At 62.5% G+C, this 54,896-nt stretch carries 55 protein-coding genes and 2 tRNA genes (2 of these 57 cut by a window edge); 28 read left to right on the top strand and 29 right to left on the bottom strand.

The features are described 5' to 3' along the window. The 6 genes from AC1DX6_RS13060 to AC1DX6_RS13035 form a co-directional block, all read right to left on the bottom strand. Positions 1 to 1,214 carry the 5' portion of an outer membrane protein transport protein gene (locus tag AC1DX6_RS13060; RefSeq protein WP_477313911.1) on the bottom strand. It extends 28 nt beyond the left edge of the window, so the window shows 1,214 of its 1,242 coding nt (coding positions 1–1,214); it begins with the start codon at positions 1,212 to 1,214; its stop codon lies beyond the left edge, outside the window. Positions 1,215 to 1,573: 359 nt separating this feature from the next. Continuing rightward, a complete protein-coding gene (locus AC1DX6_RS13055; RefSeq protein ID WP_477313909.1) occupies positions 1,574 to 4,357 on the bottom strand; it encodes a valine--tRNA ligase in 2,784 nt (927 codons plus the stop codon). Positions 4,358 to 4,670: 313 nt separating this feature from the next. Next, the gene (locus tag AC1DX6_RS13050; protein WP_477313907.1) at positions 4,671 to 5,630 is read right to left on the bottom strand and encodes a PopZ family protein; all 960 of its coding nucleotides are present in this window, start codon (positions 5,628 to 5,630) and stop codon (positions 4,671 to 4,673) included. 211 nt (positions 5,631 to 5,841) lie between these two features. Then, the gene (locus AC1DX6_RS13045) at positions 5,842 to 7,227 is read right to left on the bottom strand and encodes a TolC family outer membrane protein (RefSeq protein ID WP_477313905.1); all 1,386 of its coding nucleotides are present in this window, start codon (positions 7,225 to 7,227) and stop codon (positions 5,842 to 5,844) included. Positions 7,228 to 7,417: 190 nt separating this feature from the next. Continuing rightward, complete coding sequence (locus AC1DX6_RS13040) at positions 7,418 to 8,092, bottom strand: protein-L-isoaspartate O-methyltransferase family protein (RefSeq protein WP_477313903.1); 675 nt, start codon at positions 8,090 to 8,092, stop codon at positions 7,418 to 7,420. Positions 8,093 to 8,201: 109 nt separating this feature from the next. Beyond that, positions 8,202 to 8,275, bottom strand: a tRNA-Cys gene (locus tag AC1DX6_RS13035). Between the two features lie 205 nt (positions 8,276 to 8,480). On the opposite strand from AC1DX6_RS13035, the gene AC1DX6_RS13030 reads away from it, so the two are divergent. Then, positions 8,481 to 8,687 carry a hypothetical protein gene (locus AC1DX6_RS13030; protein ID WP_477313901.1) on the top strand — a complete coding sequence of 69 codons (207 nt, stop codon included), beginning with the start codon at positions 8,481 to 8,483 and terminating at the stop codon, positions 8,685 to 8,687. Between the two features lie 4 nt (positions 8,688 to 8,691). On the opposite strand, the gene AC1DX6_RS13025 is transcribed toward AC1DX6_RS13030, so the two are convergent. Beyond that, on the bottom strand, positions 8,692 to 8,952 hold the full coding sequence (locus AC1DX6_RS13025; protein ID WP_477313899.1) for a hypothetical protein: 261 nt from the start codon (positions 8,950 to 8,952) through the stop codon (positions 8,692 to 8,694). A 220-nt stretch (positions 8,953 to 9,172) separates the two neighbouring features. On the opposite strand from AC1DX6_RS13025, the gene AC1DX6_RS13020 reads away from it, so the two are divergent. After that, positions 9,173 to 9,247, top strand: a tRNA-Asn gene (locus AC1DX6_RS13020). A gap of 170 nt (positions 9,248 to 9,417) precedes the next feature. On the opposite strand, the gene AC1DX6_RS13015 is transcribed toward AC1DX6_RS13020, so the two are convergent. The 3 genes from AC1DX6_RS13015 to AC1DX6_RS13005 form a co-directional block, all read right to left on the bottom strand. Beyond that, complete coding sequence (locus AC1DX6_RS13015; RefSeq protein WP_477313897.1) at positions 9,418 to 10,137, bottom strand: hypothetical protein; 720 nt, start codon at positions 10,135 to 10,137, stop codon at positions 9,418 to 9,420. A gap of 184 nt (positions 10,138 to 10,321) precedes the next feature. Continuing rightward, a complete protein-coding gene (locus AC1DX6_RS13010; protein ID WP_477313895.1) occupies positions 10,322 to 10,651 on the bottom strand; it encodes a hypothetical protein in 330 nt (109 codons plus the stop codon). 284 nt (positions 10,652 to 10,935) lie between these two features. Beyond that, on the bottom strand, positions 10,936 to 11,298 hold the full coding sequence (locus AC1DX6_RS13005; protein WP_477313893.1) for an ATP-dependent DNA ligase: 363 nt from the start codon (positions 11,296 to 11,298) through the stop codon (positions 10,936 to 10,938). Between the two features lie 709 nt (positions 11,299 to 12,007). On the opposite strand from AC1DX6_RS13005, the gene AC1DX6_RS13000 reads away from it, so the two are divergent. From AC1DX6_RS13000 to AC1DX6_RS12975, 6 genes are all read left to right on the top strand, one after another. Continuing rightward, a complete protein-coding gene (locus AC1DX6_RS13000) occupies positions 12,008 to 12,151 on the top strand; it encodes a hypothetical protein (RefSeq protein WP_477313891.1) in 144 nt (47 codons plus the stop codon). Between the two features lie 363 nt (positions 12,152 to 12,514). Continuing rightward, entirely contained in the window at positions 12,515 to 13,903 is a 1,389-nt protein-coding gene (locus tag AC1DX6_RS12995; RefSeq protein ID WP_477313889.1) for a polysaccharide biosynthesis/export family protein, read from the top strand. Further along, positions 13,903 to 14,646 carry a hypothetical protein gene (locus AC1DX6_RS12990; RefSeq protein WP_477313887.1) on the top strand — a complete coding sequence of 248 codons (744 nt, stop codon included), beginning with the start codon at positions 13,903 to 13,905 and terminating at the stop codon, positions 14,644 to 14,646. Before AC1DX6_RS12995 ends, AC1DX6_RS12990 begins: the two co-directional genes overlap by 1 nt. An 827-nt stretch (positions 14,647 to 15,473) precedes the next feature. Continuing rightward, positions 15,474 to 15,848 carry a hypothetical protein gene (locus tag AC1DX6_RS12985; protein WP_477313885.1) on the top strand — a complete coding sequence of 125 codons (375 nt, stop codon included), beginning with the start codon at positions 15,474 to 15,476 and terminating at the stop codon, positions 15,846 to 15,848. Between the two features lie 64 nt (positions 15,849 to 15,912). After that, positions 15,913 to 16,344, top strand: coding sequence for a cupin domain-containing protein (locus AC1DX6_RS12980; protein WP_477313883.1), 432 nt, complete (start codon positions 15,913 to 15,915; stop codon positions 16,342 to 16,344). Positions 16,345 to 16,426: 82 nt separating this feature from the next. After that, a complete protein-coding gene (locus AC1DX6_RS12975; protein ID WP_477313881.1) occupies positions 16,427 to 17,218 on the top strand; it encodes an alkaline phosphatase family protein in 792 nt (263 codons plus the stop codon). Between the two features lie 8 nt (positions 17,219 to 17,226). Here AC1DX6_RS12975 and AC1DX6_RS12970 read toward each other — a convergent pair whose 3' ends face one another. Further along, positions 17,227 to 17,898, bottom strand: coding sequence for a YjbE family putative metal transport protein (locus AC1DX6_RS12970; protein WP_477313879.1), 672 nt, complete (start codon positions 17,896 to 17,898; stop codon positions 17,227 to 17,229). Between the two features lie 254 nt (positions 17,899 to 18,152). Between AC1DX6_RS12970 and AC1DX6_RS12965 the strand changes: the two genes are divergently transcribed. The 3 genes from AC1DX6_RS12965 (at position 18,153) to AC1DX6_RS12955 (ending at position 19,985) form a co-directional block, all read left to right on the top strand. Next, positions 18,153 to 18,926, top strand: a complete 774-nt coding sequence (locus AC1DX6_RS12965; protein WP_477313877.1) for a copper homeostasis protein CutC — start codon at positions 18,153 to 18,155, stop codon at positions 18,924 to 18,926. Continuing rightward, positions 18,923 to 19,423, top strand: coding sequence for a GNAT family N-acetyltransferase (locus AC1DX6_RS12960; protein ID WP_477313875.1), 501 nt, complete (start codon positions 18,923 to 18,925; stop codon positions 19,421 to 19,423). Before AC1DX6_RS12965 ends, AC1DX6_RS12960 begins: the two co-directional genes overlap by 4 nt. Positions 19,424 to 19,499: 76 nt before the next feature. Then, a complete protein-coding gene (locus AC1DX6_RS12955; RefSeq protein WP_477313873.1) occupies positions 19,500 to 19,985 on the top strand; it encodes an SRPBCC family protein in 486 nt (161 codons plus the stop codon). A 72-nt stretch (positions 19,986 to 20,057) separates the two neighbouring features. Here the strand turns inward: AC1DX6_RS12955 and AC1DX6_RS12950 are convergent, their stop codons facing one another. From AC1DX6_RS12950 to AC1DX6_RS12940, 3 genes are all read right to left on the bottom strand, one after another. Then, on the bottom strand, positions 20,058 to 20,855 hold the full coding sequence (locus tag AC1DX6_RS12950) for an FAD binding domain-containing protein (RefSeq protein WP_477313871.1): 798 nt from the start codon (positions 20,853 to 20,855) through the stop codon (positions 20,058 to 20,060). A 12-nt stretch (positions 20,856 to 20,867) separates the two neighbouring features. Beyond that, positions 20,868 to 23,219, bottom strand: coding sequence for a xanthine dehydrogenase family protein molybdopterin-binding subunit (locus tag AC1DX6_RS12945; protein WP_477313869.1), 2,352 nt, complete (start codon positions 23,217 to 23,219; stop codon positions 20,868 to 20,870). A 118-nt stretch (positions 23,220 to 23,337) separates the two neighbouring features. Next, complete coding sequence (locus tag AC1DX6_RS12940; RefSeq protein ID WP_477313867.1) at positions 23,338 to 23,838, bottom strand: (2Fe-2S)-binding protein; 501 nt, start codon at positions 23,836 to 23,838, stop codon at positions 23,338 to 23,340. A 310-nt stretch (positions 23,839 to 24,148) separates the two neighbouring features. Between AC1DX6_RS12940 and AC1DX6_RS12935 the strand changes: the two genes are divergently transcribed. From AC1DX6_RS12935 to AC1DX6_RS12925, 3 genes are all read left to right on the top strand, one after another. Then, a complete protein-coding gene (locus AC1DX6_RS12935) occupies positions 24,149 to 25,285 on the top strand; it encodes an FIST N-terminal domain-containing protein (protein ID WP_477315089.1) in 1,137 nt (378 codons plus the stop codon). 4 nt (positions 25,286 to 25,289) lie between these two features. Beyond that, complete coding sequence (locus tag AC1DX6_RS12930; RefSeq protein WP_477313865.1) at positions 25,290 to 26,630, top strand: ATP-binding response regulator; 1,341 nt, start codon at positions 25,290 to 25,292, stop codon at positions 26,628 to 26,630. A gap of 117 nt (positions 26,631 to 26,747) precedes the next feature. Then, positions 26,748 to 27,170: a hypothetical protein gene (locus AC1DX6_RS12925; protein ID WP_477313863.1), complete on the top strand. Its 423-nt coding sequence runs from the start codon at positions 26,748 to 26,750 to the stop codon at positions 27,168 to 27,170. A 222-nt stretch (positions 27,171 to 27,392) separates the two neighbouring features. On the opposite strand, the gene AC1DX6_RS12920 is transcribed toward AC1DX6_RS12925, so the two are convergent. Then, complete coding sequence (locus tag AC1DX6_RS12920) at positions 27,393 to 28,076, bottom strand: response regulator (protein WP_477313861.1); 684 nt, start codon at positions 28,074 to 28,076, stop codon at positions 27,393 to 27,395. A 182-nt stretch (positions 28,077 to 28,258) separates the two neighbouring features. Here AC1DX6_RS12920 and AC1DX6_RS12915 point away from each other — a divergent pair, with 182 nt between their 5' ends. Genes AC1DX6_RS12915 through AC1DX6_RS12900 form a run of 4 tightly spaced genes read left to right on the top strand, consistent with a single transcriptional unit; the run spans position 28,259 to position 31,152 of the window. Next, positions 28,259 to 28,957, top strand: a complete 699-nt coding sequence (locus tag AC1DX6_RS12915) for a fumarylacetoacetate hydrolase family protein (RefSeq protein WP_477313859.1) — start codon at positions 28,259 to 28,261, stop codon at positions 28,955 to 28,957. A 4-nt stretch (positions 28,958 to 28,961) separates the two neighbouring features. After that, complete coding sequence (maiA, locus tag AC1DX6_RS12910) at positions 28,962 to 29,612, top strand: maleylacetoacetate isomerase (RefSeq protein WP_477313857.1); 651 nt, start codon at positions 28,962 to 28,964, stop codon at positions 29,610 to 29,612. Next, the gene (locus AC1DX6_RS12905) at positions 29,602 to 30,087 is read left to right on the top strand and encodes a DUF4262 domain-containing protein (protein ID WP_477313855.1); all 486 of its coding nucleotides are present in this window, start codon (positions 29,602 to 29,604) and stop codon (positions 30,085 to 30,087) included. The genes maiA and AC1DX6_RS12905 overlap by 11 nt, the downstream gene beginning before the upstream one ends. Before the next feature lie 24 nt (positions 30,088 to 30,111). Next, a complete protein-coding gene (locus AC1DX6_RS12900) occupies positions 30,112 to 31,152 on the top strand; it encodes a zinc-dependent alcohol dehydrogenase family protein (protein WP_477313853.1) in 1,041 nt (346 codons plus the stop codon). A gap of 9 nt (positions 31,153 to 31,161) precedes the next feature. Here the strand turns inward: AC1DX6_RS12900 and AC1DX6_RS12895 are convergent, their stop codons facing one another. Beyond that, positions 31,162 to 32,055 carry a LysR family transcriptional regulator gene (locus AC1DX6_RS12895; protein WP_477313851.1) on the bottom strand — a complete coding sequence of 298 codons (894 nt, stop codon included), beginning with the start codon at positions 32,053 to 32,055 and terminating at the stop codon, positions 31,162 to 31,164. Between the two features lie 138 nt (positions 32,056 to 32,193). Here AC1DX6_RS12895 and AC1DX6_RS12890 point away from each other — a divergent pair, with 138 nt between their 5' ends. Next, positions 32,194 to 33,651 carry an MFS transporter gene (locus AC1DX6_RS12890; RefSeq protein WP_477313849.1) on the top strand — a complete coding sequence of 486 codons (1,458 nt, stop codon included), beginning with the start codon at positions 32,194 to 32,196 and terminating at the stop codon, positions 33,649 to 33,651. A gap of 5 nt (positions 33,652 to 33,656) precedes the next feature. Here AC1DX6_RS12890 and AC1DX6_RS12885 read toward each other — a convergent pair whose 3' ends face one another. The 3 genes from AC1DX6_RS12885 to AC1DX6_RS12875 all read right to left on the bottom strand — a co-directional run bounded on the left by AC1DX6_RS12885 (position 33,657) and on the right by AC1DX6_RS12875 (position 36,171). After that, positions 33,657 to 34,148, bottom strand: a complete 492-nt coding sequence (locus AC1DX6_RS12885) for a MaoC family dehydratase (protein WP_477313847.1) — start codon at positions 34,146 to 34,148, stop codon at positions 33,657 to 33,659. Positions 34,149 to 34,318: 170 nt separating this feature from the next. Next, positions 34,319 to 34,747: a phasin family protein gene (locus tag AC1DX6_RS12880; RefSeq protein WP_477313845.1), complete on the bottom strand. Its 429-nt coding sequence runs from the start codon at positions 34,745 to 34,747 to the stop codon at positions 34,319 to 34,321. Between the two features lie 128 nt (positions 34,748 to 34,875). Beyond that, complete coding sequence (locus AC1DX6_RS12875) at positions 34,876 to 36,171, bottom strand: DUF445 domain-containing protein (protein WP_477313843.1); 1,296 nt, start codon at positions 36,169 to 36,171, stop codon at positions 34,876 to 34,878. A gap of 203 nt (positions 36,172 to 36,374) precedes the next feature. Here AC1DX6_RS12875 and rirA point away from each other — a divergent pair, with 203 nt between their 5' ends. Beyond that, a complete protein-coding gene (gene rirA / locus AC1DX6_RS12870) occupies positions 36,375 to 36,836 on the top strand; it encodes an iron-responsive transcriptional regulator RirA (protein WP_477313841.1) in 462 nt (153 codons plus the stop codon). A 9-nt stretch (positions 36,837 to 36,845) separates the two neighbouring features. On the opposite strand, the gene AC1DX6_RS12865 is transcribed toward rirA, so the two are convergent. From AC1DX6_RS12865 to hemP, 5 genes are read right to left on the bottom strand one after another with little or no spacing between them, the layout of a single operon-like run. Then, positions 36,846 to 37,634, bottom strand: coding sequence for a heme ABC transporter ATP-binding protein (locus AC1DX6_RS12865; protein WP_477313839.1), 789 nt, complete (start codon positions 37,632 to 37,634; stop codon positions 36,846 to 36,848). 25 nt (positions 37,635 to 37,659) lie between these two features. After that, positions 37,660 to 38,763, bottom strand: a complete 1,104-nt coding sequence (locus AC1DX6_RS12860) for a FecCD family ABC transporter permease (protein WP_477313837.1) — start codon at positions 38,761 to 38,763, stop codon at positions 37,660 to 37,662. A gap of 10 nt (positions 38,764 to 38,773) precedes the next feature. Beyond that, positions 38,774 to 39,661 carry a heme/hemin ABC transporter substrate-binding protein gene (locus tag AC1DX6_RS12855; RefSeq protein WP_477313835.1) on the bottom strand — a complete coding sequence of 296 codons (888 nt, stop codon included), beginning with the start codon at positions 39,659 to 39,661 and terminating at the stop codon, positions 38,774 to 38,776. An 11-nt stretch (positions 39,662 to 39,672) separates the two neighbouring features. Beyond that, positions 39,673 to 40,734 (bottom strand): hemin-degrading factor, encoded by a 1,062-nt coding sequence (locus AC1DX6_RS12850; protein ID WP_477313833.1) that lies wholly within the window; start codon positions 40,732 to 40,734, stop codon positions 39,673 to 39,675. A 29-nt stretch (positions 40,735 to 40,763) separates the two neighbouring features. Beyond that, positions 40,764 to 40,970 (bottom strand): hemin uptake protein HemP, encoded by a 207-nt coding sequence (gene hemP / locus AC1DX6_RS12845; RefSeq protein WP_477247881.1) that lies wholly within the window; start codon positions 40,968 to 40,970, stop codon positions 40,764 to 40,766. Positions 40,971 to 41,191: 221 nt separating this feature from the next. Between hemP and AC1DX6_RS12840 the strand changes: the two genes are divergently transcribed. From AC1DX6_RS12840 to AC1DX6_RS12815, 6 genes are all read left to right on the top strand, one after another. After that, a complete protein-coding gene (locus AC1DX6_RS12840; protein ID WP_477313831.1) occupies positions 41,192 to 43,297 on the top strand; it encodes a TonB-dependent receptor domain-containing protein in 2,106 nt (701 codons plus the stop codon). Between the two features lie 5 nt (positions 43,298 to 43,302). Continuing rightward, the gene (locus AC1DX6_RS12835) at positions 43,303 to 43,740 is read left to right on the top strand and encodes a hypothetical protein (protein ID WP_477313829.1); all 438 of its coding nucleotides are present in this window, start codon (positions 43,303 to 43,305) and stop codon (positions 43,738 to 43,740) included. 12 nt (positions 43,741 to 43,752) lie between these two features. Next, complete coding sequence (gene tolA, locus AC1DX6_RS12830) at positions 43,753 to 45,093, top strand: cell envelope integrity protein TolA (RefSeq protein ID WP_477313827.1); 1,341 nt, start codon at positions 43,753 to 43,755, stop codon at positions 45,091 to 45,093. Further along, complete coding sequence (locus AC1DX6_RS12825) at positions 45,057 to 46,199, top strand: energy transducer TonB family protein (RefSeq protein WP_477313825.1); 1,143 nt, start codon at positions 45,057 to 45,059, stop codon at positions 46,197 to 46,199. Before tolA ends, AC1DX6_RS12825 begins: the two co-directional genes overlap by 37 nt. A 67-nt stretch (positions 46,200 to 46,266) precedes the next feature. Next, positions 46,267 to 46,581: a heme-degrading protein HmuQ gene (gene hmuQ, locus AC1DX6_RS12820; RefSeq protein ID WP_477313823.1), complete on the top strand. Its 315-nt coding sequence runs from the start codon at positions 46,267 to 46,269 to the stop codon at positions 46,579 to 46,581. 1 nt (position 46,582) lies between these two features. Continuing rightward, entirely contained in the window at positions 46,583 to 46,954 is a 372-nt protein-coding gene (locus AC1DX6_RS12815) for a bleomycin resistance protein (protein WP_477313821.1), read from the top strand. Between the two features lie 58 nt (positions 46,955 to 47,012). On the opposite strand, the gene putA is transcribed toward AC1DX6_RS12815, so the two are convergent. Beyond that, positions 47,013 to 50,624, bottom strand: coding sequence for a bifunctional proline dehydrogenase/L-glutamate gamma-semialdehyde dehydrogenase PutA (putA, locus tag AC1DX6_RS12810; protein WP_477313819.1), 3,612 nt, complete (start codon positions 50,622 to 50,624; stop codon positions 47,013 to 47,015). A 162-nt stretch (positions 50,625 to 50,786) separates the two neighbouring features. Between putA and AC1DX6_RS12805 the strand changes: the two genes are divergently transcribed. Next, a complete protein-coding gene (locus AC1DX6_RS12805) occupies positions 50,787 to 51,239 on the top strand; it encodes an Lrp/AsnC family transcriptional regulator (RefSeq protein ID WP_107650411.1) in 453 nt (150 codons plus the stop codon). 4 nt (positions 51,240 to 51,243) lie between these two features. On the opposite strand, the gene AC1DX6_RS12800 is transcribed toward AC1DX6_RS12805, so the two are convergent. Further along, on the bottom strand, positions 51,244 to 52,443 hold the full coding sequence (locus AC1DX6_RS12800; RefSeq protein ID WP_477313817.1) for a cytochrome-c peroxidase: 1,200 nt from the start codon (positions 52,441 to 52,443) through the stop codon (positions 51,244 to 51,246). 7 nt (positions 52,444 to 52,450) lie between these two features. Continuing rightward, positions 52,451 to 52,900 (bottom strand): FixH family protein, encoded by a 450-nt coding sequence (locus AC1DX6_RS12795; RefSeq protein ID WP_477276797.1) that lies wholly within the window; start codon positions 52,898 to 52,900, stop codon positions 52,451 to 52,453. 154 nt (positions 52,901 to 53,054) lie between these two features. Here AC1DX6_RS12795 and AC1DX6_RS12790 point away from each other — a divergent pair, with 154 nt between their 5' ends. After that, a complete protein-coding gene (locus AC1DX6_RS12790) occupies positions 53,055 to 53,975 on the top strand; it encodes a sugar kinase (protein WP_477313815.1) in 921 nt (306 codons plus the stop codon). Positions 53,976 to 54,009: 34 nt separating this feature from the next. Here the strand turns inward: AC1DX6_RS12790 and AC1DX6_RS12785 are convergent, their stop codons facing one another. Both AC1DX6_RS12785 and AC1DX6_RS12780 read right to left on the bottom strand, forming a co-directional pair. After that, positions 54,010 to 54,618, bottom strand: coding sequence for a hypothetical protein (locus tag AC1DX6_RS12785; protein ID WP_477313813.1), 609 nt, complete (start codon positions 54,616 to 54,618; stop codon positions 54,010 to 54,012). A 68-nt stretch (positions 54,619 to 54,686) separates the two neighbouring features. After that, positions 54,687 to 54,896: the end of an aldose epimerase family protein gene (locus AC1DX6_RS12780; RefSeq protein WP_477315087.1), read on the bottom strand. 816 nt of this gene lie beyond the right edge of the window; only the last 210 of its 1,026 coding nucleotides appear in the window; the start codon falls outside the window, past its right edge — the gene reads right to left on this strand; its stop codon occupies positions 54,687 to 54,689.

Here is a 54,896-nt window from a genome sequence, read left to right as displayed (position 1 = left end):
ATCGCCGTGACCAAATCGTTGCCGAAGTCGTAGCTGACATCGGTGCCGGCCACATAGCCGTTCTCGTCGGTCAACGTGCCCGAATGGCCGCTGGTCAGGACGCCGATCGCGCCGGCCAGGCGAATTTCCACATTCGGGCTCGGCGTGTAGGCAACGCCTCCGCCCAGCGTCCAGGTGTCGGTCTGGCTGCCATAGCCGTGCGACGTGCCGCGGTCCCATGAAATCTGGGCAGCACCACTCCACTGATCGTTGAACTTGTGGCCAATGCCGGTGGTGACCGTCCAACCGTCACGATACATCAAGTCGAGCGACGTCAGCCTGATCGGCGAAGGAGAGACCGTCGTGCAATCGGCAAGCCCCTTGGTGGCCTGCGAGCAGATCGGAATGCTTTGCAGCACGCTCCAGTTGACCCACTTGATTGAGCCGAAGGCGAGCCAGCCGGGCGCAATGCCAGATTGCATCTTGAATTCCACCGAATCCGGCATCGAGGCTTCGCCATAAATCGGAATGACCGCTCCGCCGACATTCGTCAGATCGAGCGTGCCGGTGATATTGTCGAGCTTCACCTGCGAATTGTAGACGAGGCTGGCGCGCAGCGCGATCTCGGGGATTTCATAAGCAAGGCCGGCCCGCCAGCCCCAGCCGCTGCTGTCCAGATCGACTCGGCCCGTGCCGCCGAAATTGGGCACCAGCGGCGATACAAGGCTTTCCTTGAAACCGTAAACTTCCTGATAGAAGACGCCGCCGATGAAGCGAATTTGGCCCTTGCCGGCATCTATCTTGTAGGAGCAGGTGCCGGCGTAGTTGTTGCTCTTGATTTCGGTCTCCATGTTGGACTGGGCGCCATTCCATTGACCGGGTGCGGTATGCGCCCCCCACGGCTGGGAATAATCCACCATGCAGTCGACGCCCTTGACGACCTCGGCTTTGACGCCGATGCGCGGCACCCAATAGCTCTCGCTGTCCTTGGCCGTGCTCAAACCCGTCAGGGTTCCATCTGACGGATCGGTATCCACCGCATTCTTGAGCTTGCGGTCCGGCATCACAAAGGTCGCTTCGGCCTCCGTGGCGAAGGGCGCCGGGTCGAACAGAAGGTCGATGTCGTAGCCGCCGCGCTCGATACCGCCGGCATGCGCCGGGTGCATAGCCGAGCCGATCATAGCAAGCGAAAAGCACCCCGCCCCCAACAGTGCTTTCAAACGCAAAATGTTCATGGATGTCCTCCCCGAAATACTGGTGCATCAAGCTAGAACCAATTCGGGTTAACGGCGCAACAATGAATTCATGCGGCGTACATGTACATCCAAGCAGCGTACATTTCCGGCTAACTGGCCAATGCCGCCGGGAGGTCGAAAAATGGCTTCACGAGCGCAACTCGGCCGGAAAATTCTGTGAAACCTGTCACAGAACGCTCGAAAACAAGCCCTTTTGGGGCCATTTGGCCCCATTGTTACATTATGGCAACAATGGGGCATAAACTTCCGTTTACGTCAAAATTAACGCTGCGGAATGCCTGTTTATGCAGCAAGCGGACTGTTCCAAAGCAGCACGCAAGACACGCGAATCCGACCGCTCAACCCGCCTCACGCACCCGGGTCAGCGCCACCGAAAGCTTCTCCTGAGCATCGCTGTATTCGGCGAGTTTCTCGCGCTCGGCGTCCACGATCTCGGCCGGCGCGCTGGCGACGAACTTCTCGTTGGATAGCTTCTTGTGCAGGCGCGCGATTTCCTCGGTCACCTTGGCCAGTTCCTTCTGCAGCCGCGCCGCCTCAGCCGTGACATCGATCAGACTGCCGAGCGGCAGGCAAATGGTCGCTTCGTTGAGCACGATCTGGGCGGAGCCCTTGGGTGCCGCGTCGACCAGCGAAATGTCGCCGACCCGCGCCAGCCGCTTGATCGCCGATGCCTGGCGTTCGAGCCGCTCGTGCGTCACCTTGTTGGCGCCGATCACCATCAGCGGCGCGATCGCCGCCGGCGGCACATTCATTTCCGAGCGCACCGAGCGGATGCCGGAGACGAGGTCGACCAGCCAATTGATGTCGGCGGCCGCTTCTGCGTCCTCGAAATCAGGCGACGGCCACCTGGCGTGGCACAGCAGCGACGGGCGCTCCTTGCCCTCGCCTGCGGTCTGCGCCCACAGTTCTTCGGTCATGAACGGCATCATCGGATGCAAGAGCTTGTAGATCTCGTCGAGCACAAAGGCGACGCAGGCGCGGCTCTCGGCCTTGGCGGCCTCGTCCGTGCCCATGAACACCGGCTTCAACAGTTCCAGGTACCAGTCGCAGAACAGGTTCCAGACGAAGCGGTAGGCAGCACCCGCCGCCTCGTTGAAGCGGTATGAGGTGATGCCGTCGGTTATTTCCCGCGCGGCCCGTGTCAGCTCGGTCAGGATCCAGCGGTTGACCGCAAGCTTGGCATCGTTCAGCCAGAAATCGTCATTGCGTGCGACTTCGTTCATCTCGGCAAAGCGCGTCGCGTTCCACAGCTTGGTGCCAAAGTTGCGATAGCCGGCAATGCGCGCCGGATCGAGCTTCACGTCGCGCCCCTGCGCCGCCATCACCGTCAGCGTGAAGCGCAGCGCATCGGCGCCGTATTCGTCGATGAGATCGAGCGGATCGATGACGTTGCCTTTCGACTTCGACATCTTCTGCCCGTTCTTGTCGCGCACCAGCGCGTGAACATAGACGGTGTGGAACGGCTCCTCGTCCATGAAATGCAGGCCCATCATCATCATGCGGGCGACCCAGAAGAAGATGATGTCGAAGCCAGTCACCAGCACATCGGTCTGATAATAGGTCTTCAGCTCCGGCGTCTGGTCCGGCCAGCCCAGCGTCGAGAACGGCCACAGCGCCGACGAAAACCAGGTGTCGAGCACATCCTCGTCGCGGGTCAGGATCTCGCCCGGCTTGAAGTTCTCAAGCTTGTCCTCGACCCAGGCCTTCCACGGCCCCTCCAGGGCGAGATAATATTCGACGGCGGCCCCAAGCGCCTCTTCCTCGGTCTTCTCGACAAAGACCCGCCCGTCGGGCCCGTACCAGGCTGGGATCTGGTGACCCCACCACAGCTGGCGCGAGATGCACCAGGGCTGGATGTTCTCCATCCAGTCGAAATAGGTCTTTTCCCAGTTCTTCGGCACGAAATTGGTACGCCCCTCGCGCACCGAGGCGATCGCCGGCTTGGCCAGTTCCCCCGCGTTCGCATACCACTGCTCGGTGAGGAACGGCTCTATCGGCACGCCGCCGCGATCGCCATGCGGCACGGCATGGCGATGCGGCTCGACCTTTTCCAGGAAGCCGCCGGCTTCCATCAGCTCGACGACCTTCTTGCGCGCGACGAAACGGTCGAGCCCGTTGAGCTCATCCCAGGCCGCCTGACGCTCGGGCGTCACCTCGAGGCCGGCGAGAAAGTCTTCATTGTCCTTGAGGCTCACCGCCGCCTCGATGGTCAGGATGTTGATCGCCGGCAGTTTGTGGCGCTTGCCGACTTCGAAATCATTGAAGTCGTGCGCTGGCGTGATCTTGACCGCGCCAGAACCTTTTTCCGGATCGGAATACTCGTCCGCCACGACAGGGATTTTTCTGCCGACGATCGGCAGCACGATGTTCTTGCCGACCAGATGCCGGAACCGCTCGTCGTCCGGATGCACGGCGACCGCCGTGTCGCCCAGCATCGTCTCGGGCCGCGTCGTCGCCACCGTGATGAACGTCTTCGGGTTTTCCGGGTCGAAGGTCTCGCCCTCGATCGGATAGCGGAAATGCCAGAGATTGCCGTTGACCTCCTGCTGCTCGACCTCGAGGTCGGAGATCGCCGTCAGCAGCTTCGGGTCCCAGTTCACAAGGCGCTTGTCCTTGTAGATCAGCCCTTCCTTGTAGAGCGTCACGAACACTTCGAGCACCGCCTTGGACAGGCCCTCGTCCATGGTGAAGCGTTCTCTGCTCCAGTCAGCCGAGGCGCCGAGCCGCTTCAGCTGGTTGAAGATGGCGCCGCCGGATTCGGCCTTCCACTCCCACACCTTGTCGATGAATTCTTCGCGCGTCAGGTCGCGGCGATGGATCTGCTTTTCCATCAACTGGCGTTCGACCACCATCTGCGTGGCGATGCCGGCATGGTCCATACCCGGCTGCCACAGCACGTTCTTGCCGCGCATGCGCTCGAAGCGCACCAATATGTCCTGCAGCGTGTTGTTGAGCGCGTGCCCCATATGCAGCGAGCCGGTGACGTTCGGCGGCGGGATGACGATGGTGAAGGCCTCCGCCCCCTCCTCGGCGCCGGCACCGGCACGAAAAGCATCGGCCTCTTCCCAGATTTTAGCGATCTTGGGCTCGACGGTTTTGGCGTCGTAGGTTTTTTCGAGCATGGGAAATGGTCCGGGCTGTCGGGATTTGTTGGGTTCGGTGTAAATCGGAAGGTCTTGGCCAAGTCAACCGCAGGTGCGCTGCTGGAGGCACAGCTGATAGATAGTGGCTGGACAGATCAAGGCAACTCCCACGGACCCACGCGGCCGGCGCCAGCTTCCATCAAACGCTTAGGACCGAGCGGTGGGGTACCCGCACCTTCATCGTCGGCGATTCCGACGGCAAACTGATCGCTTTCGCGACATCGGGAAGCTGATCCGCAACGAAAAAGCGCCGCTCGAGGGCGGCGCCTTGATCCGGGATGGGCGGTGATCCTTATTGCGCGCCGCGCGCGACGCGCTCGATTTCCTCGCGCACCAGCCGTTCGACCAGCGTCGGCAGATTGTTGTCCAGCCAGTCCTGCAGCATCGGCCGCAGCATCTCTTCGGCCATCTCGTCGAAAGTTTTCTTGCTGCGGCTGGCAAACGCATCGGAAAGCTCGCCGAAGGCTGCGGCAACCTGCCGGCCAGCGCGTTCCGAAAGGATTGCCGCACGGACGGACGGTGCATCGCCGGCGGCCTGGCGCGCCAACTCGCCGCGCGTAGGCGTCGGCTCGCTGCGCGACTGCGTCGGCTCGCCGCGCGCAAGCGTCGGCTCGGCGCGCGACTGCGTCGGCTCGAAAGCGGGCTCGGCTGTCAGGTCTTCCGCAAAAAACTCGACCTCCGGTTCGACATCGGGCATCGGCGGCGTCTCGACCTTGTCCGGCCTGGCCACCGCAGCGGGTCTTTGCTCGCCCACGGCGGCGATCTCGCGCCGCCAATCGGTGACTATGCTGTCGCTCGTCTCCGCAACTCTTGCTGTCACGGGCGCTTCTGCGCCTGCCGCCGGCGCGGACTCGGCGGCGATCCTGGCGCTCACTTCGGCCAAGGTCGTGGGGGCAACGGTCGCAGCAGCGGGAGTGTTGGGGGCAAGCGTCACCGGCGCCTTCACTGGGGCGAGGTCGAAGCGCACCGGTGTTTCCATGCGCGCGATCACCGGCTCGCCTACCGCCAGTTGCGCCTGCACCTCCGCCAGCGTGACCGGCTTCCTGGTGCCGGTTTCGGTATGCAGCTCGTTGCGGAACGCATCCACATCCGATGCCGGCACGGCCGCCGGCGCCGGCTCGAGATCCTGGCGCAATTCGTCCGCTTCACCCGGCTGCTTGCGGCCGGTGTCGCTGTCTTCGATGATCCGCCTGATGGAAGCCAGTATCTCTTCCATGGAAGGTTCGCGCTGCGCGCTGCTTGCCGTCGCCATCGTCACATCCGCCGCCTTTGTGACCCGTTGCAGATTTCCTGCCGGCAAAAGCCGGACACGAATCATGGCGACAGCGTAACCGACGGATCGTCATCGGAGAATCCCCAATCTGGGGAGATGTTGGATTTCAACAGATTAGAGCGCCGGCGTCTTCACGACGCGCAGCGCTCTAACACGTTGAATCCGAGGCAGGATTTGAAAAGGCTTGGGGTCAGCGACCGTCCGGCGTGCGCAGGCCGGTCCACTTGTCCTTGACCGCCTTGTAATGCTCTTCAGGCTTGTATTTTGTCACCTGCAAAGCGAGACGATCGATCGACAGACGGCCCATGGCCGAAAGGATGGCATAGCTCGCAACCACCACATCGCGCTCGGAGGTGGCAAGGTTGATCTTGGCGCTGATGACATCGTTCTGGGCGTTCAACACGTCGAGCGTGGTGCGCTGGCCGACATTGCGCTCTTCGATGACGCCGTTCAACGCCAGCTGCGCGGCAGCGATGACCTGCCGATTGGCCGCGACGCTCTCTTGCGCGGCGGTATATTGCGTCCATGCCGAGGTCACGGCCTGACGCACCTGGTCGCGGCTGACATCGACTTCGATCCGGGCCTGGCCAAGCGATTCCTTCGACTGGCGAACCAAGGCCTCGGTACGGCCACCCGAATAGATCGGTATGGTCAGCGTCGCGCCGATATTGGCCGAATTGGTTGTACCATCCGACGTCACAACGCCGGGTAAGGAGTTGCGATAGGCGCTCGAAACGCCGGCCGAGGCGGAAAGCTGCGGCAGCAGCGCTCCTTCCTGCGATTTCACCGAAAACGCCGCCGCATCGACCAGATGCTGGGTGGAGAGGATGGCCGGGTGCTCGGCCGCCGCAATAGCGATCGCCGCGTCTAGGCTCCTCGGCAGAAGCTTCGCCAGTGGCGAAGCCCCCTTCAGCTTGCCCGGCTCGTCGCCGACGATCTGGTGGTAGGTCGCCGCACTTGCCAGTGCCTGGGCACGGGCCGCGCTCAACTGTGCCACTGCGGCCGAGCGCGAGGCGTCGGCCTGGGCGACGTCGGTGCGCGTCCCTTCGCCAACCTCGAAACGCGAGCGCGCCGCGCGCGCCTGCTCGGTCAGGAACTGCAGGTTCTGCTCGGTCAGCACGGCCACCTGCCGGTCGCGAATCACGTCCATGTAGGCGCTCGCCGCATTGAACAGGATGTTCTCTTCAGTGTTGCGCAGGCTCTCGACCGAGGCGCTGACCCGTGCTTCGGCGGCGGCAACATTGTTCTTGGTCTGAAACCCGTCGAACAGCGTCTGATTGATTTGCACGCCGAAATTGCCCGTTGTCAGCCGTACGCTGGTGTTCGTGCCATTGAGGTGGCTGCTCGAGTAGTCGATTGACGCCGACCCATTGATTGTCGGGCGCCAACCCGACTTGGCGATGGCCACGCCTTCATCGGTGACGCGCACGCCGGCGCGGGCGGAGTTCAGCTGCGAATTGTATTGGTAGGCCTTTGAAAGCGCGCCGGTAATGGTTTCCGCGGAAGCAGCCAACGGCGAAAGCACAGTCGCGGAAAGGAGAACGGCGGTAAAAAGGCTCTTACGAAAAGACGGCACGTTATTTCCCTCATTCGTTCTGCATGGGAACTGCGCCACGCCAGCCTCTCTTACGATCAGCCGGCGCCGCGCTTTTGTCATCTATCGTTCCCCCGCCGAAAGCCCCCCGGAATGCCCGGTGATGCAAATCAGCAACGATGGTTCAAACATAAGCGAACATGACAGCGTTTTTGCTGCAAGGCAAAATTACTCAGAATTCGAACGCGCGAACACGTTCAAACCCAGGTAGTGGCTTAATTGCCGCATTAAATGCCCGTCTTCCGGTTACAACCCCCCCGGCTTTGAAAAACAGCCGGGCCACGCCCGCATTGCCCTGCCCCTCGACGACGACCAGTCGCCCGCCTTCGGCGAGTTGGTCGAGCAGCGCCGCCGGCACGTCCTCGACACTGCCGCCAACGAGAATCACATTGTACGGCGCCTTGGCGGCATGACCTTGCGGCAGCGGCCCGGTGACCACGGTTGCGTTGGCGCAGCCCTGCGCCGAAAGCGCCGCTCTGGCGGTTTCCGCCAGCGTCGTGTCGCTCTCCAGCCCGACCACCGACCTTGCCAGCCTTGACAGCAAAGCGGTGGAATAGCCGGTGCCGCAGCCGACATCGAGCGCCGAATCACTGGCATCGATTTCGGCCAGCTGCAGCAGCTTGGCGAGCGGCGAAGCCTCCATCAGGTAGCGCGCACCGCCACCATCGGCGCCGTCGGAAATGCGGATGTCCTCGTCGATATAGGCGAGATCGCGCTGGCTGGCGCCGACAAAAGCCTCGCGCGGCACTGCCAGCATGGCGTCCAGCAGCGGCGCGTTGGTCACATCGGTGGTGCGCACCTGGCCATCGACCATCTTCACGCGGCGTTCGGAGAAATCAGCGCTCATGTTTCCAACCAATCCGCCCAAAAACCATTGCGCTTGCCGCGCCAACATCGCGGTTCACTTCGACCGGAACTTCAAGCTCCCGGCGCTGACGCGCGGGAGCTCGGGCATTTGGAGGCCTCGCCCGGAATCGAACCGGGGTGCAAGGATTTGCAGTCCTCTGCGTAACCACTCCGCCACGAGGCCTCGTTGCTCCCGGCGTTCCACCCGGTTCCAATAGGTTGCGGCGAAAATGCCGTCAAGCGGCCACGGCGCATTCCGTGTCTCGAATTGTCGCCGCGCCGGCCGCGACCGCCACATTAGGCAATTGTTAAACATGCAAAGCATGGTCTGCGGTTGCCGGAAACTCGAAACCGCAATCTTGCGTTAGGTAGACAGAAGGGAGCCGCCCATGCGTCGGGCCGTGGCAGACCGGGAAACGACCGCATCGCGCAGATTGTCGCTGCTGAGATGCGAGGAGCTTGCGCGCCACGCCATCGACCGCCTCAGCATCGAAGGCGCGAGCCGCCTTTCGCCGCACGATCGCGCTCGCCTGGCTTCGGTCGCGGCTGTTCTCAAGGACATTTGCGAGGGCCTGGAAAAGCGCTCGGGCCACTAGACTCTCAGTTGGGCCGCCGCCGCCGCTCCCACCACACGACGAATCGGCGCCGCTGGCGGCGCACTAGGGCGAACTCGTAGGAAAGCACCAGCAGGCCGAGCGGGATCATCCAGAAACCCAGGATCGGCAGGAAGCCGAGAATGCCGAAGAAGACCAAAACGACGCCGATCGCTACCCTGAGGCCACGCGAACGCGGCATGGTGAACTCACGGCCGAACACCGTGATTTTCCGCGCCGGTGCCTCATTGTCGCCTGCTGCAGTCATGTCGAAAGTTGATCCGTTTCCCAAGGAATAAAGGCGTCTGCGGGCAAAGGCGGCAATCGCCTTTTCGGTTCCGCGCCCCTGCCAAGACGGCTAATATGAGGGCACCAGTCGACGATTGCGAGAAACCGCCCCGCGAAAAAGCCGCGAAAAAATGCGAAATGCTGCTTTGCAAAGCCGAAAAGGGCAGCTATAGGCTGCGCCACTCACATGAGAGCTCTGTTCCCCGGTAGCTCAGTGGTAGAGCAACCGGCTGTTAACCGGTTGGTCGCTGGTTCGAATCCGGCCCGGGGAGCCAACAATTCCATAGACTTAGCCGACGCCAGAATTAGCCAAAAATTGGCATAGGTACGCCCTGCGCGTTTGCTTGCGGGGAATCTCCGTCGCTAAGATCGACCCGTTAGAGCCGAGCCCCCAGGGGGGATGCACCGTCGCTGGACAAAGAAGGCCCGGAAGCCGAAGCCGCCGTCAATAGCCAGTTGGAATCCACGGGTTGATGTCAAACCCTAAGCGCGGATAATGATCCAGGAAGTTTGCGGCCCGATTTGACGGTCGCGCAACAACGGTGCCTGTCGATTTGCAATCCAGTTTCGGGGCCTGTTTGCTGCCAGCCTTCATATGAGCTGCAGAACACGAGGTTGCAGCCTGAGCGGTGGCCACCTTTTTCTTCTCTTTCGCAACAGCTGCTCCGGTGGCGGCCAATACCATTGCTACGCCAAAGACAACGAGTTTCATTGAAACGCCCTCATCCCTGCACAATCCGATATGATTGCGCCCAGCTAATGTTACGTCAACCACATTTTGTCGGCAGTTGGCCAATCTGACATGCGCCCCCGGAACAAAAGTGGTGGGCGCCCATTCCACTTTTGAAGGGACCGCAAACCGAAAGGATGCGGCGACATGGCCGAAATTTTCAGCTTTGAAATTGCAAAGGCTCGTTATTGAGGCACCGTCACCATGCTGTTTGAACCGCTTGATGGGCAAGGCCAAAAGCGAAGCGCAATGTACCATGCCGCCCGGCTGGAGATGTTGCACAAGCGGGTTGTGAAGCGCATGGAGCAAACCGACCATACTGCTGAAACGGTCAAGGACGCGGCGGAAATACTCGCCGATGCTGTTCGGCCCGCCGGAAGCACACAAACGCTCGGCATGTGATTCCGTCCCTGCGACGGCGCGGCATGCGCTCATGGCAACCACCCGGCGACGACGTGTGACAGGCTGTAGCCAACTGTGACGGAACCTTCACAGCCGGGAGATGTTTCACCTGCCTGTAGCTCAAACCAGCACAGCGAGGTTGTCCCGTGATCCCGAATCCGAACTTTGATGCGATTGCAGATGCAGAGGAGCGCATACACTGCGCCGAACTCGCACTTCAGCGCACAGAAGAGATGCTGGCCGAAAACATCGCGCTCCGCCGCAAGATGCGATGTCTGGTCGATGCCGCAAACCAAGAGATCGATCCCCCCAGCAATGAAGGACGTCGCGCGGGCTGAACCAGGCTGGCCTCGCGCTCGTCGTCGCCTTCTCGCATGTCGCCGCCGTCCATCTCGCCGTCTTCGACCCATGCGGTGTCGTCGAGCTTCCCGGCGAGCCGCTGATCAGTATGGTTCGTCCAGCCGAGCGATGAGCCGGCGTCGGGTTCATCGCCGAGAATGGCGGCGGCGCCGGGGTGAGGCTGCGGAAAGGGGGATGAGCAGGTCAAGCGCGGGAGTGGCCGGCCGGTCGAGCGTGCAGCCCGTTTTTGTAAATCCGCTCTAGCACGTCACGAGCAGACTCGGCGCGCTCCCGTGTGCAGCCCATAAGTATTTTCCCGCCCAAGCTTGCGGGCTCGCCAGTGACGTCATCCCAAACCATCCAACCGCCAGTCGGTTCAAGAATGCAACTAAATCTACCTGGGCTTTCTTCCATCGCCCCATTCCCAACATGGACGAAGCGTTTCATTATTTTAGCAGCCACGCAAGTAATGGCCAGCGAGAGATCACTACCTCATTTGATCAAGGTTAATTTGCGAAACAGAGGAATTCGCGGGCGGCTAAGGTGTCGGCGAGAGTTTTTGAGGCATGGCGATCTTGCGCAACTCGCCGAAGTCAGACGGACCGGCATCGTTGAGCACGATGATTTCGCCATCGATGATGGCGCTTCCATCTCGAGCTGGCCGCCCGCGTTGGCGAGGTCGCGATATTTCGAGGTCCAGTCGAGGCCGCGGCGCGTGTAGATGCGCACACCGTCCGCGTCCCTGACGATTTGAGAGCGATAGCCGTCGAACTTGACTTCGTGAATCCATCCCTCGCCCTTGGGAGGCTTCTCCACCAAGGTAGGAATTAGTGGCGGGACAAACGTCAAACGCATGCATTGACTGGCAAACCGCCAGTCAATTAGCATGCGCTTAATTAGTTCCGGGACATTTTAACGAATCGTTGACCGCGCTGTCCCAGAATAGGACGGCGCGGTCAAACCCCAACCCGACCTGCGCAGGCGGCTCCGGCAACTTAGGCCCACCCACACTTGTCGGAGCCGCTCCCACACTCGTTCATAATACCAGCAATGGTTGAACCAACTGTTACCGCACGTGCTTTCCAGTACGCTTTCGCAGTGGTTAAACTTTGATGGACTGCGCCGTTGATCACGAGCCCAGCTCGCGAAGCGCATTACCACTGTGTTGGAGCCTGCCAGTGGCCCGCGCCCTGTTTGCAGGGCACGAGCCGACCGAAGAGGGACTCTCAGTCAGCGGCAGATGCCAGTGAGACCCAGCAGCCTTTGGCTCAACAAGGCATTGCCAGCGAAGTTCCAACGCAAAAAAGCCCGCCGGCCGAAGCCAGCGGGAAGGGTCTGGAGTAGCCAGATTGGGGTCTGGCAGATTGAAAACGCTCAGATGCGGCGATTGTTTCGGGGTTTGCTGAAGTGCGGAACGGCACAGGGCCATTGCCAGAACCGAACGGGCCGAAACAGCCCTTTGCATTACGCTCTAACACCCTGAGGCTACCGCTTAGGTAGGAGCCTAACTGCCCGGCCCGTCGTGTAAACTCGCGCTGGTGAGGTCGCTCCGAGGAGGTTTCCGATGCGTCCAATACTCATCGTGATTGCCCTGGTAGCCTGCTTTTTCCTCTGGGACATGCTAGCCAACAAAGGCTTGTATACCGCGCAGGTGGAACGCAGCTTCCGGGAGGCGATGGCCGATCTGCCGACCGGTTACAAGCGTTGAATTCTGCCCGCAGCCTTACCAGCGCGCGTTTCTGTCGGCCACTGTCCTACACCGGCGAAGCGCCTGGAGGCGCAAGGTAGGACTCATCTCCCGCCGAGACGATCTCGACCCTCGCAGCACCAACGTGGGTCACCAGCGACCCATCGTCGATACAGCCGCAAATGGGTATCGTAGATTGTAGACTGAGCGACCGATAACTCAATTGCTGACCCTGCTTACGCTCTATTTGGTACTCACCACTGCTGGTCAACTTTGTTAGGCTCACGCCGTGGTTGCGGAATCCGGCAACGCGGTGCGCACGCGCTTTGTGCCTCCGATCGAAGCAAGGATCGCGCGTGACCAGTGAGTCGTGGAGGTCCAGTCATGGATCGTGTCCAGAGGCCCAAGGCGGATTGCCACAGCCCTGCATTCCCCGGCGGCAACCGACTATTCTCAACCGTGGCAGCCTTGTTTCATGACCACAGCAAGAGGTCACGCGGCGCCACGATAAGCCTCATCCCGTTCTGCCTCATCCTGTTATTTGGTGTCCCGGCAAGAGGTCAATCGGCGACCGACGACAAGCTCGTTCCTCAAGACACTGTCGAGGTGAGTGTCTCGGGGTGGGATGCCTTGCGCGGCGGCGTAACCGAGGGCGCGGAGCTTAACGGTGCTTTTACGATCGATACAGCCGGGAAGCTGGATCTTCCCGCCATTGGGCAACTTCCGGCCGCAGGTCTGCGTGAGAGTGAATTGGCAAAGCTGATTACCGATCGCCTACAGGCCAGAAGTGGGTTCGACGTGCGTCCAGTTACGACCGTCCAGCGCAGGCAATCGGCAGCGTCTTCGGCCCCAGCCAAAGTCGAGGGGCGCCCACTGGCGGCGCTACCAGACATCAACGGTTCTCGCGCAGCGCGCGAAGAACTCGATACGATGCGACGCGGCACCGCCGACGCAGGCGTGAGGGCGCGTGCTGTTGTAGAAGCAACGGCTCTTCAGGGACGAGCCCTTGAAGAGCAGAAGCAAAGAGCCGAACTGCTCGCGCGGGATCTGGCGATGGCGCAGCGCGAAGTCGAAAGCTTGCAAGCCAAAGCCGTTCTCGCCATCCGCGAAAAGTTCGCCGCTCTCGGAGCGCACCAGGCTGCGGAGGCTTCGCTGTCTGGAGCGAGGCGCGCGCTTGACGAGGAGCGGCAGAAGGTTGAGCGCTTCGAACGCGATCTTGCCGCGGCGCACCAGTCTCTCGATGCTCTGGAGGTAAGCGGAAAACTGGCTGCCGCTGCACAACTCGACGGCATTCAGCGCCGCCAGGCTGCAGAGGCCGCCGCAAAGCGGGCCGGCGAAGCGCTCGTATTGGAACGCGAAAGAGCCGATGCTCTCGCGCTCGATCTCACTGCTGCCAGCCAGGATCGCGACGCGGCAAAGGAAGAAGTCGCCCGTCTCTCCGCTGCTTTGGAGCAACAGCGCGAAACAGCCGTTGGCCTGGCCCGCGACCTCATTGCGGCGCGCAACGAGATCGACATCCTGAAAGCTCGCGATGCGCCCCGCGCTCAAACCATCGAGCTCAATCCCGCTCCCAAAGCACGCGCGATGGATCGCGCAGGTACCAGTACACTCGCAAGGAAGCAGACTCGATCAACCCATGAACCTCAGGGGCGAGAAATCCGCAAAGTGGCGGTCCGCAAGTCATCGCAACCTGTTCCGCTGACGACGATTACGCTGCCCGCCACGTTGCTCCCGACGCGGGCGCCATTGCGCCCAGCACAAGGAATATGGTGATGCGCAAGTATCTGGCTTGCGCATTGACGATCGCAGTTGCGATCGGGCCTGCTTCTGCTCTTGACGCGGGTCTTGGCGGCAACGTCGGTGGCGTCGGGGTCAGCGCCGGTCTGGGCGTTGGCTCGAACGGCGCCTCGGTCGGCGTTGGCGCGAGCGTCGGCGGGATCGGGGGCGCAAACGTTGGAGGGTCGGTCGGCACGGGATCGCTTGGCGCCAACGTTGGAGCCAGCACCAACCTCGGCGGCGTAAGCGGCGGTGTTTCGACAGGCCTCGGAGCTCCGAGCGGTACGACAAGTGGGGGCACTGCGTTGGGGGGTACCACAGGGCCAGCCAGTGTCGAAGCCGGCAAGAAAACGGCCGCCCTGGTCATGAACAAGGGCGCGCAACACGCAATCGTCCTGCCACGCAACCTCCGGCCTTCCAAAAATGGTCGCGACATGTTCGGTCGGGCCACTACAGGTTATCCCATGCTACGACTTCAGGTGCCGTTAACGGCGATACCTGGCACTCCGCCTGCCGTGGTTCGCGTCTGCCGCCAGGCGATCATGTCGGCTGCGACGCCACTTGGTGCCTTGCGTGTGCACGTAGTCAGTGCAGGTCCCCTGCGCCGACATCGTCGCGGCGCCCTCACCGCACCGATTGAGGTGCGCATAGACTATGCAAGGCAAGGCGGCATCGAGGTTCGCCAGGCGCGGGTCGGATGTCGCCTCGATGCGGCGGGCAAGGTCGTCGCGGTGAAATAGGTTTGATGAATCTGGCGCGTGCATCCTCGGCACGGCTTGATCTCGTCCCGGCGCCATCCCTGGAGGCGCCGGTGGCAAAGGTCGTTGTTCCTAAGAAACTCGATCGTCGAGTTGGCCTTGGTCGCCGTCTTCTTCACGCAGTTGGCAACACTCACCAGAATTCCAGTCGACTATTGCGAGCAGCCGGGATTGAGGGGTTTCGCCCCGCGCGCGAGCAAACGACCCGCGCGGCACCGCCGCAGCAAGCCGTCAGCCGTCGGGGAATGGCCGGTGCGGCTTGCAGCCTTCGGGGGACGAACATCGCACCGGCCACTGCGGTGGGCTTATGGGTTCCTCCCGCACCGCCAATTTTACCGGCATATTAGCAACCACGCAATTAAGCCTATCGGTGGTTCTCAGGCGTAGGGGGCGCCGTCCCCCTCCCGTCCCATCGGATGAAAGCTGCGTCCTTGCCGGTGATGTCCTTCATCGATTGGTGTGACTGTGCTCGCCGAAATGTTCGTGGCAAGCTCGCCGGGCGAGAACCCCAACCGCCTCTACTCCCGACGAGCCTGGCCGGGATTAACCGGCAAGCACGTCCACGCAAGACGGATGCCAGTCATTGTTTCCCGAAATGGGACTCCTTCGGCTGATTTGAGCGGCGGCCGATGCGGGTTCCGGTGGCCAAAGCGGCGGGCGGCAAGGCCAGCGACGGTCAAAAACGTCGGCCTGCGCATCTTGCAGGAAATGCTGGTGACTTATCTGTTTGGCTGCCTTTGGTTTGCCGCGGTTGTCAGTCTTTTCGTTCAATCGAAGCGTGACGCCATTCGCGGCGATGTGAGCACTAAATGCAGAAACCTTTCGTCATCCGCACGGCCATCCTGCTGTGGGCATGCTTGTCTTGCCTGGTGGCGCTGCAGTGCCTTGTCGACCTTGGCATGCTGGGCTTTCCCGATGGCTACATAACGCCATACGCGATGGCAACCAGCGAGTTCCTGCGCATTCTCGCCTGGGCATGCCTGGTTCAAAGTCTCTATTTCTTTTGCCGAGGGCTGTTCGGCAAACGCTTCGCGCCCGTCCTTCTGTTGCTGCAAGTCGTGATCGCAGCTGCATTGACTGCGATGCCAATCCTCATCGTGAAAAACTGCCCCCGCTCTCAAACATGCAGCAGCGCCTATCAGGCGCTCACCAACACGATGATGGACGATGGCGCGGGCGGATGACGCTTGGCGCGGCTTGCGCGCGCATCCTGGCTACGCGATGGTGAAGCAAAATCTGGGAGGAACGATGCGAAAGATCATGGCATTGTCGCTGCTGTTCGCAGCCACGCTATCTGCAAACCCCGCCTGGGCGCTCGATGCCAGCGGCACGCCTGTGGTGGTGACCCCGCTTGCGTCACGCACGGAGACAGCCTCCGGCCAGCCGATCACCTTGCCACAGAAAAACGTCCAGGTTCTGGTTTCCACGTTTGACGTCGCGCCCGGTGCGACCTTGCCGGTCCACAAACACCCGTTTGCCCGCTATGCCTATGTCCTGGCCGGCACGCTGAGAGTTACGGGCATTGAGAGCGGCAAGAGCAACACCTATCAGACCGGCGATTTCATCGTCGAAATGATCGGACAGTGGCATCAGGCCACCAATATCGGCGCCGGCCCGGTCAAACTGCTGGTGATTGATCAGGTTGAAGCAGGCGCCAAGAACACGGTGCTGCGCCAGTAGTTTTCGGTAGCGCCCTGCAGGCGGGAAATCGTGGAAGGGGAATTGCGTGCCTAGGCAAAGTGGCTGCAAGACGCTTCAACGCTTGTCCGCCATTGTCCTTCTGGCCGGCATCATCGTGCTGATGGGAGGAGCGGGTACGGCGGTTGCATCATCGAAAAGGCCGTCGAAATACGACCACATCGTTGTCGTGATCATGGAGAACCATTCCTTTGATCAAATTTTCCAGACAAAGGAAGCCGCCTATTTGAAGAAGCTGGCAAAGGGAGGCGCCCTGTTTGACAACTCCTATGGGGTTGCCCATCCCAGCCAGCCCAATTATTTCGCGCTCTTTAGCGGCTCGACACAAGGCGTCCACGACGATGGCTTGCATAGCTTCGCAGCGCCGAACCTAGCCGCCCGTCTTCATGCCCACGGGAAGACATTTGCCGGCTATGTCGAAGCCGGATCCCCGCGAAAACACAATCCTTGGGAATCGTTTGTGGACGCAAAGGGTTTTGGCAAACCCTTGGCCGCTTTTCCCCGCGACTACGCGAAACTGCCGTCGGTCAGTTTCGTGATCCCCAATCTCACAAATGATATGCATGACGGCACGATAAGCCAGGCGGATGTCTGGCTGCAAAGCCACCTTGGCGGCTATGCCAATTGGTCAAGGGCAAACAACAGCCTGTTGATAGTGACGTTCGATGAGGATGACTACAGCGCCAGAAACCGCATATTTACGGTATTGTATGGGTCTGGAATTGAACCGGGGCGCTACTCCGAGAAGATCGACCACTACACGGTATTGCGAACCATCGAATACATTGAAGCCATAGCTCCGCTCGGCACCAGCGCCGCCAGAACGGTGATCGGCAGTGGTTGGAGGCGGCGCTAGGTCGGGCGTCAAGCGGGCATTTGCGCAGCAATTTGGCGGTCCGCAAACCGCGAAACGAGCGCGTGGTAGTCGACCGCTGCCAATTGCCTGACACCATCCAGCACCATGCTGCCGGCGACATAGACGATAACCGCCAGGCCGAGCCAGCCGATCCAGCGGTATCTGGCAAGCAGCGCCGCCACCAGCGTCGAGGCAACCGCCATCAGGACCACCGACAGGATGAGGCCAAAGATCAGCGCATCCATGTCGTCGCTGGCCGCACCCGCCACGGCGAGCACATTGTCCAACGACATCGAAACGTCGGCGACGATGATCTGGATGATTGCCGTGCGCAACGCCTTGGCCGCCCGCCCCACCGCTGAGGCGGGAGCAGCACCGTCGTCGCTCTCCCCGGCAGAGCGTAATTCGCCGAACATGTTCCAGCATACCCAGAACAGCAGCAGGCCGCCGACGAGCATGATCCCAGGGATTTCCAGCAGCTCCACCGCCACCACAGCAAAGACGATCCGGATCACCGCCGCGGCCGCAATGCCGGCGACGATCGCCTTCTGGCGCAGTTCCTTCGCCAGGCCGGCGGCTGCCATGCCGATCACCACGACATTGTCGCCCGACAGAACGAGATTGATGGTGATGACTTCCAGATACGCCGCGATCGTCGCCTCGTCGACCTGGAAGGGCATTCAACAAGCTCCGTGGAAGGGCCTTGCGGGCGGACTGACCAGACGAGCGATTGACCCTTGAGCTTGAGCGAGTCGTTCAAAGTCCACAATGGCGAAAAGACGTCGTCGTTGCCTACCATCTGGTGCTTGTGGCGCCAGTATCAAAAACAGTCAAAGGCAAGGCTCGTCGGGCGGGGAGATATCCAGCCCTATTATCCGGCTTTCGCAGCTATCGGCCCGATGCTACCGCTTGCGCGACTGGAATCAGCAATGGATTGGCCACTTTGACCCCCAACAACAACGCGCGCTTGCCGCTGATCGAAATCTGCGTCGAAGGCATCGATGGCCTGCTGGCCGCGCAAGCCGCCGGCGCCGACCGCGTCGAACTCTGCGCCAGCCTGGTCGAAGGCGGCATCACGCCAAGCCTCGGCACGGTGCGCGCAGCACTTGAGCTGGCGACCATCCCCTTCCACGTCATCGTGCGGCCGCGCGGCGGCGATTTTCTCTATGGCGAGGCGGAATATCGTTCGATGCTCGCCGATGTCAGCGCGCTGAGAGATCTCCGCGTGGCCGGCGTCGTCGTCGGCTGTCTCAATGCCGACGGCAGCATCGACGAAGAGCGCATGAGCGAACTGGTGCGGGCGGCCGGCCCTTTGAACGTCACCTGCCACCGCGCCTTCGACATGACGCGCGACCCGGCCGAGGCGCTCGAAGCGCTGATCCGCTGCAAGGTCGGCCACGTGCTGACCAGCGGCCAGCGCGAAACCGCAATGGAAGGAGCGGATTTGCTGGCGGATCTGGTCCGCCAGGCCGGCAACCGCATCATCATCCTCGGCTGCGGCGCGCTTGACCCCGAAAATATCGCGCAGGTGCTGGCAAAAACCGGGCTCACGGAGATGCATTTCGCCGCGCTCACCGACGTGCCGAGCGCGATGGCCTACCGCAACCCCGACGTCGGCATGGGCGGCACCGACCTCGGCCGCGAATACCGCACCACGGTCACCGACCAGGCGCTGGTGGCGGCGACGATCGCGGCAGTGAGGGCATGACAGCCGCGCCCGCTCCGATCATCAGCCGCGTCTCGGCAGAAGACGAACCGGCAATCCTCGCGCTCAACAACCAGCATGCGGCCGAACTGTCATGGCTCGAGCCCGAGCGGCTGTCCTTCCTGCTCGGGGAGGCGTTTTACGCCCGCCGCATCGGGGCGCTCGAAGCCTTCATCATGACCTTCGACCAGGATGCAAACTACGACAGCCCAAACTTCCTCTGGTTCCGCGAGCGCTACCAGCGCTTCGTCTATGTCGATCGTGTCGTCGTCGCCGGCGCGGCGCGCGGCCGCGGCCATGCTCGCCGGATTTATGAGGATCTGTTCGACCACGTCTCGGGCGCCGGCCACACCATCGTCACGTGCGAGGTCAATGCCGAACCGCCCAACCCCGCTTCGGATGCGTTCCACGCCGCGCTCGGCTTTGTCGAGGTCGGCGACGCGGTGATCCACGGCGGCAAGAAGGCGGTGCGCTACTATGTCAGGCAGATCCCTGCCTGAACCGGCAACGCCGGCACTGGCCACGCAAAGAAGCGATGGCTAAAATAGGCTTTTCCGCCAACCAGGGCGAAACACCATGCCGAGCAACGTCTTTCGCTTCGACGAGAACTGGGACATTCCCGAAGCAACGCCGCAAGAGGTTTGGGACGTGCTGTCCGACGCTGAACTGCTGCCGCTCTGGTGGGGCGATGTCTACAAAGAGGTCGTGCCCCTCGACAAGAAGGGCAAGGGCGTCGTCGGCTCAAGAGCCAGGGCCCGGGCGCGCGGCGCCCTGCCCTATGAATTGAATTTCATCGTCGAGGCGGTCGAAATGGATCCCGGCAGACTTGTCGGGGTCAAGACGATCGGCGACTTCGACGGGCTGTGGCGGGCCGAACTGTCGCCGTCGGGCACAGGCACCCATGTCAAACTGACCTGGCAGGTGACGGTGCTGCGACCAATCCTGAAGTTCCTGGCGCCGCTGCTGCGGCCTGCCTTTGCCTGGAACCACCGCTGGACGACGCCGCGCGGAGAAGCCGGCCTGCGCCGCTATCTGGCGGCGCGCAAAGGTATGGCAGCATAGCCAAGGTTTTGCGCGCGACGCCACGAAAAAGGGGCCGCGAAAGCCCCTTTCTATTCTCAGGATCGCAAGAAATCAGACGTTGGCGGCAGCCACAGCGCGCTTGGCCATCACGGCGATCAGATTGGCGCGGTAGTCCGCCGAGGCGTGGATGTCGGTCATCAAATTCTTCGCCGAAACCTTCACGCCTTCCAGCGCCGAAGCCGCGAAGTTCTTGGCCAGCGCTGCCTCGATCTCCTTCGAGCGGAAGACGCCGTCATCGCCGGCGCCGGTGACGGCAACGCTGACCCCATCCTTGCCCTTGGCCACGAACACGCCGACGATCGCGTAGCGCGACGCCGGATTGCGGAACTTTTCGTATGCCGCCTTCGCCGGCGCGGTAAAGCTCACCGCGGTGACGATCTCGCCCTCCTTCAGCGCCGTCTCGAACAGGCCCTTGAAGAATTTGTCGGCAGTGATCGCGCGCTTGTTGGTGACGATGGTGGCGCCCAGCGCCAGCAATGCTGCCGGATAATCGGCCGCCGGATCGTTGTTGGCGATCGAGCCGCCGATCGTACCTCTGTGGCGCACCGCCGGGTCGCCGATCAGCGACGCCATATGGGCGAGCGCCGGGCAGGCCTTGCGCAGCTTCTCGTCATTGGCGACGTCGTAATGCGTTGTGGCAGCGCCGATGGTGATGGTCTTGCCCGACACTTTGACGCCTTGCAGCTCCTTGATCCGCGACAGGTCGACGAGATCGGAAGGTGCGGCAAGCCGCGTCTTCATGGCCGGGATCAGCGTCATGCCGCCCGACAACAGCTTGGCGTCGCCCATCTTGATCAGCTTGGCGGCTTCAGAGACCGAGGCGGCCCGGTGGTAGTTGACCGAATACATGCTTGTTCCTCCTCAGTGTTTCGTCGTCGTGCGGATCGCAGCCCACACCGTGGACGGCGATGCCGGCATGGCAAGATCGTTGGTGCCGATGGCATCGGTGATGGCGTTGATCACTGCCGGTGGCGAACCGATAGCGCCGGCCTCGCCGCAACCCTTGATGCCGAGCGGATTGCCGGGGCACGGCGTGTTCGAGGTCGAGACCTTGAACGACGGCAGGTCGCCCGCGCGAGGCATCGTATAGTCCATATAACTCGCCGTTAGCAGTTGCCCGCTGGCGTCGTAATGGGCGCCTTCCAGCAAGGCCTGGCCAACCCCTTGCGCGATGCCGCCATGCACCTGCCCTTCGACGATCATCGGATTGATGATGTTGCCGAAATCGTCGGCGGCAACGAACTGGATGATCTCGGTCGTGCCGGTTTCCGGATCGACCTCGACCTCGCAGATGTAGCAGCCGGCCGGGAAGGTGAAGTTCGACGGATCGTAGAACGCCGTTTCCTTCAAACCGGGCTCCATGCCGCCCGGCAGATTGTGGGCGGTGTAGGCGGCAAGCGCCATCTGGAACCACGGCACGGTCTTGTCGGTGCCGGCAACCTTCAGCGCGCCGTTCTCGATGACGATGTCGCCCTCGTCGGCCTCAAGCAGATGGGCGGCGATCTTCTTGGCCTTGGCCTCAACCTTGTCGAGCGCCTTGACGATGGCCGACATGCCGACGGCGCCCGAGCGCGAGCCGTAAGTGCCCATGCCCATCTGCACCTTGTCGGTGTCGCCATGGACGATCGAGACACTGTCGAGCGGCACGCCGAAGCGCTCATTGACCAGCTGCGCAAAAGTCGTCTCATGGCCCTGGCCGTGGCTGTGCGAACCGGTCAGCACTTCGATCGTGCCGACGGCATTGACCCGCACTTCCGCTGATTCCCACAGGCCGACACCGGCGCCGAGCGAACCCACCGCCGCCGACGGCGCGATGCCGCAGGCCTCGATGTAGCAACTCATGCCGATGCCGCGCAGCAGCCCCTTCTTGGCCGCCGCGGCCTTGCGCTTGGCAAAGGCGGCATAGTCGGAAGCCTTCATTGCTGCGTCGAGCGAGGCGGCATAGTCGCCAGCGTCATAGCACATGATGACCGGCGTCTGGTGCGGGAACGCAGTGATGAAATTCTTGCGACGCAAGTCCGCCGGCGAAACGCCGAACTGCCGCGCCGCCGTCTCCATCAGCCGTTCCATGACGAAGGTCGCCTCCGGCCGCCCTGCCCCGCGATAGGCATCGACAGGGGCTGTGTTGGTGTAGATCGCCTTCACATTGGCGTGGATCGCCGGGATGTTGTACTGGCCCGACAGCAGCGTCGCATAGAGATAGGTCGGCGTCGCCGACGAGAACAGCGACATGTAGGCGCCGAGATTGGCTTTTGTCTCGACCTTGAGACCGAGGATCTTGTGATCCTTGTCAAAAGCCATTTCGGCGTGGGTGTGATGGTCGCGGCCATGCGCATCGGTGAGGAAACTCTCGGTGCGGTCGGCCACCCATTTGACCGGCACGCCGGTCTTCTTCGAGGCCCACAGGCAGACGATCTCTTCGGGGTAGATGTAGATTTTCGAGCCAAATCCACCACCGACATCGGGTGCGATGACGCGCAGCTTGTTTTCCGGTGCGACATTGTAGAAGGCGCTCATCACTAGCCGCGCGACATGCGGGTTCTGCGACGTCGTCCAGCAGGTGTAGTGATCCTCGGCCTTGTCGTAGTGGCCAAGCGCGGCGCGCGGCTCCATGGCGTTGGGAACCAGCCGGTTGTTGATAATGTCCATCTTGACGACATGGGCGGCCTTCTTGAAGGCGGCCGCGGTGTCGTCGGCATTGCCGATGTCCCAGTCGAAGATCAAATTGTTGTCGGCTTCCGGATGGATCTGCGGCGCGCCCTTGTCCATCGCCTTGGAGGCATCGACGACCGCCTTCAGTTCCTTGTAGGTGATCTCGACAGCTTCGGCCGCGTCGCGTGCCTGGCCCTTGGTTTCCGCCACCACGATGACGACCGCATCGCCGACATAGCGCACTTTGTCGAAGGCCAGCGGCGACCATGCGCCCATCTTCATCGGCGAGCCGTCCTTGGAGTGGATCATCCAGCCGCAGATAAGGTTGCCGATGCCGTCGGCCTTGAGTTCCTTGCCGGTCAGCACGCCGATGACGCCGGGCATGCCTTGCGCCTTCTTGACGTCGATCTTCTTGATCTGCGCATGCGCGTGCGGGCTGCGAACGAACGCCGCATGCTTCATGCCTGGAACCACCATATCGTCGACATAACGGCCGGCGCCGGTGATGAACCTTTTATCTTCCTTGCGCACGACCCGAGCGCCAATACCTTCAATGCCCATCGCAGAAATTCCTCCCGAATTGTAGGGGAGTAGGTGAGTAGGGCAGTAAGGCAGTAGGGAAATTGGCTCCTGGTTCCCTACTGCCTTACTGACCTACTGCCCTACTGCCTTGTCCATCTCACGCAGCTTGCCTGGCCTTGCCCTTCGACGCCTTGGACATCGTCTTCGATGCCGCGAGGATCGCCTTCACGATGTTGTGGTAGCCGGTGCAGCGGCAGATGTTGCCTTCCAGCTCGGCGCGCACCGTCGCCTCGTCGAGGCCTTCGGGATGGCGATTGATCATATCGGTTGCCATCATGATCATGCCTGGCGTGCAGAAACCGCATTGCAGGCCGTGATGTTCCCTGAACGCCGCCTGCACCGGATGCAGGTCGGCGCCATTGGCGAGCCCCTCGATGGTGACGATGCTCGAGCCGGAAGCTTGCACGGCGAGCATCGAGCACGACTTCACGGCCTTGCCGTCGACATGCACGACGCAAGCGCCGCACTGCGAGGTGTCGCAGCCGACATGGGTGCCGGTGAGGCCGAGATTCTCTCTCAGGAAATGCACCAGAAGCGTACGGTCCTCAGCGGTGGCGCTGACCCGCCTTCCGTTCACCGTCAACGATATTTCAGACATGAAACCTCCCTGGGGTCTACCTTGGTTATTGGCTTCCGGTGCTGCCTGGGCGCTCCGGCTTTCGCTATTGCCATACCGCACAACGCGCGGGAAAAATGCTACGAATTCCGAGGTTGCGAGCATGCAATTCGACCGAAACTCCGCATATTGTACTTTCGGTCACGCCGAATAGGCCTGGCCCATTGCCAAACTCTCGCTTGAAGACAACAATCCCTCTCGACGCCCGCGCGCCCGATGCGCACAAAAAAGCGTCGGAGGGAACCGCAGGAGAAAGCCACTGGCCAGTTCACGCAGGAGCTACGCATCCGGCCTGTCGGCGCTCACCACGGACGAGCCCGACGCGGATGCTTTTGCCCGGGCGATATCAGCCGAAGCTTTACTCATCGACGCCGGCTTCGCGCTCATCTTTTTCTCCCAGAGCCTCGTCGATGCAACGGCCTTGTCGGAAGCGCTGAAGGCGCACGCGCCGGCGCTTGCCTATGCCGGCTGCTCGACCGCCGGCGAAATCACCCCGCAAGGCCTGGAGGAAGGCCATATCCTTGCCTTGCTGCTCCCCTCCTCCGCGTTTGCGGTGGCCAGCACCATGGTCGACAATCTCTCCTCGTCGGGGATGGACAGGATCACCAGCGAAGTCGGAGCGCTACGGCGCCTGCTGCGTGGCCGCGTCGCGCACGAACCGGCCAAGAGCACGTTTGCGCTCTGTTTTATCGACGGCCTGTCCTATGCCGAGGAAGCGGTGACCTCGGCCATCCATTGGGGGCTCGACGACATTCCGCTGCTCGGCGGATCGGCGGGCGATGATCTGAAGTTCGAAACGACGCGGCTGATCTCGAACGGCAAGGTCGCTTCCGACAGCGCCATCATCGTGCTGATATCGACGGAAATTCCTTTCCACGTCTTCAAGACTGACAATTTCATTCCCACCGACGAAAAACTGGTGGTGACGGCGTCCGACCCCGATCACCGCATCGTGCGCGAATTCAACGCCATCAACGCCGCCGAGGAATATGCAGCCTCGGTCGGCATCATGCCGCAGACGCTGACGCCGCTGAGTTTCGCCTCGCATCCGGTGGTGGTGAAGGTGGGCGGCGAATATTACTGCCGCTCGATCCAGAAGATGCACCCGGACGGTTCGCTGTCATTCTTCTGCGCCATCGACGATGGCGTGGTTCTGTCCATTGCCCAGCCGAAAGACATGGTGGAATCGACGCGCGCTGCGCTGAGGGACGTCGAGCAGCGGCTGGGCGGCATCGACATGATCCTCGGTTTCGACTGCGTGCTGCGCCGGCTCGACGCCCGCAACCGCCAGGTCTTTCGCGACATTTCGGAGCTCTACCGGGTCAACAATGTCATCGGCTTCGGCACCTATGGCGAACAATACCGGTCGATGCATCTGAACCAGACCTTTACCGGCATTGCCTTCGGCGAACGCCAGGCGGCGGAATAGGCCCATGCCGCTCAGGGACATCAACGACCTGGAGAAGCTGAAGAAGATCAATGCGGCCCTGGTCAGCCGGGTCGAGCGCTCGATGGACCAGCAAGGCAACGCGTTCTCGCTGTTTCAGACGGCGATATCGCTGGAAAACCGGGTGCGCACGCGCACCGAGGAACTGCATTCGACCTTGCGCCGGCTCGAACAGTCCAACATCGACCTCAGCGCCGCCAAGGAAAACGCCGAGCTGGCGAACCTCTCCAAGACCAGGTTCCTGGCGGCGGCCAGCCACGACGTGCTGCAGCCGCTGAACGCGGCGCATTTGTCCGTGTCGGCGCTGGCCGAGGTGCAGACCAGCGACGAAGGCAGAAAGCTGGTCCGCCAGGTCGAGCGGTCGCTGGAGACGATGGAAGACCTGCTGCGCACGCTGCTCGACATTTCCAAGCTCGATGCCGGCGTGGTGCTGCCCGACATTGGCGACGTCAACCTGGAGACGCTGTTTTCGTCGCTGCGTTCGGATTTCCTGCCGGTTGCCAAGATGAAGGGGCTGACGCTGAAGTTCCGCCCGGTCAGCACCGTCGTGCGTTCCGACCGCACCTTGCTGCGCCGCATTCTGCAGAACATCCTTTCCAACGCGCTGCACTATACCCGCTCCGGCGGCGTCCTTGTCGGCACCAGGCATCGCGGCGACACCATCCGCATCGATGTCGCCGACACCGGCTGCGGCATCCCTGACGACCAGCGCGAGACGGTGTTCGAGGAGTTCCAGCGCGGCACCCTGCCGGCCGATGCCGGGTTTGCCGGCGGCGGGCTGGGGCTGGGCCTGGCCATCGTGCGGCGCATGGCCGCCGCGCTCGGCCATCCCGTGACGTTTTCGTCAAAAGTCGGACGCGGCACGATTTTCCACATCGACGTTCCGGTCGGCATAGGGGCGACGGCCGACGCCATCGCCAGCGCCGCCGACATGGAGCGGCCGCGCGGCTACGGCCTGTTCGGCACCAAGGTGCTGCTGATCGAGAACGACGCCGACGTGCTGCAGGCCATGACGTTCCTGCTCGAGCGCTGGCAATGCCTGGTGCGCGCCGCCACCTCGACCGACGACGCGCTCGGCCTGCTTGGCGACACCGACTGGGTGCCCGACATCATCATTGCCGACCAGCATCTCGACGGCGGCGACCTTGGCACGATCACCATCGCCGAGGTGCGCGACTATCTCGGGCGCGCCGTACCGGCGCTGATCGTCACCGCCGACAGTTCCGAAGCCGTCGCCAAAGCCGCCCGCGCGGCCGGCATCGAGCTGATGCGAAAGCCGCTGAAGCCGGCGCAACTGCGGGCGTTGCTGGCGCATTTGTTGGCTTAACTCCATACCCTCCCCTTGAAGGGGAGGGTCGGGAAAACGAGGCAGGCGGCGCAAGGAAAATAGTGCACTGTCACCGTAATTCGCAGATGGATTGGTTAAATATCAGGATAGGTAAATATGTCTCTCTCAGCAGCTGTCTATAAAAGTAAGAATTCTTTGGAGAAGCATTTCAATCTATCCGATTGCGATATTGACGCCGACACTGGTGAGATAATTGCATCTAAAGCATTGAATCAAAATTTTGACTACGCGGATTCGATAGCAATACGCGTTGATTTTGGTAATATTGCCTATATCAAGTTCCTTAGTGACACAATGGTAGAGAACTTTGGTGGTGGAGAATCAATGCTGGAGAAGCTTTTCTTGTATTCTGGAGGCCATTTTGGCGATATGATTGAAAATTCTTATTTTGCTCAAATTCTAGAAGAGCTAAATATGCTACGCGATTCAGAAATTATAGAGGTGAGAGATTTTTCTACTCAGGTGCGGAGCCTTGTGAAAGCGGCAATTAAAGAAGGTAACCCGATCGTCTTCATCTGAATTAGAATTGCGGAATTACGGTGACAGTGCTGGACTGCATCCTGCTGGTGAGACACCGCAATTTCTGTGACAGGAATTACGGTGACAGTGCACTTTTTGCCATGTTCGCCCGACCGTCATTGTGTGTAAACTGCCCGCATGGCCCGCCTCGCTCGGGTCGTCATTCCCGATCCGATCTGACGCAGCGAGGAATTCCGGTGACAGTGCACTTTCAGGCGTCTCTCAAAACCCCGCCTGATCGCGAAACAGCTCCGCATTGTCCAGTTTCGACACCTCGATCACCGCTTGCGTGCGGCTATACACGTTGAGCTTGCGCAGGATTTCCGAGACATGCGCCTTGACCGTGGTCTCACCGACCTGCAACTCATAGGCGATCTGCTTGTTGAGCAGGCCCTGGCGCAGCATCTGCAGCACCCTGAGTTGCTGCGGTGTCAGCTTGGCCAGGCGCTGCACCATGTCGGCGCGGTCGGTGCTGTCGGCGTCCGGCGGCTGGCCCTCATAGGTTTCCGGCACATAGATGGCGCCCTCCATCACCGAGCGGATGGCAGCGGCCAGGTCGCTCTTGCGCGCCGATTTCGGGATGAAGCCGGCAGCACCATAGGACAGCGCCTCGGAAATGATTTTTGGCTCTTCGTGGCCTGAAACGATGACCACAGGCAGCCGCGGATAGCGGGTCCTCAGCTGCAGCAGCCCGTCAAAACCATGCACATCAGGCATGCTGAGGTCGAGCAGCGCCAGATCGAACGGCTTGGCGTCAGCCAGAAGGTCGAGCGCCTCGGTGATCGAGCGCGCCTCCACCGTGTCGACTTCGGGATAGGCCATCTGCACGGCGCTGTGCAGCGCCTCGCGAAACAGCGGATGGTCGTCGATGATCAGAAACCGGGCGCGATCGTGGACTGCGGTCATGGCGTTCGTTTTGCTTTCTCCCTGGCCGACAATAGACCCGCGACCATGGTCAGCTTATTGGCAAATAGTCTATCGCCAACTTTTGCCAACCGGCGATGGTCCCGCTTTCTGAACCACCATGCCTTGCCCGGCCGTCCAAATCGGTCGAATGTGCCGGCGCAAACTCCGAGCAGAGACAGTGCATGACAGCCTACGTCCTTCCCTTGCCCGCAACACCTTCAGTGGCCGTCGCCGGTTCGGCCGAGCGTTTTGCCGTGCGCCGCATCTTCTGTGTCGGCCGCAACTATGCGGCGCATGCCCGCGAACTCGGCAATGACGAGCGCGACCCGCCCTTTTTCTTCACCAAGCCGGGCGACGCGGTGGTCGATTCCGGCACCACGATCCCCTACCCGCCGCTGACTGAAAACCTGCACCATGAGATCGAACTGGTCGTGGCAATCGGCAAGGCCGGCTTCCGCATTGCGCGCGACCGGGCGCTGGACCATGTCTGGGGTTATGCAGTCGGCGTCGACCTCACGCGCCGCGACCTGCAAGATGAGGCCAAGAAGGCGGCGCGGCCATGGGACTGGTCGAAAGCCTTCGACCGGTCCGCGCCTTGCGGTCCACTGGTCCCGGCATCGAAGTCCGGGCATCCTGAAAAGGGCCGCATCTGGCTTGCCGTCGACGGCAAGGTGAGACAGGACGGCGACCTCGCCGAGCAGATCTGGCCGATATCGGACATCGTCTCGATCTGCAGCGAAGCGGTGGAGTTGCAGCCCGGCGACCTGATCTTCACCGGCACGCCGGCCGGCGTCGGCGCGATCGAGCCGGGCCAGATAGTCACCGGCGGCGTCGATGGCATCGGCGCGATCGAAGTGACCATCGGCCAGCCGGGATCGTGACCCGATGAGCGACCTCATCCTGCACAACTACTATCGCTCCTCCACCTCCTACCGCGTGCGGATCGCGCTGGAGATGAAGGGCCTGACCTATGACTACGTGCCGCATCATCTGCGCCATGGCGAACACCTGGAGCCCGCCTATCTCTCGGTCAACCCGCAAGGTCTGGTGCCGGCCTTGATCCTGGGCGACGGCACGCTGCTGACGCAGTCGCTGGCGATCATCGAATATCTGGACGAGACCGTGCCCGAACCGCCATTGCTGCCTGCGGATGCGGCTGGGCGAGCGCGTGTCAGGATGCTGGCGCAGATGATCGCCTGCGACATCCACCCGGTGAACAATCTGCGTGTTCTCACCTCGCTGCGCAACCTGTTCGGCGCCGGCGACCAGGATGTCGTCAACTGGTTCCGGCACTGGGTGAACGAAGGTTTCCAGCCGCTTGAAAAGATTCTGGCTTCATCGCCGCAGACAAAGACATTCTGCCATGGCGACACACCGGGGCTGGCCGACATCTGCCTGGTGGCGCAGGTCACCAACAATGCCCGTTTCGGCGTCGACATGACGCCTTACCCCACCATCTCGCGCATCCACGCCGCCTGCATGGCGCTGCCCGCCTTCCAGAAGGCAGCGCCGGAAAATCAGATCGATGCCGAGTAGGCAGGCAACCGATCCGGATGAAGCCAAGGCGCTTGCCGATATCGAGGAATATGGCTGCCACATCCTGTATGTGCTGGAAGAAGAGGAGCTTGCGCCCTTCGCCTATTCCGTCGGTATCGAACACAATTTCAAGGCACCTGAACTGATCGTGGTCGGCCTGAAGCAGGAAATCTCCAAGTTCATCATCAATGAATATTGCAGGCGTGTCCGCGCCGGCGAGGTTTTCCGACCAGGGCAGCGAGCGTCAGGCTTTATCGAAGGTTTCGAATGTCAGTTTGGCGCTGTGCACATCGACCACTACCGTGAGCATTTCGGCTGGGATATCTGGTTCTATGACGGGTTGGATTTTCGTGTCATGCAGTTGATCTATCCTACGGTCGACGGCATCTGGCCATGGGGTGTCGAGGCAAGCGACTGGTTCCGGGCGTGGCAGCCGCTTCTCGAACGGCCGCCTGGCAACGCTGGGCACAATTGAACAAACCACAGTAAGGAACTGCCAATGAAAGCCGTCGTCTTCGAAAAGTTCGGCGAGGCGCCGACGATCCAGACCGTTGCCGATCCCAAGCCGGCGCCGGAAGGCGTCGTCATCAAGGTCGAGGCGACCGGGCTTTGCCGCAGCGACTGGCATGGATGGATGGGCCATGACCCGGACGTACACCTGCCGCATGTGCCGGGCCATGAACTGGCGGGCGTCGTGGTTGCCGTCGGCAAGCGGGTCACCCGCTGGAAGGCCGGCGAGCGCGTCACGGTGCCGTTCGCGGTCGGCTGCGGCCGTTGTTTCGAATGCACGTCCGGCAACCATCAGGTCTGCGAACACCAGTCGCAGCCCGGTTTCAATACCTGGGGCTCGTTCGCCGAATATGTCGCCATCGACCATGCCGACACCAATCTCGTGCGTCTGCCCGACGAGATGGAATTCGCCACCGCCGCCAGCCTCGGCTGCCGCTTCGTCACCTCGTTTCGCGCCATTGTCGACCAGGGCCGGGTGAAACCCGGTGAATGGGTGGCCGTGCATGGCTGCGGCGGCGTCGGCCTGTCGGCGATCATGATCGCCAGCGCCATGGGCGCCAATGTCATCGCCATCGACCTCACCGACGAAAAACTGGAGTTCGCCAGGAAGATCGGTGCTGTCGCCACCATCAACGCGGCAACGACGCCGAATGTGGTCAAGGCGGTGAAGCAGATCACCAATGGCGGCGCGCATATGTCGATGGACGCGCTCGGCCACCCCTCCACCTCGTTCAACTCGATTGCCAATTTGCGCCGCCGCGGCCGCCACGTGCAGGTCGGCCTGATGCTGGGCGAACACGCCCGCCCGCAGGTGCCGATGGACAAGGTGATCGCCTTCGAACTCGAAATCCTCGGCAGCCACGGCATGCAAGCCTACCGCTACCCTGCGATGATGGAGATGATCCGCTCTGGCAAGCTGAAGCCCGAATTGCTGGTCGGCAAGAAGATCAGCCTCGACGAAGCGCCGGCCGCACTGATGGCGATGGGCGGTTTCGAGGGCATCGGCATCGGCGTAGTAACGAAGTTCTAGCGCCACGCTTCAGCGCGACGCCGTACAAACCTCCCGCACGCAGTCGCGCAGCCAGCGTTGCGCCGGATCGGCGTCGAGGCGCGGATGCCAGAGCATCGAAATGGTGACCTCCGGCGTCACCACCGGCAGCGCAAAACTGTGCATGCCGGCGCGAGCCCCTTGCGTGTGTCGCTCGGGGACGCTGGCGATCAGGTCGGATGCGCGCGCCATGGCGAGCGTCGCCGAGAAGCCGGAGACCATGCACACGACTGTCCGCTGCAGACCGAGCCGGCTCAAGGCCTCGTCGATCGGCCCTCTTTCCCGGCCCCGACGCGAAACATTGATGTGGCGGCCGGCGGCATAGCGCTCCGCTGTCACAATGCCTTCACTCAGCGGATGGCCTGTTCGTACGGCGCCGATGAAGCGGTCGCGAAACAACGCCTGGATGCGCACCTCCGGCCCGGTTTCGCCGGCGACGCCGATTTCCAGATCGACCGCCGCTTCGCGCAGCGATGTGACATCCTTGTTGGGTTTCGGGGCGAAACGCAGCCGGACGAGAGGCGCGTCCTCTTCGATGCGGGCGACAAGGCGTGGGCCAAACTCCTCGACGAAGCTTTCATTGGTTCGCAGCGTGAAAATTCGCTCCAGGCCTGAGAGGTCAAGCAGCTTGGCGGGTCGCAGCAGCGCTTCCGCATCCTGAACCACACGGCCTGCCTGCTGGCGCAACTCCAGCGCGCGCGGCGTCGGCACCAGGCCGCGACCGGCGCGCACCAGCAGCGGATCGCCCGTTGTTTCGCGCAACCGCGCCAGCGTCCGGCTCATCGCCGAGGGGCTGAGCCACAGCCGTTCGGCGGCGCGCGCCACGCTGCCTTCGGTCAGCAGCACATCAAGGGCGACAAGCAGATTGAGATCAGGCGATGACATCTGCCGACCCTAGCACGGATCGACGATGATGTGGCGTCTTGTGCATGGATAAGATGCAAATGCTGCGCATTCCGCCACATCACCTAGGAGGTTAGATCTCTGAAGGCTCTGGTTCTGGAGCTGACGGAAGGAATTCACATGGCAGTCACTGAGCAAAATCGGCGCGTATCTGCGCCTGGAAAAGTCGAGTCGGTGGGATGGGCGCTGGCAAGCCTGGCGCTTTGCACATTGCTGTCGTCGCTCGGCACCAGCATCGCCAGCGTCGGGCTTCCCTCCCTGATGCAGGCGTTCGGCGCCTCGTTCCAGTCCGTGCAGTGGGTGGTCCTCGCCTATCTGCTCGCCATCACCACCTTGATCGTCAGCGCCGGGCGGCTCGCCGACATTTTTGGCCGCCGGCCGCTGCTGCTGGGCGGCATCGCTTTGTTCACATCGGCATCGGTGTTGTGCGGCCTTGCGCCAACTCTGTGGCTGTTGATCGCCGCGCGGGCCGCACAGGGGCTCGGGGCAGCCATGATGATGGCCCTGACATTGGCTTTTGTCGCGGAAACCGTCGCCAGGGAAAAGACCGGCAGCGCCATGGGCCTGCTCGGCGCCATGTCGGCCATCGGCACCACGCTTGGCCCCTCGCTTGGCGGATTGCTGATCGCCGGCCTCGGCTGGCGCGCGATCTTCCTCGTCAATGTGCCGCTCGGCCTGCTGGCCTATGCTCTGGCCTGGCGCGCTCTGCCGGCTGCAAACAAGGCTGTGGGCGCTAGCCAGAACGGTTTCGACGCGATCGGCACGGTCTTGCTTGCTCTGACGCTGGCCGCCTATGCACTGGCCATGACGCTTGGCCGCGGCAGTTTTGGCGCTCTCAACATCGGCCTGCTGGTCGCGGCCGGCGCTGGTGTCGCTCTGTTCGTCGTTGCGCAGACAAGGGTCGAGAACCCTTTGATCCAGCCTGCGAAATTCCGCGACCATGCGTTGAATGCAAGCCTCGCCATGAACCTCGTCGTCGCCACGGTGATGATGGCGACGCTGGTGGTTGCCCCGTTCTATTTGTCACGTGGGCTTGGGCTCGACGCCGCAAGGGTCGGACTGGTGCTTTCGACCGGTCCACTTGTCTCATCCTTGTCGGCCTTGCTGGCAGGACGGCTGGTCGATCGTTTCGGAGCGCATCGGATGATGATTGCCGGCCTGTTCAGCCTCACTGCGGGCACCTTCCTCCTGTCGTTGGCCTGGATGGAACTCGGCATTGCCAGCTATGTCATACCTGTGGCTGTCACCTGTGTTGGCTACGCCCTGTTCCAGACCGCCAACAATGCGGCCGTCATGGCCGGTGTCGGCGCGGGCGAGCGTGGGGTCGTCTCCGGCCTGCTCAATCTGTCGCGCAATCTCGGCCTCATCACCGGCGCATCGGTGATGGGCGCTGTATTCGCCCTCGCATCGGCGGGAGGGAGGCAAGGCACTGGCCAGGAGTTGCTGACGTCCGCGGCTGCCGCAAGAGGAATGGAGGTCACCTTCGAGACGGCCACGGCGCTGGCCCTGATTGCGCTGACCCTTGCGGTGCTCTCAGCCCGCACTGCCAGCCGTGCGTCTGCGGCGTCGCGTTCGTAAATTCGTCAGGCCCGCTTGCGGCGTTCGTAAAGCATCACCAGCGTCTCGGCGGTCAGCGCCGGCTTCTGCTCGCCTTCGATCTCGACGGTGTTTGCGGCCTTCATGAGATACTGGCCGGGGCCCCTGTCTTCCACGGAAAGCAGGGTGGTGCGCAGCCTGATGCGCTTGCCGACCCTGACCGGCGACAGGAAACGCACCTTGTCGAAGCCGTAGTTGAAGGCAGCCTGGGTGTTTTCGGGCACGATGCCCATGCCGAGTGCCAGCGCGCCGATGATCGAAAGTGTCAGATAGCCATGCGCGATCGTGGTGCGGAACGGGCTTTGCCGCTTCGCCCGCTCCGGATCGACATGGATCCATTGATGGTCGCCCGTGCATTCGGCGAACTGGTCGATGCGGTGCTGATCGACCGTCGTCCACTCCGACACGCCTAGCTCCTGCCCGGCCATTGTCCGCAGCTGTTCAAAGGTCGGCGGCGTTTTAGGCCGTATTTCCGTCATTCCTGCTTTCCCGATCGCTTCGCCTGCCTCCGGACCACGAACCGACAGCCTCTGTCAATTCGTCCAACGCAAATCCGTTCCGCCGTTTCGGGCTGGATGGCGCTTTGGCTTGCGGCCGCGCCGGGAAGCGGTCAGCCAGTATCAAGGGAAGACGGTGCAAGCTGCAGAAATCACTTCTTCTCGTAGCCGGAGCGGATTTCCTCCATCGCTTCCTTGATCCGGTTGCGCAGGATTTCGACGGATTCGGTGCCGGAATTCTTGACCAGTTCAGCCACCTCGCTGGCATTCTTCAACGCTACCTCGAAGGATTTCCGGGCGAATGCCGCCTGGTTGGTCATGAACTCCTGCGGATTGCCCGGCGCCCTGTAGCTCTGCGCCATGTCGGTGATTTCGCGCAGCGTGTCCTGCAGCATCTCGCGCTGCCTGGACAACAGCGAGGACGCCCCGGCGGCACCCGCTTTGGCTGATTTTTCAAGCGCTTCGAGGTTCTTGCGATGATGGCTGAGGATCGCCTCGACATCGACATTCGGCACTTTCAGATCGCGGCCGAACCGGCTGAACATGTCCATGAAGGAGTCGGTCTCAGGTTGCTTTGCCATGGTCGTCTTCTCCCCTGTTGCCGCCGATGGCGGGCACCCGAGGGGGCAGAATAGCACTCGCGTGCCGCGTGTCCATTCGCACGCGCAGTAGAATCCGCCGGCGCGAAAGAGGCCTGGACTGCCGGACGCTAGTTGGTGAGAAACAACCGTTCGGCAACATAGAGCACGACGCCGGCAAGGCCGCCGATGACCATGCCGTTGAAGCGGATATATTGCAGGTCCCGACCGATGTTCATTTCGATCAGCCTCGTCAGCTGGGCAAGGTCCCAGCGCTTGACTTGGTCGGCGATGAACTTCGACACGCCGCTCTTCTGGCTCTCGACGAAGGACGACAGCGCGACGATAAAGCCCTGGTTCATATCGGCCCTGATCTGCGGATCGCTGGCAAGATGGCGGCCGACTTCGACGAACATGTTGGCGAGGTGGCTGCGGATCATCGAATTTGGCGCCTTGGCGTCCTGCTCGATGAACAGCCGCAGGCTTTCCCACATGTCGCCGGCCAGCGCCTTCAGCTCCGGCCGGGCGAGGAAATCGCGCTTCAGCTTCTCGGCGCGCTTGGCATATTGCTTGGATGTCCTGAGCTTCTCGATGAAGGCCTGGGCGAAGTGGTCGAATTCGGCGCGCATCGGGTGATCGGGATCGGCCCGCACCTCGTCGAGCAGCGAACCGGCGGACGCGACAATCTTCTTCAACAGATAGGCATCGGCTCTGAACAGGTTGAACAGCGACGGCAGTTCCTCGCGGATCTTTTCGCGCATCGTCGCCAGCGCCTGCTCGTCGCTGAGGAACCGGCCGATCACCTTGGTGAACTCGTCGAACAGTCTTTGGTGGCGGCGGTCGTCGGTCAGGGCCGACAGCAGTTCGGCGGCGAGCGGCGCCAGCGGCACCTTTTCGATCTGCTCCAGCATGCGGCTGGTGACGAAGCCGCGCAGGCCGGATTGCCCGACGGCCGCCAGCGTCTGCGGCACCAGCCGGCCGACGAAATGCGACAGTCCGGCGGCCCGCTCATGGTCCGACAGCCAGTCGGCGACGAGCGCCGAAAAGTCGACCTCGGCCAGCTTTTCGCGCACCGGTTCCGGCGCCAGGAAATTGACCTCGATGAAACGGCCGAGATTGTCGGCAATGCGGCTCTGATTCGCCGGGATGATGGCGGTGTGCGGGATCGGCAGGCCAAGCGGCCGCTTGAACAGCGCCACCACCGCATACCAGTCGGCCAGCCCGCCGATCGTCGCCGCCTCGGCGAAGGCGGCGACAAACCCCAACCAGGGGTGGCGGCCCTCGAACGACTTGGCCACGGCAAAGATGAGGACGCAAAGCACCAGCGCGGTGGTGGCGATGAATTTGGTGCGCCGGAGCGCCGACAGCTTGGCATACGCATCCGCGTCTGACTGGATGGGCGCAAAAGCCTGGACGGGTCGTGGCATGGATGGGCGTTTCCTGGTCGATCTCTCGACTTTATCTAGTATCGCGCTTGCCGGAATGCCCGCGGCCGAAAAAGCCGGTTCACGGTCTGCGCGATGGCGCACATAAAGTTGACGGGTGTATTCATCTATTATGCGGTGCCAGTCTGGAATTGTTCCAAGGTATAGGCCATATTGGGCTCAAGCCACTGCTTCGTGAGGATAAAATGCGGCTGACCCGCCAGACCAACTATGCCATGCGCATCCTGATGTATTGCGCCGCCAACACCGACCGGTTGAGCCGCATCCCGGAGATTGCGGCGGCCTATTCGGTGTCGGAGCTGTTTCTGTTCAAGATCCTGCAGCCGCTGGTCGAACACGGCATGATCGAGACGGTGCGCGGCAGGAATGGTGGCGTCAGGCTTGGCCGCGCCGCCGAGCAGATCAGCCTGTTCGACGTGGTACGGGTGACGGAAGAGAGCTTCGCCATGGCCGAATGCTTCGAGAACGACGCCGCCGAATGCCCGCTGATCGACAGCTGCGCCCTGAATTCGGCGCTGCGCGAGGCGCTCAATGCCTTCTTCGCCGTGCTGTCGCGCTACACGATCGCCGATATGGTGGCGGCGCGCCCGAATGTGCGCCAATTGCTCGGCATCGACATGCTGGAGCGCCGGGCGCCGGCTGCCTGATTCCTTTGGTTACGCCGCAGACTGCGGCAGTACAAACGGCATGTTTGCGGCCGGCAGCACGCCGACCTTGAGCCGGCAATCGAACACCCGTTCGATCAATTCATCGCTGAGCACCTCTCGCGGCGAACCGGTGGCGGCGAGCCTGCCGCGATGCATGACAAAGATCCGGTCGGCATACATGGCCGTCAGATTGAGGTCGTGCAGGATGGCGACCACGCCACCGCCGCGCCTGGCAAAATCGCGGGCGATGTTCATGATGATCAGCTGGTGCTTGATGTCGAGGCTGGAGACCGGCTCGTCGAGGAACAGATAGCGCGGCTTGCCGTCAAGCACCGGCGCCCAGACCTGGCAAAGCACGCGGGCAAGCTGCACGCGCTGCTGCTCGCCGCCCGAAAGCTCCTGGTAGAAACGGCCGGCAAAGCCCTCGAGATCGACGCGCGCCAGCGCCCGCTCGGGCAGCCGTTCGTTTTCGCCGGGCAGCGCGCCGGAACGCCCGCCGATCAGGCCAAGCCTGACGATCTCACGCACCGTGAAGGGAAAAGACAGCGTGGTCGCCTGCGGCAGCACGGCGCGCACCGTCGCCGCCTCGACCGGCTTCATCGCCGACAGATCGCGGCCGTTGACGGCGACGTCGCCCGAATAGGCTAAGTCGCCGGACAGCGCCTTGAGAAAAGTCGTCTTGCCCGAGCCATTGGGGCCGACGATGGCCGCGATTTCGCCGGGTCGCGTTTCGAAATCGACATTGGCGACAATGCGCTTGCCGCCGATTGCCACCGAGACATCGCGTGCTTCGATCATGACGGCCTCACAGGTCCCAAGTTTCTCACAAATCAATGACGCCGCGCTTGCGCAGCAGGATCCAGAGGAAGAACGGCGCGCCTGATATCGCGGTGACGATGCCGATCGGCAGCTCGGCGGGCGCCACGATGGTGCGGGCGACGGCATCAGCCAAAAGCAGCAGCGCGGCGCCAAGCAGCGCCGAGGCCGGCAGCAGATAACGGTTGTCCGGACCGATGGCCAGGCGCAACAGATGCGGCACGACAATGCCAACAAAGCCGATGCCGCCGCTGACGGCGACAGACGCGCCGACCGCCGCCGAAACGCCGACGATGGCCGTGTATTTCAGCCGCTGCACCGGAATGCCGAGATGGCCGGCGGTGGCTTCGCCGAGCGCTAATGCGTTGAGGCCGCGCGCCAGAAACGGCATTACCGCCAGCGCCAGCACCATGACCGGCCCGACGGAGCCGATCTTCTGCCACGTCGACCCGGCCAGCGAGCCGAGTTGCCAAAACGTCAGGTCGCGCAATTGCCGGTCGTCGGCCATGAAGATCAGGATGCCGGTCAGCGCCATGGCGAGTGCTGCCAGCGCGATGCCGGCGAGCAGCATGGTGGCGACCGAAGTGCGGCCTTGCCGCGTCGCGACCTGATAGAGCACCAGCGTCGTCGCCAGCCCGCCGCAGAAGGCCGCCAGCGGCAAGGCCAGCGTGCCCAGGGCCGCGACGAAGGGGGCCAGCATGGTGCCGCCAAGCACGATGACAGCCACCGCGCCGAGGCTCGATCCGGCGGAAACACCGATCAGGCCGGGGTCGGCCAGCGGGTTGCGGAACAGCCCTTGCATGACCGCGCCGGAGACGGCGAGCGATGCACCGATCAGCATGCCGAGAATGACGCGCGGCAGGCGGATGTCGTAGACAATCAGCCGGTCGCGCGCGCCGAGCGCCGCATCATCGGGCACCGCGCCCAGCAGCCAGTCGCGAACGACGCCGACGGCCGACGCATCCGATGCGCCCGAGGTCAGCGACAAAAGCACGGCGACGGCAAGGCCAATGCACAAAAGCAGGAGGACGATGCGGGCGCGAACCGAACGGTCGCCGTCGGAAACGCTCGCCATCGTGCCCGCCGGGCCGGCGATCGATTGATTGACCATGATTGCCTGCTCAGTCCGTGACCTGCCCGCCATACAGCGAGACGGCGAGGTCGTGGATGGCGTCGGCCGTGCGCGGGCCAAAGCCGAGCAGATAGCCTCCATCCATGCGGATCAATTTGCGGGCGGCGCCCGCCGGCGTCGAGGAGACCGATGCGATGGCGAACAACTGGTCGTCCGTTGTCGCCGGCCCGGCATTGTTCATCATCAGGATGACGTGCGGTCTGGCGGTGACCAGCGCTTCGTCGGAGAGTTGCTTGTAGCCGCTAAAACCGTCGATCGCATTGATGCCGCCGGCCAGCTTGATGATGCCGTCAGCGGCGGTCTCGCTGCCGGACGCCAGGATCTTGCCGCCCTGTATCGACAGGACGAACAGCACGCGCTTGCGCTCCTCGATCGAGGCGGTCTGCTTCTCCGCCGCCTTCAGTTTGGCATCGACCTCCGCCGCCAGCACTTCGGCCTTGGCATCGGCGCCGAGCGCCTTGCCGACGACTCGGATCTTTTCGATTATGCCCTCATTGTCGAAACGGTCGGGCACCTCGATGAAAGTAACGCTCGCCTTTTTCAGCACGTCGAGGGCTTCCTTGGGGCCGCTGCCTTGCAGCGCCAATATTCCCGACGGGTTGACCGAGAGCACGCTTTCCGGCGACAGCTGCCGCATATAGCCGACATCGGGAAGCTTCAGCGCCGCTTCCGGATAACGGCTGGTCGAATCGCGGGCAATCAGACGACCCTGCTCGCCCAGCGCATAGACGATCTCGGTGATCGAACCGCCGATGGCGGCGATCCTCGACGGGTCGGAAAAGACAGCCTTGCCTTCGGCGGCGCCGGCCGGAAGCACGCCGGCAGCCAGAGCAAGACCGAGCGCCGGCCCCACCATCAATCTGAAAAAGGAAATCATTGCTGTTGTCCTCAGGCTGCCGTCGGGCTTGGAATACGCGGCAGGTTTTCGGCCAGGAACCGCCAGTCGTCGCGCTCGCCTTCGCCTTCATGGCGTTTGCCGAAGAACTGGATGATCATCTTGCCGTCGGCGCCATAGACCTCGAGCGAGGTGACATGGCCGTCCTTGGTCGGTTTGCGCACGGCCCAAACCTCATGAATATGGTCGGTCCGCAGATGCAGATGGAAGGTCTCGTCGAGCACGTTGATCCACGGCCCCATTGGCTTGATCGACTTGACCGGGCCGGAATGGATCTGGATGCAGCCGCGGTTGCCGACAAAGCACATGATCGGCATGGCGCCTGCGGCCACATGATGGAACATGGCGCTGACGGCGTCATTGTCGACCAGCCAGGCATAGTCCTGGCCGACCATGCGCACCGCCTGGCGGCGGCTGAGTTTCAGTGTCTTCAGCATGCCGAAGAACTGGTGCACGTCGGTCAGCCGGCTCCAGCGGTCGCGCAGATCGTCGATGCTTGCGGGGCTATCCGGCAGCTCGGTCTCGACCTCGGTGCCACCGCCTGAAACCGCAACCGTCGGCTCCTGGTTCGACGCCTCGAGCCCGGCAACCAGCTTCTGGTAGGCATAGAGGTTGGACGCAGGCCGCAGATGCACCTTGTGCACCGCCTCGCCGGCCGTGTCGAAGAACTGCAGGCTGCGGCGGATCTCGCCGTCGTCGCGCTTTTCCACGGCAAAGCCGTGCGCCCAGATTTTCGGGAAGATGCGCAGGTCGATGTTCTCGCCCAGCACCATGGCATTGTGGTCGCCGGTGATGACCTTGTCGTAGACGCCGATCTTCTCGTGCACCGCGCTTTCGTTGCGGGTCAGTGCCATCACCTCGCCGACGGCATCGAGACCGGTCAGAAGATCGTTGACGCGCGGCTCGATGCGAACGACGCCCTCGCCGCAATGCGCTGCGACAAGCTCGGCTTCCGAAATGCCGAGCTGGGCGGCAAGATCGCGCTCGCGCGTCTTCGGATTGTCGGTCCGCGCCCGCCGGATTTCATGCGGCGATGGTTTCACGCGCTGGTCCATGGTTCTTAGCCCCTGCTGTTCTTGAAAGCCTACTTGTTGAGGATGAGCTTGCCCTGGCGGGTGATCTTGAGCCGGTAGAGCGCGCCGTGATGTTCGATGCCGATCTCGTGCTCGCCCTGGAACAGCGTGTTCGAGGACAAGGTCCTCACCGCCAACGGCACCCGATCGAACCGAGCCGAAGCGTCTTCGGGACGGCGGACGCGGTAGCGGAAGTCATTGGGATTGTGCGTGTTCATCTGGTTCGATCCCTTTCTGTGCCGGGCATCTGGCTAGGCGTTGCAAAAATGCCGATTCATTTCTTGACTCGAATAATCATGTTTACTAGTCAGTGCAATACAGGACTAAATGAGTCAACATTTAAGACGCCGGATTGAATGAAAAATGCCAGCGAGCGCCACGCCAGCCAGCATCGAACCTGGAATTTGGAGTTGGGGTTATGGGGCCGGTGGCAAGGAATATGGCTGCTCTTCTGAGCGGAGCGGCGGTGACGGTATTGGTTGGGATGCATGGCGCAAAGGCCCAGGAAGCCAAGACCAACGAAACGGAGAAAAAGGAGCGCGTGACCCTGCTGCAGCGGCTCGTGCTCGGCGCCGGCGCTGAAAAGATCGCCATCAACACCCCTCAGGCGGTGACGGTTCTCAATCAGGACGACATCGATCGCGAACAGGCCGAAACGACCGGCGGGCTGTTCAAGTCCGTACCGGGCGTCACCATGGTCGGCAGCGAACGCGTCTTTGGCGAAGCCTTCAACATTCGCGGCATCGGCTCAACCGAGAACTCGGCCGACGGCTCCCGCATCATCGTCAATGTCGATGGCGCGCAGAAATTCTACGAGCAGTACCGCATGGGCTCGTTCTTCTCGGATCCTGAACTCTACAAGAAGGTCGAAGTGCTGCGCGGCCCCGCCTCCTCGACGCTTTATGGCTCGGGCGCGCTCGGCGGTGTCATCAATTTCGTCACCAAGGACGCTTCCGACTTCCTCAAGGACGGCAAGAACAACGCGCTGCGGCTGAAGAGCTCCTATGAGACCAACGGCAACGGGCTCTTGGGCTCGGCCATCTATGCCCGCCGCCTCAACGACAATGTCGAGTTCCTCGCGACCGGCAATTATCGCACCGCCGACGAGTTCACGCTGGGCAATGGCTCCAAGCTTCTCGGTTCGGATTTCAACGCCTGGTCGGGCCTGATGAAGGGAACGGCGCACTTCGGCGACCACAACGAGCAGGCCGTGCGCCTCTCCTACCAGCGCTGGGACAGCGATGCCGACAACCAGGCCTACGCCCAGACCGGCACGCAGACGGCGTTTGGCACGGTCGATCGCCATGTCGTCGACAGCACGGCGATCCTCAGCTACGAGAATCCGGTCAGCGACAATCCGTGGCTGGATATCAAAGCCAACATCTCCTATTCCGACACGGCGGTGGAACAGCGCAATGGCACGCTGGCCGGTTCGAACATCATCGATGCGGATTACGGCTATCGCACCTGGCAAGCCAATCTGCAGAACACGTCCGAATTCGGCGGCGAAGCCTATCAGAACTTCCTGACCTATGGCGTGCAGGCCAGCCACCAGGACCGCATCGGGGTCAGCCAGCTCTTCACCGGCACCGGCGATGCCATCAACACGCACCCGGAAGGCACCGACAACAAGCTCGGCGCGTTCGTGCAGAACGAATATGTCTGGAACGAAAAGCTGACGCTGATCGCCGGTATGCGCGGCGATTTCGTCTGGCGCCAGCCCGGCGAAGCCGCCGCATCGCTTGGCCATGCGGTCGACGTCAACGATCAGGCCTGGTCGCCGAAGATCGCGGCGCTCTACAAGCTCAACGACAATTTGGGCGTGTTCGGGTCAATCGCCCACACCGAACGGCTGCCGACGCTTGACGAGCTGTACACCTGGTCGAAGGGCGTCAGTGTCGACCTGAAAAAGGAGAAATCCAACAATTACGAAGTCGGGCTCACCACTTCCGGCAACGACCTTCTTAGGGAAGGCGACGCGCTGAGCCTGAAGACGACCGGCTTCTACAACGACCTGGACGATCTGATCCAGCTGACGGCGACCGGCGCTTCCCGCTACTTCTACAATGTCGGCAAGGCGCGCATCTACGGTGTCGAGATCGAGGGCGCCTACGATTCCGACTACGTCTTCGCCAACCTTGCCTACACCGGCGTGAAGGGTGAGAACCTGACGCCCGGCCTGAATTACGGCAAGCCGCTCTCGACCATTCCGGCGCACAAAATCGTATTTTCACTGGGCGCGCGCATGCCGGATCGCGATTTGGAGTTCGGCGGCAGGGTGACCCACGCCCTCGAGGCGCCCAACAGCATTCAGGGCACGGCGTCTTCCTCGGCGACACCGAGCGCCATCGTCGTCCCGGCGGACGCCTGGACCACCGTGGACCTCTTCGCATCGTGGAGGCCGCAGTCGGGTCGGTTCGAGGGCTGGCAGGCGCAGTTCGGCATCAACAACATCTTCAACGCCTATTACCGCGACGCCATCGCGCTCGACTATGCCAAGGGCCGGACCTTCAAACTGACATTGGCGAAGCAACTGGACTGGTGAGAACGATGAACATTACGGCGGCTATGACGTCCTTCCTGACCGCAGCGACGGTTTTCGCCGCTGTGGCCGGCCCAGCGCAAGCGGAGGCGCCGGGCCAGGGGCTCTCGCTCGAGCTCAACGGCGCGCAGCCCTCCGACAAGGGCTGCCGGCTGACATTCGTGATTGCCAACAATCTCGGCGCCGACCTTTCCAAGGCGGCGTTCGAGATCGCGCTGTTCAACGACGCCGGCGTGGTGGATCGGCTGACCGTCCTCGATTTCAAGGATCTGCCCGCCGGCAAGACCAAGGTGACGCGTTTCGATCTCGCCGGCACCGACTGCGCCAAACTCGGCCGGGTGCTGATCAACAGTGCGACGGAATGCGTGGGCGCCGGAGTCGAGGCAGCCACATGCCTGCGCGGTCTGAAGACCGCGACGAAGACTGGCATCGCCTTTGGCCTATGACAGGGGGCGGCATTGGGGTTCGAACCGGCATTCTCGCAACACACCGTGGCCTGGCCGCTGGCCGGGCCATTTGTTTTGCCGCTGGAGCCGGACGATCCCGATTTTACCATTCCGCTCGGCTCGCTGCAGTCTTCGCTCAGCGACATGCTGGAGACGAACTACATCGCGGACGCCAGCGGTGACCTGACCACCATACCGTCCGAACCGCTGGGCGGCCCGCGGACCCGGCAGCCAAGGCGCAAATGGAAGGCCGCTGTGATTGTCTCGCTGGTGCTTCATGCGGCGGCGGCAATGGCCTTCCTTGCCACCGACGATGAGCCAATCCTGATTGAAGGCGCCGACCAGTCCGGTATCATGCTGCTCGGCAACGCGCCCGAGGATCAGTCGGCAGCCGGCGAGATGAGGGATGCCCCGCCGGAAGCGACTGAGGTGACGCTAGTCACCATGCTTGCTCCCAAGCCAGTGGAGACCGTGGAGGCACAACCGGTGGCAATGACGGAAACGGCCCAGCCGGTTGAAACCACAGAAGCAGAGGCGGCGGCTACGGCGACGGTGGAGCCCGTGAGGGAAACGCCGGATCGGCCCAATTCAGCGCCCGACCGCGTCGACCCTGTCCCGGACGTGCCGGCGACGGCCAAGGCCACGGCCGTCAATCCCGTGCTCGAGATTCTGACGGTCGATCAGGCGGTCGACAATTCAGTCCAGAAGCCTGCAGAGCAGTCGACCACGACCGTCGAGGCGACCGCTGGCGAAAAAACGGCGTCGGTCGAAACCCTCGAAAGAGTCACGCCCGAAGCGGAGCCGAAACCGGCGCCGGCGGAGAAAAAGCCGCAACCGGCGAAGCCCCAGCCTGCGAAAACCAGGAAAGCCGAGCCTGCAAAAGAGCCGATCAAAAAGGCGCAGAAGGCTGAGGCGCCGAAGAAGGCGGAAAAGGTGCCAGCCAAACAGGCCAGGTCCGGCTCCGGCGGCCAGAATGAAGCCGATGCCAGGCGTGGCGTCGCCGAGGGCCAGACCGACGGCACGACAACAAGCAAAAGCCAGGGCGGAAAAACTGGAATTGGCAATGCGTCCGTGTCCAACTATCCGGGAAAAGTGGTCGCCAAACTGCGGCGCGCACTGCGCGGCATTTCGAGTTCCGCGCGGGCGAAGGCGCGCAACGATGTTCAAGTGAGCTTCACCATCGATGCCAACGGCGGGGTCGGCGGCATCCGCATCGCACGCAGTTCCGGCTCGCCCGAACTCGACGCGGCGGCGCTCGCGGTCATACGCCGCGCGGCCCCCTTCCCACCCATCCCGGCGGATGCCGGCCGATCGAGTTGGGCATTCAGCTTGCCGCTCGGCATCGCACGCTGATCCGGATGGTGTTCGCGTCGGGACTGCATCCCATATTCGCGCGAAACACCGTGGCGTGGCCTTTGGTGGTTGGCGGGTTGCCGCCGGCAACCGATCTTGATTTGACAAGTCGACGCCACTCGCGGCAGGTCTCGCCGCGAGACATGCAGGAAACCAGCCCCCTCCCCGATGCCGGCAGCGAACTGGCGATCACGCCAGTCGAGCCGCTTGCACCCGCGCGACCGTCAGCAGTAAGCCGCAAATGGATGGTGGCGATCATCGCCTCCTGCCTGCTCCATGCCGCGGTGGCGGCGGCTTTTCTCATCACCCCTGCCGGCACATTCAATTCCAGGGATGCAATCCAATCGGAAGGCGCCGATCAATCAGGCGCCAACGTCGTCGGCAGCGCCCTGGATGGCCAAGCGGGCGTGATGGACGTTACCGTGGTGCCCGACCCGCAGCCGGCCAAGCCTCAGGTGAAGCCCAAGCCGCCTGCCGACCAGCCCGCCAGGGAAATGGCCGCGCAGCCCCCTGCGCCCCTGCCGCAAGCTATCAAGCAACCCACCCCCGCGCCGGACACGCTGACGACCGACCCCCCACGCCCTGACGAACAGAGCGTGGCCCCGAAGGCTGAGACGCCGGCAGAGCCGGCTGCTCCGACCGAAAGCGCCGAGGCGCCTCCTGCCGATATCGAACAACCGCCGATCCCGACTGCAAGGCCAAGCGCGACAGCAGGTTCTGGCGGCGCGGGCGAAACCAACGAGGCGAGCGGCGCGGCGGATGGCGAGGAGCGTAACGCCGTAGCTTCCAGCACGGGCAAGAAGCAGGGAGCCCCGGGCAATGCAATAGAAACCCGCTACAGCGGTGAAATTCAGAAGAAGCTTGCCCGCGCCAACCGTCGTGTTTCCAAAGCGGTACAAGCCAAGGCCCGCAACAACGCCAGGGTCGTTTTCGTCGTCATGGCTGACGGCAGCATCAGCGACATACAGCTTGCCGAAAGCTCGGGGTCTGCGGAACTCGATCAATTCGCTTTGACGATGGTGCGCCGGCAGGCACCGTTCCCTCCCATCCCACCCGAGACCGGCAGGTCAAGTTGGGTATTCAAAGCGCGGATCGGTCCGTTTTGAGAGCTCCGCCTCATCGTTTCGGCCAATCGATCAACCATCACAATTCGCAATCCCGAAAGGACAGCCAATGTACATCGCCATGAACCGCTTCAAGGTCCAGAACGGCTCGGAGGTCGCCTTCGAGGACGTCTGGAAGGGACGCGATTCCACACTTTCGGAAATGGCGGGCTTCAAGGAATTCCATCTGCTGCGCGGCCCGGTCAACGAGGCAGAGGGCTATACGCTGTTTGCTTCGCACACGGTGTGGGCGAGCCATGAGGATTTCGTCGCCTGGACCAAATCCGAGAATTTTCGTGCCGCGCATCGCAACGCCGGTTCCAGCAAGGTGCACTATCTCGGTCATCCCCAGTTCGAGGGGTTCTCGGTCGTCGAAGGCGCGTGACATGGCGGCGCTTTCAGTCGACCCGGCACGCAGCATTCCCGTCCTGCCCTCGCCCAATATCCAGGTGACGCGCGATTTCTATCGCGACCAGCTCGGCTTCAGCGTCGTCGGGCCGGAGATGGACGACTATCTCATCATGCGGCGCAACGAGATGGAGATCCATTTCTGGGAGAGCAGCGACCTCAAGCTGCCGGAAGTGTCCTCCTGCTACATCAGAGGTGGTGAGGTCCCGGCCTTGCATGCCGAATTTTCGGCGCGCGGCGTCGAGAGGTTGAGCCCCTTTACTGTTCGCCCGTGGAACATGAAGGAATTCTATGTCCACGACCCGCATGGCAATCTGCTGAAATTCGGCTGTGCGCCCGAAGAGCTGTGAGACACCACCCTTGCGAGTTCAGGCGGCGGGAGTTCCCCGCCGCCTGAAAGCTTGACCGCTACGCCGCTGCCAGCAGGCTGGCATTGCCGCCTGCCGCCGTGGTGTCGACGCAGACAGCGCGCTCATGCGCATAGGCTGCCGGATTGAGCACTTCGCTGACCAGCGGCACGATCGGTCCTAAGCGGTCGGCTATGACCTTGCGCACGATGCGCGCGGCCTCAGGCGTGCCCGAGAAGGCGACCACGTCGACCCGCAGCGAGCGCGCCTCGACCGGATCGGGCCGGCCATCGATAGCCGCCAGCGGCAGGCCCTTGCCGGTCAGCGCCGAGAGTGCTGCCGGCGCTCCGGGCGCGACGGCCAGTACGGCATTGCCGGCGGCGAGCGCCTGGATCGTCTGGGCAAGCAGCGTATCTGCGTCAGGACCTAGGCAGAGTACCCGCCCGCGCGGCGACATCGACAGTGTGTTGGCTTCGCCTGTCGGCCCGGGCAGGTCGACCTGGCCGAAATCGATGCCGGCGGCAGCGCCGATGGCCGCTGCGCCCTTGCCGCGCAGATGCTTGCGCAGGATGGCAATGCGATCAGGACGCGTCGACCAGCCGCCAAGCGTCGGATCGGGCAGATTGTCGGCAAGCTCGGTCGCCGTCACCTTGTGGCCTTCCGCAAGATGGGTGCAGGCCTCCGGCCCCTTGCGGAAGCGGCGGAGATAGTGCGGGCCGCCGGCCTTCGGCCCGGTGCCGGACAGCCCCTCGCCGCCGAAAGGTTGCGAACCGACGACGGCGCCGATCTGGTTGCGGTTGACATAGATGTTGCCGGCATGGATGCCGTCGACGAAATGCTGGACGCGGCCTTCGATGCGGGTGTGCAGGCCAAAGGTCAGGCCATAGCCCTTGCGGTTGATCTCGGCGATGACCGCGTCGATCTTGTCGGCGTCGAAGCTGGCGACATGCAGCACCGGCCCGAACACCTCGCGCTCCATTTCCTGGATGCCTTTGACCCGGAAGACATGCGGCGCGACGAAGCGGCCGCTCTTCGGCGCTTCGAGCTTGGCGATCAGCCGGCCCTGCAGCCCCATCTTCGTGCAGTAGTCTCGGATCGAAGCTTGTGCCTCGTCGTCGATGACCGGACCGACATCGGTCGAAATCTGCCAGGGATCGCCGATGCTGAGCGCTTCCATGGCGCCCTTCAGCATCTCCAGCATCTTCTTCTCGACGTCCTTTTGCACGTAGAGCACGCGCAGCGCCGAGCAGCGCTGGCCGGCGCTCTGGAAGGCCGACGCAAGGATGTCACGCACCGCCTGTTCGGGCAGTGCGGTGGAATCGACGATCATGGCGTTGAGACCACCGGTCTCGGCGATCAGCATGGCGTCGGGGGCTGCGGTTTCAGCCAATTGCTTCTCGATCAGCTTGGCGACCTCGGTCGAGCCGGTGAAGCAGACGCCGGCAATGCGCGGATCGGCGGTCAGCGGGCCACCGACCGAGGGGCCGTCGCCGGGCAGAAGCTGAATAACGTCTTCAGGCACGCCGGCCTCGCGCAGCATCTCGACGGCGCGGAAGGCGATCAGCGGCGTCTGCTCGGCCGGCTTGGCGATCACCGAATTGCCGGTGACCAGTGCAGCCGCGATCTGGCCGGTGAAGATGGCGAGCGGAAAATTCCACGGCGAGATGCAGACGATCGCCCCGCGCGCTTCGGTGCCCGCTTCGTTGTTGGCCGCCTCAGTGGCGTAGTAGCGCAGGAAGTCGACGGCTTCACGCACTTCGGCTACGCCATCGGCCAGCGATTTGCCGGCCTCGCGGGTGGCAAGCGCGAAGAACTCGACGGCATTGGCCTCATAGAGGTCTGCCGCGCGGTGGAGGATGGCGGCGCGCTCTGTGACGGGACGCTTGGTCCAGGCCGGCTGCGCCTCCACGGCGAAGCGCACGGCGGTCGCGACCTGCTTGGCCGCAGCCTCAGTGACCGTGCCGACAACCTCGTCAGGCTTGGCCGGATTGACGATCGGGCGCTGCTTGCCGTAGCCGGCGGCGCGGGTGATCGGCTTGGCGTGCCAGCGATCCAACCCGGCAAAGCCTGCCTTGGCCTTCTCGATCGCGGCCAGCGTCACCGTGTCGGTGATGTCGAACCCCTTGGAATTACTGCGGCCAGCGCCAAAGATGGCGGACGGTCGAGCGATCGCCGGATTGGCGGCCGGGCCCTGGTTCTCGACGGTTTCGAGCGGATCGCGGGCGATGTCCTCGGGCTCGACCTCTTCGTCGGTCAGTTGGTGCACGAAGGAGGAGTTGGCGCCGTTCTCCAGCAGCCGCCGGACCAGATAGGCCAAAAGGTCGGAATGCGCGCCGACCGGCGCATAGATGCGGCAGCGCGTGCCCTCGGCCTGGCGCACCGTCTCATGCAGCGCCTCGCCCATGCCGTGCAGGCGCTGGAATTCGAAGGCATCGCGGCTATCAGCCATCGACAGGATGGCGGCGACAGTGTGGGCGTTGTGGGTGGCGAATTGCGGATAGATGCGATCGGTCATGCCAAGCAGTTTTTTCGCGCAGGCCATATAGGAGACGTCGGTGTTGGCCTTGCGGGTGAAGACGGGATAGCCGCCAAGCCCGAGCGCCTGCGCCCGCTTGATCTCGGTGTCCCAGTAGGCGCCCTTGACCAGCCTCACCATGATGTTGCGATCGTATTTCTTTGCCAGCGCGTAGAGCCAGTCGATGGTGAAGGCCGCGCGTGGCCCATACGCTTGCACCACCACGCCAAAGCCGTTCCAACCGGCCAGTTCCGGCTCGGCCAGCACTTTTTCAATGACGTCGAGCGACAGATCAAGCCGGTCGGCTTCCTCGGCATCGATGTTCAGGCCCATGCGCGAATGGCGCGCCGCCAGCGCCAGCGACAACAGCCGCTCGGCCATGACCGGCAGCATCTTTTCCTTCTGCGCCACTTCATAGCGCGGATGCAGCGCCGAAAGCTTGACCGAGATGCCGTGGTTCTGGCGGATGTCGGGACCATTGGCGCCGGCATCGAGCGAGGAGATGGCGTCGGCATAGGCCTTGAGATAGCGCAGCGCGTCGGCCTCGGTGCGGGCTGCCTCGCCCAGCATGTCGAAGGAATAGAGATAGCCCTTCTGCGTCATCGGCCGGCCGCGCTTGACGGCCTCGGTGATGGTGCGGCCGAGCACGAACTGTTCCCCCATTTCGCGCATCGCCGCCGCCACCGCCTTGCGGATGACCGGTTCGCCCAGTCGGCGCACCATCGAACGCAGCGTGCCTTCGATGCCGCCCTCGCCTTCGTCGAGGACGCGGCCGGTCAGCATCAGCGCCCAGGTCGAGGCGTTGACGAAGATCGAGCTCGAACCGCCCGAATGCGCCGACCAGTCGTGCGGCGCGATCTTGTCGGCGATGAGGTCGTCCATGGTCTCGGTGTCGGGCACGCGCAGCAACGCCTCGGCCAGGCACATCAGCGCCACGCCTTCCTTGGTCGACAGGCCATAAGCGGAGAGAAATACTTCCATCAGCCGCGGATCGGACGAGCCGCGCACCGCCCGCACCAGATCGGCGGCGCGGGTCGAGATCGCGTCCCGGTCTTTCGTCGACAGCCCCGTCGCCTCGGCCAACCGCTTCACCGCCTGGTCTTCATCGGGCAGATAGTTGGCACGGATCTGCTGACGGATGGCATCGAGCGCGGGCATGGCGGTCCTGTGGAGCGAGCGTTAGGGAGCGGGCCGGCGGTCACCGGACCGAATGGCGCAAACTAGCACAAAGCGTGATTTCAATCGGTCCAAAGAAATCGACAAGATAGGTCAATCGATCTATCATAGCGTCTGATTTTAGCCAGATGGACCGCGATTTCGATGACCGAAGACCAATTGGACCGCATCGACCGGAACATCCTGTCGGCGCTGGCGCGCGACGGGCGGCTTTCCATGTCGGAACTCGCCGCCAAGGTCGGCCTGTCGAAAACGCCGGTACAGGCACGGGTGAAGCGGCTGGAGAAGGACGGCTATATCAGGGGCTATCAGGCGATCATCGACCGCGAGCGCATGGGCGAAGGCCATGTCGCCTTCGTCCAGGTGAAATTGTCCGACACGCGCTCGGCCGCGCTCGACGCCTTCAACCGCGCCGTACAGGCCGTGCCGGAGATCGAACAATGCCACATGATGGCGTCGAGCTTCGATTATCTGCTGAAAGTCCGCACCACCGACATCGCCGCCTATCGCCGCGTACTCGGCGAGCGCATTTCCGCTTTGCCCCACGTCGCCCAGACCTCGACCTTCGTGGCGATGGAGACGGTCAAGGACCGGTAATTCTTCACTCCGCCAGTGTTTTCAGAAACGCCACCAGCGCCGCCCGCTCGCGGTCCGAAAGCTGCAGCGGGTGAACTTCGGATGTGCCTTCGACGCTTGGCGCCGCCTTGGCATAATGCGCCACCACCTCATCGAGCGAGGAAAACTGCCCGGCATGCATGTAAGGCGGACGGGTGGCCGCCCCGCGCAGCGACGGCGTCTTGTAGGCACGGATCAGTTCCGGCCCTGACTTGACCATGAAACGCAGTTCTCCGCAGGCGCTGTCGTCGCCGTCACGAAAGGCGCCAAGACAGTTGAACGGGTCGGCCTCGACCTGGGGTACCGCATCGATGCGGCCACGATCCACGGGCAAATCCGCAACCGGTGGCACACCCGTGTTGTGGAAACTGTTGTCGGTGAAGCGCGGGCCATTGTGGCAGGTCACGCAATTGGCCTTGCCGATGAACAGTTTCAGCCCGAGGATTTCCTCAGCCGAAAAGGCATCGTCGCCTTGCGGCTTGGCGCCTGACCCCAGATCGATGGCAAAGCGGTCGAAGCGCGTCTGCGGCGGCTCGATCGAGCGCTCGAAGGCAGCGATCGCCTTGCCGATATTGGAAAAGGCGCGATTGACGTCCTCGGCCTGGGCCGCGGGCATGGCTTTCCAGGCGGCCTTCTCGGCATCGGTGCCGAGCGGACTGGCATTGGCCGGCACGGTCGAGAGATCGGGCAATGGTCCAAAAATGCGCTCGTAGCGCTCACCAAACCGCTTCTTGATGTAGTGCACATAGGCGGCGCGGTTGCCGGCATGTTCGAGCGGATTTTCCAGCGGTGTCAGCGCTTGCGCCCAGAGACTGTCGCGCCGCCCATCCCAGAAGAACCAGGGATCGCGCGCGACGCCGGCCAGCGGCATCGAACGCCGGTTGGTGCGGCCGACACCGACGGCTTGTGGCAGGTCGTCCTGGAACTGGCGGTCGATCTTGTGGCAGGTCGAGCAGGAGACCGTGCCGTCGCGGCTCATCCCGGCGTCGAAGAACAGCGTCGATCCGAGCGCCGCGGCGGCCGGCACATCGGCAAAGCGGTTGGTGGTGTCGGTCTTCAGCGGCGGCAGCGTGTTCAGCGCCAGCGAGGCGATGGTTTTCTTCTCGGCGTCGGAAAACTGCGGCTTGCCGCAACCGGCAAGCATCGCCACCACCATCAGTGCGAGACATCGCGAGAAGCGGCTCATCTAAAACTCACAGCACCACGTTGAAGACGACCGTGTCGGAACCGGCCGCCGCCGAGATGGCAAAGCGCAACTGCCACCATCCGCTCATGGTGAATTTCAACCCGTCGATCCGGTAGCGCCCGTCGCCGAGATAGTCGGTCGCTTGCGGGCTGGTCGGCAGGCCGTGACTGTGTTGCGGCATGCCGCCTGACACCGTGATCGCCGCCCCTTCCACCGGCGCGCCCTTGACCGTCTTCAGCGTCAGCAGCCAGGACTGCAACTCGCCTTGCCGCACGACACCCCGCTCTGGCTGGAAGCTCGCCACGAACAAGCCGCTCGCGGTGGTTTTCGAGCGGGATATGTCGAGGCCGGCGAACTGCGCCGACCGCGGCGCGGTCAGATAGACGATAGCAAGAATGCCGGCCAGCAAGGCAGCCAGACCAAGACCCGCGAGAAGATAACGCCATAGTGATGCCAAACCGGTTCCTCTTCTAGACATAACGTCTCGGGGTGCAATTCGCGTCCCGCCGCTTCTGTGGGAAAACGCTTCTGGCGCAAAAATCCGCTGCCGCCAACCATGGCGCTGCCGGTCGCAAAAAGCTACAGCACCGAGATTATCCGGAGAAAGACATATGGCAGCAAACGGCGTCGCTTCGATCGGTGAGTGCATGCTAGAGCTTTCGGGCCAGAGCGGGCCGAATTGGCGCATGGGCTTTGCCGGCGACACCTTCAACACGCTGTGGGCGCTGCATGCGCTGAGCGGCGACAGGCCCGCGACCTATGTTTCGGCCTTCGGCGACGATCCGTTCTCGCAGGGCCAGATTTCCTTCTTCGCTGAGAACGGCATCGGCATCGGCGCCAGCCCAATCATACCCGGCGCGCGGCCCGGCCTCTATGCCATCACGCTGACCGGTGCCGAACGCGCTTTCACCTACTGGCGTGCCGATGCAGCCGCGCGGCGACTTGCCTCGGACCCAGCCGCTCTGGCGAAAAGCCTTCAAAACCAGGCGCTTGTCTATTTTTCCGGAATCACTTTGGCAATTCTGGACGCCGCCGCGCGCAAGACCTTGCTGGCGGCTGTGGCGAATGCCCGCGCAGCCGGCTCGCTTGTCGCCTTCGATCCCAATTACCGGCCGCGCCTGTGGCAATGCCGCGAGGATGCGCAAGCCGCGATCCTCGAAGCGCTCGCCGTCACCGACATCGCGCTGCCGACCTTTCCCGACGAGCAGATGCTGTTCGGTGACACAACGCCGCAAATGACTGCGGAACGGCTTGGAAAGCAGGTCGGCGAGGTCGTCGTCAAGAACGGTGAGCTACCGGCACTGATCGCCGAAAACGGGAATTTGCGGCCTGTTCCGGCGGTCCATGTCGCCACCCCTGTCGACACCACCGGCGCCGGCGATTCCTTCAATGGCGGCTATCTCGCCGCACGGCTTGCCGGCCATGCCCCGGCCGAGGCGGTACAGCGCGCGCATCGCGTTGCCGCCGCCGTCGTGCAGGTGCGCGGCGCGCTGGCTCCGTTCGAGACGTTGAGGACAGCCTTCGAAAAATGAATTCCGAGAAGGCGAGGCTGAATCGGCGCCAATATTATTCTTGAGCCCCTGGCCGGCTTTCTGGTCGACCCACTTTAACTAGCTCTATGTAGATCGCAGTACTGGCAGCAAAACTAAAGAAATTGGCAACAACCATAATAAAAGAAATCTGCAACCAAGCATAGGTAATAATATTATTTTGGGTCTCCATCTTAAACAAATCGATACGAAAGCCGGCATCCCCATAAGAATAGGAATAGACAGAAAACGCCACGACACTTAGGCAGAAGGCCGGGAAAACGGCTCGCTTAAGATTTCCGGCGCGGAACCCCCTGAGGAGGCCTCGGCCCGAGCGCAATAGCACGCTAAAAAATATGTACAAATACAAAAGAGAGTACGAGACAATAAACCACAATACATTTGCATACAAATCTCTATTCGCTATGCAAATATCGGTTTTACTAAAAAAGCCAATAGCTCTACTGAATTTTTTTGTAAATATATTGCAATCCATATCTGCCGCATACATACCAAGTGGATATGCAATCACCCAGTACAATGCAGGAAATATTAGGCACGACAGAAATACGCCGACCGTTGCTCTAATGAGCCGCCTTCGTAAAAAAACTTCATCCCAAGAGGCATAAAGGCTACGGTTGAGCATCTCGAACTACATAGCATGTGATTTTGTTCGAGTACGGTCAAAATCAAATCGAAATGAACAGTACCCGACTAAGGCAGCCGGAACCGGTATTCCGTCACATGATGGTAGATCTGGCCCGGCCATAGGGTGGCTTGCGGGAAATACGGGCGGTTGGGCGCATCCGGCCACATCTGCGATTCCAGGCAGAATCCTGAAAAAGCCTTGTAGCGACGTCCGCCCAATCCCGGCGAAGACGGCGCCACGTGCTGGCCGATATAGAGCTGGATGCCCGGTTCCGT

The sequence above is a fragment of the Mesorhizobium sp. P2_C4 genome, assembly GCF_056404575.1.
This window is presented reverse-complemented; position numbering and strand designations above follow the sequence as displayed.

Excerpts from the sequence above, each read along its gene's own strand:
- AC1DX6_RS13055 (WP_477313909.1), bottom strand. The coding sequence starts at position 4,357 with ATGCTCGAAAAAACCTACGACGCCAAAACCGTCGAGCCCAAGATCGCT.
- AC1DX6_RS13050 (WP_477313907.1), bottom strand. The coding sequence starts at position 5,630 with ATGGCGACGGCAAGCAGCGCGCAGCGCGAACCTTCCATGGAAGAGATA.
- AC1DX6_RS13040 (WP_477313903.1), bottom strand. The coding sequence starts at position 8,092 with ATGAGCGCTGATTTCTCCGAACGCCGCGTGAAGATGGTCGATGGCCAG.
- AC1DX6_RS13030 (WP_477313901.1), top strand. The coding sequence starts at position 8,481 with ATGCGTCGGGCCGTGGCAGACCGGGAAACGACCGCATCGCGCAGATTG.
- AC1DX6_RS13025 (WP_477313899.1), bottom strand. The coding sequence starts at position 8,952 with ATGACTGCAGCAGGCGACAATGAGGCACCGGCGCGGAAAATCACGGTG.
- AC1DX6_RS13015 (WP_477313897.1), bottom strand. The coding sequence starts at position 10,137 with ATGAGCGCATGCCGCGCCGTCGCAGGGACGGAATCACATGCCGAGCGT.
- AC1DX6_RS13005 (WP_477313893.1), bottom strand. The coding sequence starts at position 11,298 with ATGCGTTTGACGTTTGTCCCGCCACTAATTCCTACCTTGGTGGAGAAG.
- AC1DX6_RS13000 (WP_477313891.1), top strand. The coding sequence starts at position 12,008 with ATGCGTCCAATACTCATCGTGATTGCCCTGGTAGCCTGCTTTTTCCTC.
- AC1DX6_RS12995 (WP_477313889.1), top strand. The coding sequence starts at position 12,515 with ATGGATCGTGTCCAGAGGCCCAAGGCGGATTGCCACAGCCCTGCATTC.
- AC1DX6_RS12990 (WP_477313887.1), top strand. The coding sequence starts at position 13,903 with ATGCGCAAGTATCTGGCTTGCGCATTGACGATCGCAGTTGCGATCGGG.
- AC1DX6_RS12985 (WP_477313885.1), top strand. The coding sequence starts at position 15,474 with ATGCAGAAACCTTTCGTCATCCGCACGGCCATCCTGCTGTGGGCATGC.
- AC1DX6_RS12980 (WP_477313883.1), top strand. The coding sequence starts at position 15,913 with ATGCGAAAGATCATGGCATTGTCGCTGCTGTTCGCAGCCACGCTATCT.
- AC1DX6_RS12970 (WP_477313879.1), bottom strand. The coding sequence starts at position 17,898 with ATGCCCTTCCAGGTCGACGAGGCGACGATCGCGGCGTATCTGGAAGTC.
- AC1DX6_RS12960 (WP_477313875.1), top strand. The coding sequence starts at position 18,923 with ATGACAGCCGCGCCCGCTCCGATCATCAGCCGCGTCTCGGCAGAAGAC.
- AC1DX6_RS12955 (WP_477313873.1), top strand. The coding sequence starts at position 19,500 with ATGCCGAGCAACGTCTTTCGCTTCGACGAGAACTGGGACATTCCCGAA.
- AC1DX6_RS12950 (WP_477313871.1), bottom strand. The coding sequence starts at position 20,855 with ATGTATTCGGTCAACTACCACCGGGCCGCCTCGGTCTCTGAAGCCGCC.
- AC1DX6_RS12945 (WP_477313869.1), bottom strand. The coding sequence starts at position 23,219 with ATGGGCATTGAAGGTATTGGCGCTCGGGTCGTGCGCAAGGAAGATAAA.
- AC1DX6_RS12940 (WP_477313867.1), bottom strand. The coding sequence starts at position 23,838 with ATGTCTGAAATATCGTTGACGGTGAACGGAAGGCGGGTCAGCGCCACC.
- AC1DX6_RS12930 (WP_477313865.1), top strand. The coding sequence starts at position 25,290 with ATGCCGCTCAGGGACATCAACGACCTGGAGAAGCTGAAGAAGATCAAT.
- AC1DX6_RS12925 (WP_477313863.1), top strand. The coding sequence starts at position 26,748 with ATGTCTCTCTCAGCAGCTGTCTATAAAAGTAAGAATTCTTTGGAGAAG.
- AC1DX6_RS12920 (WP_477313861.1), bottom strand. The coding sequence starts at position 28,076 with ATGACCGCAGTCCACGATCGCGCCCGGTTTCTGATCATCGACGACCAT.
- AC1DX6_RS12915 (WP_477313859.1), top strand. The coding sequence starts at position 28,259 with ATGACAGCCTACGTCCTTCCCTTGCCCGCAACACCTTCAGTGGCCGTC.
- maiA (WP_477313857.1), top strand. The coding sequence starts at position 28,962 with ATGAGCGACCTCATCCTGCACAACTACTATCGCTCCTCCACCTCCTAC.
- AC1DX6_RS12905 (WP_477313855.1), top strand. The coding sequence starts at position 29,602 with ATGCCGAGTAGGCAGGCAACCGATCCGGATGAAGCCAAGGCGCTTGCC.
- AC1DX6_RS12900 (WP_477313853.1), top strand. The coding sequence starts at position 30,112 with ATGAAAGCCGTCGTCTTCGAAAAGTTCGGCGAGGCGCCGACGATCCAG.
- AC1DX6_RS12895 (WP_477313851.1), bottom strand. The coding sequence starts at position 32,055 with ATGTCATCGCCTGATCTCAATCTGCTTGTCGCCCTTGATGTGCTGCTG.
- AC1DX6_RS12890 (WP_477313849.1), top strand. The coding sequence starts at position 32,194 with ATGGCAGTCACTGAGCAAAATCGGCGCGTATCTGCGCCTGGAAAAGTC.
- AC1DX6_RS12885 (WP_477313847.1), bottom strand. The coding sequence starts at position 34,148 with ATGACGGAAATACGGCCTAAAACGCCGCCGACCTTTGAACAGCTGCGG.
- AC1DX6_RS12880 (WP_477313845.1), bottom strand. The coding sequence starts at position 34,747 with ATGGCAAAGCAACCTGAGACCGACTCCTTCATGGACATGTTCAGCCGG.
- AC1DX6_RS12875 (WP_477313843.1), bottom strand. The coding sequence starts at position 36,171 with ATGCCACGACCCGTCCAGGCTTTTGCGCCCATCCAGTCAGACGCGGAT.
- rirA (WP_477313841.1), top strand. The coding sequence starts at position 36,375 with ATGCGGCTGACCCGCCAGACCAACTATGCCATGCGCATCCTGATGTAT.
- AC1DX6_RS12865 (WP_477313839.1), bottom strand. The coding sequence starts at position 37,634 with ATGATCGAAGCACGCGATGTCTCGGTGGCAATCGGCGGCAAGCGCATT.
- AC1DX6_RS12860 (WP_477313837.1), bottom strand. The coding sequence starts at position 38,763 with ATGGTCAATCAATCGATCGCCGGCCCGGCGGGCACGATGGCGAGCGTT.
- AC1DX6_RS12855 (WP_477313835.1), bottom strand. The coding sequence starts at position 39,661 with ATGATTTCCTTTTTCAGATTGATGGTGGGGCCGGCGCTCGGTCTTGCT.
- AC1DX6_RS12850 (WP_477313833.1), bottom strand. The coding sequence starts at position 40,734 with ATGGACCAGCGCGTGAAACCATCGCCGCATGAAATCCGGCGGGCGCGG.
- hemP (WP_477247881.1), bottom strand. The coding sequence starts at position 40,970 with ATGAACACGCACAATCCCAATGACTTCCGCTACCGCGTCCGCCGTCCC.
- AC1DX6_RS12840 (WP_477313831.1), top strand. The coding sequence starts at position 41,192 with ATGGCTGCTCTTCTGAGCGGAGCGGCGGTGACGGTATTGGTTGGGATG.
- AC1DX6_RS12835 (WP_477313829.1), top strand. The coding sequence starts at position 43,303 with ATGAACATTACGGCGGCTATGACGTCCTTCCTGACCGCAGCGACGGTT.
- hmuQ (WP_477313823.1), top strand. The coding sequence starts at position 46,267 with ATGTACATCGCCATGAACCGCTTCAAGGTCCAGAACGGCTCGGAGGTC.
- AC1DX6_RS12815 (WP_477313821.1), top strand. The coding sequence starts at position 46,583 with ATGGCGGCGCTTTCAGTCGACCCGGCACGCAGCATTCCCGTCCTGCCC.
- putA (WP_477313819.1), bottom strand. The coding sequence starts at position 50,624 with ATGCCCGCGCTCGATGCCATCCGTCAGCAGATCCGTGCCAACTATCTG.
- AC1DX6_RS12805 (WP_107650411.1), top strand. The coding sequence starts at position 50,787 with ATGACCGAAGACCAATTGGACCGCATCGACCGGAACATCCTGTCGGCG.
- AC1DX6_RS12800 (WP_477313817.1), bottom strand. The coding sequence starts at position 52,443 with ATGAGCCGCTTCTCGCGATGTCTCGCACTGATGGTGGTGGCGATGCTT.
- AC1DX6_RS12790 (WP_477313815.1), top strand. The coding sequence starts at position 53,055 with ATGGCAGCAAACGGCGTCGCTTCGATCGGTGAGTGCATGCTAGAGCTT.
- AC1DX6_RS12785 (WP_477313813.1), bottom strand. The coding sequence starts at position 54,618 with ATGCTCAACCGTAGCCTTTATGCCTCTTGGGATGAAGTTTTTTTACGA.